General features: G+C 47.7%; 39 protein-coding genes, 1 tRNA gene and 1 pseudogene. 21 read left to right on the top strand and 20 right to left on the bottom strand.

The window, feature by feature from the left end; all coding sequences use genetic code 11:
- The first annotated feature begins 124 nt into the window (after nt 1-124).
- From J4G07_06535 to J4G07_06525, 3 genes are all read left to right on the top strand, one after another.
- Entirely contained in the window at nt 125-1,297 is a 1,173-nt protein-coding gene (locus tag J4G07_06535; GenBank protein MCE2413644.1) for an exonuclease SbcCD subunit D, read from the top strand.
- A complete protein-coding gene (locus J4G07_06530) occupies nt 1,294-4,980 on the top strand; it encodes an AAA family ATPase (protein ID MCE2413643.1) in 3,687 nt (1,228 codons plus the stop codon). The genes J4G07_06535 and J4G07_06530 overlap by 4 nt, the downstream gene beginning before the upstream one ends.
- Nucleotides 4,981-5,161: 181 nt before the next feature.
- Complete coding sequence (locus J4G07_06525; GenBank protein MCE2413642.1) at nt 5,162-5,923, top strand: sugar phosphate isomerase/epimerase; 762 nt, start codon at nt 5,162-5,164, stop codon at nt 5,921-5,923.
- A gap of 104 nt (nt 5,924-6,027) precedes the next feature.
- Here the strand turns inward: J4G07_06525 and J4G07_06520 are convergent, their stop codons facing one another.
- Nucleotides 6,028-6,438: a secondary thiamine-phosphate synthase enzyme YjbQ gene (locus tag J4G07_06520; protein ID MCE2413641.1), complete on the bottom strand. Its 411-nt coding sequence runs from the start codon at nt 6,436-6,438 to the stop codon at nt 6,028-6,030.
- Between the two features lie 401 nt (nt 6,439-6,839).
- Between J4G07_06520 and J4G07_06515 the strand changes: the two genes are divergently transcribed.
- A complete protein-coding gene (locus J4G07_06515) occupies nt 6,840-7,634 on the top strand; it encodes a TIM barrel protein (protein MCE2413640.1) in 795 nt (264 codons plus the stop codon).
- On the opposite strand, the gene J4G07_06510 is transcribed toward J4G07_06515, so the two are convergent.
- The 11 genes and pseudogenes from J4G07_06510 to J4G07_06460 form a co-directional block, all read right to left on the bottom strand.
- Entirely contained in the window at nt 7,635-8,861 is a 1,227-nt protein-coding gene (locus J4G07_06510) for a phytanoyl-CoA dioxygenase family protein (protein ID MCE2413639.1), read from the bottom strand.
- Nucleotides 8,862-9,164: 303 nt separating this feature from the next.
- A complete protein-coding gene (locus J4G07_06505; protein MCE2413638.1) occupies nt 9,165-9,896 on the bottom strand; it encodes an SDR family oxidoreductase in 732 nt (243 codons plus the stop codon).
- 19 nt (nt 9,897-9,915) lie between these two features.
- The gene (locus J4G07_06500) at nt 9,916-10,602 is read right to left on the bottom strand and encodes a TIGR04282 family arsenosugar biosynthesis glycosyltransferase (protein MCE2413637.1); all 687 of its coding nucleotides are present in this window, start codon (nt 10,600-10,602) and stop codon (nt 9,916-9,918) included.
- Nucleotides 10,603-10,661: 59 nt separating this feature from the next.
- Nucleotides 10,662-10,916 carry a toxin-antitoxin system HicB family antitoxin gene (locus J4G07_06495; protein ID MCE2413636.1) on the bottom strand — a complete coding sequence of 85 codons (255 nt, stop codon included), beginning with the start codon at nt 10,914-10,916 and terminating at the stop codon, nt 10,662-10,664.
- Nucleotides 10,913-11,179: pseudogene (locus J4G07_06490) on the bottom strand (type II toxin-antitoxin system HicA family toxin). Before J4G07_06490 ends, J4G07_06495 begins: the two are co-directional and overlap by 4 nt.
- A gap of 85 nt (nt 11,180-11,264) precedes the next feature.
- Nucleotides 11,265-13,208, bottom strand: a complete 1,944-nt coding sequence (locus J4G07_06485; protein ID MCE2413635.1) for a hypothetical protein — start codon at nt 13,206-13,208, stop codon at nt 11,265-11,267.
- An 82-nt stretch (nt 13,209-13,290) separates the two neighbouring features.
- A complete protein-coding gene (locus J4G07_06480; protein MCE2413634.1) occupies nt 13,291-13,566 on the bottom strand; it encodes a toxin-antitoxin system HicB family antitoxin in 276 nt (91 codons plus the stop codon).
- 50 nt (nt 13,567-13,616) lie between these two features.
- Nucleotides 13,617-14,633, bottom strand: coding sequence for a hypothetical protein (locus J4G07_06475; GenBank protein MCE2413633.1), 1,017 nt, complete (start codon nt 14,631-14,633; stop codon nt 13,617-13,619).
- Between the two features lie 151 nt (nt 14,634-14,784).
- Nucleotides 14,785-15,987: a glycosyltransferase family 4 protein gene (locus tag J4G07_06470; protein ID MCE2413632.1), complete on the bottom strand. Its 1,203-nt coding sequence runs from the start codon at nt 15,985-15,987 to the stop codon at nt 14,785-14,787.
- Entirely contained in the window at nt 15,941-16,459 is a 519-nt protein-coding gene (tsaE, locus tag J4G07_06465) for a tRNA (adenosine(37)-N6)-threonylcarbamoyltransferase complex ATPase subunit type 1 TsaE (protein MCE2413631.1), read from the bottom strand. Before tsaE ends, J4G07_06470 begins: the two co-directional genes overlap by 47 nt.
- Nucleotides 16,460-16,481: 22 nt before the next feature.
- The gene (locus tag J4G07_06460) at nt 16,482-18,065 is read right to left on the bottom strand and encodes an ATP-binding cassette domain-containing protein (GenBank protein ID MCE2413630.1); all 1,584 of its coding nucleotides are present in this window, start codon (nt 18,063-18,065) and stop codon (nt 16,482-16,484) included.
- 501 nt (nt 18,066-18,566) lie between these two features.
- On the opposite strand from J4G07_06460, the gene J4G07_06455 reads away from it, so the two are divergent.
- Nucleotides 18,567-19,376: a hypothetical protein gene (locus tag J4G07_06455; protein MCE2413629.1), complete on the top strand. Its 810-nt coding sequence runs from the start codon at nt 18,567-18,569 to the stop codon at nt 19,374-19,376.
- Between the two features lie 92 nt (nt 19,377-19,468).
- Nucleotides 19,469-20,314 carry a hypothetical protein gene (locus J4G07_06450; GenBank protein ID MCE2413628.1) on the top strand — a complete coding sequence of 282 codons (846 nt, stop codon included), beginning with the start codon at nt 19,469-19,471 and terminating at the stop codon, nt 20,312-20,314.
- Nucleotides 20,315-20,367: 53 nt separating this feature from the next.
- Here the strand turns inward: J4G07_06450 and J4G07_06445 are convergent, their stop codons facing one another.
- Nucleotides 20,368-20,643, bottom strand: coding sequence for a hypothetical protein (locus J4G07_06445; GenBank protein MCE2413627.1), 276 nt, complete (start codon nt 20,641-20,643; stop codon nt 20,368-20,370).
- 195 nt (nt 20,644-20,838) lie between these two features.
- Between J4G07_06445 and J4G07_06440 the strand changes: the two genes are divergently transcribed.
- The gene (locus J4G07_06440; protein MCE2413626.1) at nt 20,839-22,947 is read left to right on the top strand and encodes a hypothetical protein; all 2,109 of its coding nucleotides are present in this window, start codon (nt 20,839-20,841) and stop codon (nt 22,945-22,947) included.
- Complete coding sequence (locus J4G07_06435) at nt 22,944-23,753, top strand: LamG domain-containing protein (GenBank protein ID MCE2413625.1); 810 nt, start codon at nt 22,944-22,946, stop codon at nt 23,751-23,753. Before J4G07_06440 ends, J4G07_06435 begins: the two co-directional genes overlap by 4 nt.
- A gap of 164 nt (nt 23,754-23,917) precedes the next feature.
- Here J4G07_06435 and J4G07_06430 read toward each other — a convergent pair whose 3' ends face one another.
- Nucleotides 23,918-24,805, bottom strand: coding sequence for a hypothetical protein (locus J4G07_06430; protein ID MCE2413624.1), 888 nt, complete (start codon nt 24,803-24,805; stop codon nt 23,918-23,920).
- Between the two features lie 277 nt (nt 24,806-25,082).
- On the opposite strand from J4G07_06430, the gene tenA reads away from it, so the two are divergent.
- Nucleotides 25,083-25,760, top strand: coding sequence for a thiaminase II (tenA, locus tag J4G07_06425; protein ID MCE2413623.1), 678 nt, complete (start codon nt 25,083-25,085; stop codon nt 25,758-25,760).
- A 295-nt stretch (nt 25,761-26,055) separates the two neighbouring features.
- On the opposite strand, the gene J4G07_06420 is transcribed toward tenA, so the two are convergent.
- Nucleotides 26,056-27,885, bottom strand: coding sequence for a HAMP domain-containing protein (locus J4G07_06420; protein ID MCE2413622.1), 1,830 nt, complete (start codon nt 27,883-27,885; stop codon nt 26,056-26,058).
- A 262-nt stretch (nt 27,886-28,147) separates the two neighbouring features.
- Here J4G07_06420 and J4G07_06415 point away from each other — a divergent pair, with 262 nt between their 5' ends.
- The 3 genes from J4G07_06415 (at nt 28,148) to J4G07_06405 (ending at nt 34,672) form a co-directional block, all read left to right on the top strand.
- On the top strand, nt 28,148-29,047 hold the full coding sequence (locus J4G07_06415; protein MCE2413621.1) for a dihydrodipicolinate synthase family protein: 900 nt from the start codon (nt 28,148-28,150) through the stop codon (nt 29,045-29,047).
- Nucleotides 29,048-29,172: 125 nt separating this feature from the next.
- Complete coding sequence (gene aroA, locus J4G07_06410; GenBank protein ID MCE2413620.1) at nt 29,173-30,444, top strand: 3-phosphoshikimate 1-carboxyvinyltransferase; 1,272 nt, start codon at nt 29,173-29,175, stop codon at nt 30,442-30,444.
- 412 nt (nt 30,445-30,856) lie between these two features.
- The gene (locus J4G07_06405; GenBank protein MCE2413619.1) at nt 30,857-34,672 is read left to right on the top strand and encodes a T9SS type A sorting domain-containing protein; all 3,816 of its coding nucleotides are present in this window, start codon (nt 30,857-30,859) and stop codon (nt 34,670-34,672) included.
- 174 nt (nt 34,673-34,846) lie between these two features.
- Here the strand turns inward: J4G07_06405 and J4G07_06400 are convergent, their stop codons facing one another.
- The 4 genes from J4G07_06400 to J4G07_06385 form a co-directional block, all read right to left on the bottom strand.
- Nucleotides 34,847-36,277 carry an oligosaccharide flippase family protein gene (locus J4G07_06400; GenBank protein MCE2413618.1) on the bottom strand — a complete coding sequence of 477 codons (1,431 nt, stop codon included), beginning with the start codon at nt 36,275-36,277 and terminating at the stop codon, nt 34,847-34,849.
- Between the two features lie 133 nt (nt 36,278-36,410).
- Nucleotides 36,411-37,091 carry a tRNA (adenosine(37)-N6)-threonylcarbamoyltransferase complex dimerization subunit type 1 TsaB gene (tsaB, locus tag J4G07_06395; protein MCE2413617.1) on the bottom strand — a complete coding sequence of 227 codons (681 nt, stop codon included), beginning with the start codon at nt 37,089-37,091 and terminating at the stop codon, nt 36,411-36,413.
- A 100-nt stretch (nt 37,092-37,191) separates the two neighbouring features.
- Nucleotides 37,192-37,974 carry a hypothetical protein gene (locus J4G07_06390; GenBank protein MCE2413616.1) on the bottom strand — a complete coding sequence of 261 codons (783 nt, stop codon included), beginning with the start codon at nt 37,972-37,974 and terminating at the stop codon, nt 37,192-37,194.
- Nucleotides 37,975-38,256: 282 nt separating this feature from the next.
- On the bottom strand, nt 38,257-39,093 hold the full coding sequence (locus J4G07_06385) for a transglutaminase family protein (GenBank protein ID MCE2413615.1): 837 nt from the start codon (nt 39,091-39,093) through the stop codon (nt 38,257-38,259).
- 42 nt (nt 39,094-39,135) lie between these two features.
- On the opposite strand from J4G07_06385, the gene J4G07_06380 reads away from it, so the two are divergent.
- A tRNA-Ala gene (locus J4G07_06380) sits at nt 39,136-39,204 on the top strand.
- 14 nt (nt 39,205-39,218) lie between these two features.
- On the opposite strand, the gene J4G07_06375 is transcribed toward J4G07_06380, so the two are convergent.
- Nucleotides 39,219-39,722, bottom strand: a complete 504-nt coding sequence (locus J4G07_06375) for a hypothetical protein (protein MCE2413614.1) — start codon at nt 39,720-39,722, stop codon at nt 39,219-39,221.
- Between the two features lie 395 nt (nt 39,723-40,117).
- Here J4G07_06375 and J4G07_06370 point away from each other — a divergent pair, with 395 nt between their 5' ends.
- The 8 genes from J4G07_06370 to J4G07_06335 all read left to right on the top strand — a co-directional run.
- Nucleotides 40,118-42,571, top strand: coding sequence for a DEAD/DEAH box helicase (locus J4G07_06370; GenBank protein MCE2413613.1), 2,454 nt, complete (start codon nt 40,118-40,120; stop codon nt 42,569-42,571).
- A gap of 162 nt (nt 42,572-42,733) precedes the next feature.
- Nucleotides 42,734-43,309 carry a GNAT family N-acetyltransferase gene (locus tag J4G07_06365; GenBank protein ID MCE2413612.1) on the top strand — a complete coding sequence of 192 codons (576 nt, stop codon included), beginning with the start codon at nt 42,734-42,736 and terminating at the stop codon, nt 43,307-43,309.
- Between the two features lie 237 nt (nt 43,310-43,546).
- Nucleotides 43,547-44,431, top strand: coding sequence for a HEAT repeat domain-containing protein (locus tag J4G07_06360; GenBank protein ID MCE2413611.1), 885 nt, complete (start codon nt 43,547-43,549; stop codon nt 44,429-44,431).
- Nucleotides 44,432-44,503: 72 nt separating this feature from the next.
- Entirely contained in the window at nt 44,504-45,952 is a 1,449-nt protein-coding gene (locus J4G07_06355; GenBank protein ID MCE2413610.1) for a HEAT repeat domain-containing protein, read from the top strand.
- 38 nt (nt 45,953-45,990) lie between these two features.
- Complete coding sequence (locus tag J4G07_06350) at nt 45,991-46,827, top strand: metallophosphoesterase family protein (protein MCE2413609.1); 837 nt, start codon at nt 45,991-45,993, stop codon at nt 46,825-46,827.
- 30 nt (nt 46,828-46,857) lie between these two features.
- On the top strand, nt 46,858-47,217 hold the full coding sequence (locus J4G07_06345) for a cupin domain-containing protein (protein MCE2413608.1): 360 nt from the start codon (nt 46,858-46,860) through the stop codon (nt 47,215-47,217).
- 730 nt (nt 47,218-47,947) lie between these two features.
- Complete coding sequence (locus tag J4G07_06340) at nt 47,948-48,145, top strand: hypothetical protein (protein MCE2413607.1); 198 nt, start codon at nt 47,948-47,950, stop codon at nt 48,143-48,145.
- Nucleotides 48,146-48,736: 591 nt separating this feature from the next.
- On the top strand, nt 48,737-49,343 hold a 607-nt coding region (locus J4G07_06335; protein MCE2413606.1), incomplete at its 3' end, for an ATP-binding cassette domain-containing protein.

The following is a 49,343-nucleotide window of genomic DNA, read 5'->3' as shown; positions in this document are numbered from 1 at the left end:
TCTATCATGCCTCGTATTTTTTGTGCAATGGTTAATTTGCTTGAGAAGATATTTTGAATCTGCTATGATAGTTATATTATATCCGATCAACAATCTTCAATAGGTGGTAAACGCACGAAGAAATATGAGAATTCTACACACCGCCGATTGGCACATTGGACAACGACTCCACGAACGTTCCCGACTCGACGAACACGAGCAATTCTTGGACTGGCTCCTTGAAATAATTCAGAAACGTAAGGTCGATCTCCTCCTCGTTTCCGGCGATATTTTTGATACCTCCCTTCCATCAGCAGAAGCAACGAACCTCTATTATCGGTTTCTCTACCGCCTTTTTGATGAAACTGATGCTTATGCGGTGATTACCGCTGGCAATCACGATTCAGCGCGACATCTCGAAGCACCACGCGAGTTTCTGAAAATGGGTAGAATTCACGTCGTCGGTCTGGCAAGTGAGGCTTCCAGATGTGTGTTACCCTTTCCGCCTGATGACCCGCTCGTAATGGTGGCAGGTGTCCCTTACCTTACCGAGACCGACCTGCCGCACGTCTCTTATGAGACAGAGATAGAGAGGAACGATCGGTACCGAGAACGACTCAAATCGTTCTATGCCGAATGTGTTTCCGCTATGCCAACAGAACTTCCCAAAATTTTGATGGGACATCTTTTTGTTCAAGGCGGACAGGTAACCGATTCCGAACGCAATATCCAAATTGGCGGCGCATCGGCTATCCACGCCAACGATTTCCCAGAGGATGTGAGTTATGTTGCCCTCGGACATCTCCATAGACCACAGACGATCAAGGGCACTGATTATCCAATCCGATATTCAGGTTCACCGATCCCACTGAGATTCAACGAAATGGGTTATCGCAAATCGGTGTATCTGCTGGAACTGTCTGAGGAGGGTAGATTCATACGAGATGAAGATATTGAGATTCCTATCTTCAAAGAATTATGTACTGTCACGGGTGATGAGGAGTCGGTGCTTTGGGAAGCGAGAACCCAGACCTGGGATGATAAGTACATCCATGTCAAGTTGACATTGGACACACCGAGAGTCGGTATCAGTGATGAAATTCGCCAAGCATTCAGCGAACGCGGTGGTGAGGTGCTGATCGTTGAAGTCGAACTGCCAGAGGTACGAGAAGGACCAACAATCCCTGTTGAGGATATGAAACACCCCGTAGAAATCTTTGAACAATTTCATAGAACAAATTTTGATGGTGAACCCCCCGATGACAGTTTAGCACTGACGTTCAGTGAATTGGTCCAACTCGTTGAGGAAGCGGAATGAAAATATGTAAATTGAAACTTAAAAATCTGAATAGTTTTCGGGATGAAATTGAACTCGATTTTGAAAAGTCGCCGTTAGGTGATGCATCGCTGGTGGCGATTACCGGTCCGACAGGTGCTGGGAAGACGACGTTATTAGACGCGATCTGCGTCGCACTCTACGGGAAAACCCCGCGCTTGACCGGACAAGGCAGCCAAAATCCGAACCACCTTATCAGTCATGGTGAAAAAGAGGGGTTCGCTGAAGTAATTTTCATAGCAAACGGCATCCGATATCTCGGAACTTGGTCGGCTAAGCAGAAAGGTTCTCCAAAGGTCGCGTTATTTTATGCGGATGATGACAAGTTAATCACGGATAAACTATCGACACGCGGCAAATCTCTGGGTTCCAGCGAAAAAACAGTCAGTGAAGAGGTAGAGGCTATTTTAGGGCTTGACTTCGATGCCTTCAGACGGTCGGTGATGTTGGCACAAGGCGAGTTCGCGGCGTTCTTGAAAGCGAGCGACGAGGAGAGACGGACGATTTTAGAGGCGACTGCAGGAATCGGTATCTACGATGAACTGAAAAAAGCGTTAAATGATAAGGTGGGTGCGGTTGAGGTAGCGACTGCAGATGTGCTCGACAAATTGAACAAAATACCGGAAGCCTCGCGTGAGCAGCTTTCGGAAGCCCAGACCTTATGTGATAAGTTGCAATCGGAAGCCGAGGCATTACGGACGCAAAGTCAACACATTCAAGATGAAAAGCGGCGCGAAGAGGAACGCAAAGCCGATTTTGAGAGACTCCAATCTTCAAAAGATCGTCAAGATCAACTCACTGATCAGCAACTGGAAATTGATGTGCTCCAAACGACACTGGAAAACGCGAATCGTGCCGACCGACTTCGTCCTGAAAAACAGACGTATGATACCGCAAAATCCGATCTCGAAAATGCAGAGAAAGCACTTGATACAGCAACGGAGGAGAAAACAGAGACAGAGACACAGGTGAAAACCGATCAAACTGTTTATGACGAAAAAGAGGAAGCCTATCAAACCACATCTCAGGAACACGCTCGGAAAATACCACTTTATCGTAATGCCAAATTAGATGTAGCACGCGCAGCGAATCAGTTCGCTGAAGCACATAAACGGACGACAGCGTTAACGGATTTGGATAAGCAGATTGATGAAGTTTCACACCAGCTCACAGAGAGACAAACGGAACGCACCGAATGGCAGAAACAGATTACAATAGCACAAACCTTTTTAAATGAGAATCCGCTCCCACTTGACCGACAACAACGTCTTACGCGAGCGACCGGTCTTCAAGCGGAACACGATTCGCAAAAAGATCAGTTGGAAGCAGGGTTGGCGAACAAAGCGAGTGCTGAAAAAAATGTGTCATCATTGAAACAGGAAATTAAGAAATTATCGAACGCTCAGCAAAAACGTCTCTCGGAAAAAGCAGAAGCAGAGACGACGTTGGAGGAAGCCACCACACAATTGAACAAACTCTTGGCGACTGGCACCCCCGAGGAGTGGACTGATCGAAAACAACAGGCATCTCGGGTATACCCCGTCGTGCAGGGATATGAAGAGATGACGGAGGATGGCGAAGATATCTTAGAGCGGTTAGACGAATTAAGTGGCACTTTATCAACACTGAATACAGAACTTGGGCAAATCGAAGCAGAATTGAGGGAACAAACGGAGGTGTGTCGGCATGCTGCGAAGGCTGTTGAACGTTGTGAAGAGGCACTAAGGTCCGAGATGTTGACAAACCCGATCAATCAACTCCGGCAACACCTTCACACCGGAGAACCTTGCTTGGTATGTGGGGCTACAGAGCATCCGTCCGCTGGTGTTGTGAAACCTGAAAGTGAGGAACGGCTACAGGATGCTAAAGATGCCTTAGAGAATGTGAAAGCCGAGGCACAAGTCGCGCAAGAACAGATGCAAGTTCTCAAAACCAAGCAGATGCAGACTGAACACGATAGACGTAATACGGTCAACCGAACTGAGGAACTTGTTATAGAAGCAAGGGCACTCCAAGACAAAAAGGAGTCACTTGATAGGCAGTGGAAGGATATTCGTCCAGACCTTGAGGCTGCGTTCGATCCGATAGTTGAACAGGACGTTATTATTTCCTTTGATTGGATAGTTGAACAAATTAGTACAGTGGATACTGCTATCGCAGCCCTCGGAGAGGCAGAGCAAGCACAAACGAAAGCATGGCACGCTTACGAGATAGTATCACAGCAACTCGAAATCTCTGAGAACGACATCAAACGCGAGACGAATAACGTGAACGCTATCGAAACGCAGGTGGAGGATTTAAACAATACTATTGCGGATTTGCAAGCCGATGTTACAGCGACAGAGACCCGTTTTTGGGAATCCATGCCTGAGAGTTTTCACGGTATTGCACCCGCTGCGGCTCTACAGCAATTTGAGGATAAGATTGGGGAAGTTGAAAAATGTGAGGGGGAACGTGACAGCGCAAAAACACAACTTCAAGTGCTTGACACCAGTATCAAGGCAGACCAAACGAATCTCAAAGGTTTGAAAGAACGCCACGAAACCCTAAACGCCGAAATAGAGGCGTACAGACATGAGGGTGAAACCTATCTGAACACCGTTCGCGAGAAAACTGGCGGCTTGGAGACGGAAACCGAAATTAACGTCGCTATCGATGAATTAGAATCGGGACTCAACGCAAAACAGAACGAGCGGGACGAAGCCCAACAGCAATTCCAGGAAAGTCGAGATTTGCTTACCCAAAAACAGACTGCTCATGAGATTGGCGAAACCCAGTTTAAAGCATCCGCTGAGAAACTTGAAACGGCACGTGATAATTACTTTGATAAGTTGCACGACGCTGGTTTCGACTCGTCGGATGCACACGACAGCGCGTTCCGGGACGACGCGCAGATACAGAAACTCACCGACCAAATTGATGTATACGAAAGTGAAAAACTGGGACTTGAATTAGTCATTACCGAATTGCGAACCCGGTTTGAAGAAACGCCGTTCGATCCAGAAGCATTGGGAAAAATTGAAGCCCAAATAGAAGAAATTGGAGAGCAACTTCAAACAGCGCAACAGGAAGTGGGTGCACAACAACAGAAAATCGACGACTTGAAGGACGCACTTGCAAAACGTGAGGCACTCGGTGTTGAAATAAGTGAGGCTGAGCAGGAATTGAAGCGTTGGAAAAGGTTACAGGACACAATCCCCAGAAACGACCTACGCGATTTTGCACTGGAGATTATGTTCAAGCAGATGGGCAATTTAGCCAATGAACAATTGAAATATCTCACCTCTGAGCGGTACCAACTTAAAGTTGAGAGCATCGGCAACTTGACCGTCATTGATCGCTGGAACGCGAATCAAGAACGCCCGGTTGAAACACTCTCCGGTGGGGAATCATTCCTAACAAGTCTCGCTTTGGCTCTCGCACTCTCGGAACTCAGTCGCGGACGCGCACAACTCAACTCGCTGTTCCTTGATGAAGGGTTCGGCACGCTCGATACGGAGACGCTTGACATCGCTATCGCGGCATTGGAGGGACTCCGCATCCAAGGACGAAGTATCTTTCTCATCAGCCACATTCAGGAACTAACAAGACGTTTACCCGTCAAGATCAACGTGAGAAAGCGGGGGAACGGCAGTTCATCTGTTGACATTCCGAGGTTAACCTAACAAAATATCAAATGAAGTCATAACGCAAATAGGCTACCGTTCTTTTCGGTAAAAAGGTTTTTGATAAACCGAAACGCGTAGCCCGTAAGCGTAGCGGAGGGCGAGTCTACGGAGAAGCACTTCATCTATCAAACGCACCTGACCGAACCGCAAGGTATAATTAAAAAAGGAAAATTAAAAAATGAAATTTGGTTTTATGTCGTCTGTCTGTCCGCCGCTAACGCTGGCGGAACTCATTGACAAAGCGAAACACTACAATTACGAACACTTAGAGCTCCGCGTGGAGTGGGGTCACGGACACGGCGTAGAGTTGGATTCGACACCGCAGCAACTTCAGGAGGCGCGTCACCGCTTCGCCGATAGTGGTATTGAACTCTCTTGCATTGCGACTGGAGTGCGATTCATAGATCCGAACGCACAGAAACGCGCCGAACAGGTAGATTTGCTCAAGCGGTATATCGACTTGTCCGAAACGATGGGCGCGAAGAATATTCGGATTTTCGGGGATCGGGTGCCAGAAACCCCTGTTGAGGTGTCTCAGACTTTGGATTGGGAAGCGGAAGGCATTCGTGCTTGTGACGGCTTAGCAGGCGATGCAGGGGTTGCACTCTGTTTGGAGACACACGGCAATCTCATCGCGAGTTACGTAACGGAGACTTTACATCGGGCGGGAGCGCAGAACACCTTTGCGAATTGGCACGCCGCGCATCATGTTCGACACGGGGAACCCGTCAATGTCGCTTATGTGCATCTGCGCGGCAAGGTGCGGCATGCGCATGTCAACTTCGGCGACAGTGGACCCTTGCCAGACACGGAAAAAGATTCGCTTACACTTCTCGCACAGGATGGATACGACGGGTTTGTCTCTATAGAGGTTATTAACCCGCCGGATTCAGAGGCGGTCCTGCAACGACATATAGACCTCTATAATGCTTTGTCCTAACCGAACCGCAAGGTAAAATTAAAAAACCTGCGACAACGGCACAGGCGGATATACGCAAAGGAGCGTGAAAGTCCTAACCGCACTCATCGAACCGCAAGGTATAATTAAGAATAGAGGGTTGCTGTTAGATGACGTCTGCCGCCGCTGTTTCGGAATTCGCAAAGGTATATCCCCTGCCAGATACCTAAGTTGAGACGATAGTTCGTGATTGGGATGGAGACGGTGAAACCGACAAGGGACGCTTTGATATGTGCAGGCATATCGTCATCACCTTCTATTGTGTGTTGGTAAAAGGGTTCGCGTTCCTTGACGAGTCTGTCGAAACTATTGGCGAAATCTTCTCGGACCGTAGGATCTGCGTTTTCGTTGATAGTCAATCCTGCTGAGGTGTGCTTAATGAAGAGGTGCAGGATACCTGCTTTCGGCAATTCACCGAGCGATGTCACAATCTCATCTGTGACGAGATGGAAACCGCGTGAGTATTCGGGTAAGGTTATTTCGATTTGCTGAATCATTTTTTAATGTACGCCAAATTTGCTGATTATAGTAAAGTCGAAAGATATGTGGACAGGCGTTCAGTGAAAAAAACCTCACTACCGCTGGCGAGGTTTGTAACCTCGCCCATTCGTGATGTCCAATTAATTGTAGGATTTACTATAATCTGGATGTATTTATAACACAATTTTAGGACTTACGCACTTCCCCGATAGGTGCGGTTTTGCGGCGTACTCGCCCAAATGCGATCTGCATTCCTAACCGCACCGATTGCGCCATAATAGACTGAATTCTTTGATTTTGCGTAAGTCATGACAATTTATGAAAAACTGAAAAATTGAACGGTCTTGCTACAGCGTCATTCGGCTTTGCCATAAGAGTAACCAAATTGACCGAACCGAACCGCAAGGAATAATTAAAAATGGACATTATCTGTGCTTCTATCTGTTACCGCGGCTACGCTGAAGATGAGGTCGCCGCAACCTTGGAATACGCTCCACAGATCGGCTACCGGCTGATGGAAATTCACGGACCGCTCATCTGGAGTGTAGACGCTGCTCACGCGCTTGACATAAACGATATGAAGGCAAAAGTCGATGCCTCCGGCATGAAGTGCGTGGGACTCTATCCGCCCGGATGGGGTGGACAGGATAGTGACGATGTGGACGCACGCGCAGGGGCAATCGCAAGATGTGTCGAAGTCGCTGAAGGACTCGGCGCGACACACTTAACCACAAGTGGCGCACAACGGAGAACAGAGTCAGGCGCATTGGACAGAGTTGCTTCCTGTGTCCGCGAGGTGTTACAGCGCATGCCAGCAGAGAGTCAGATTAAGTTGACGCTTGAACCGCACCACGGGAATGTGCTTGAACAACCGGAGGATTTCCAAACGCTTTTAGATGCTATTCCCGACGAGAGAGTGGGGGTCTGTATAGACACAGGACATTTCCACGCATCCAGTGTCGATACGCTCGCCGCAATTCGTCAATTCGGTTCCCGTATCTATGCAGTGCATCTCAAGGACCATCTCGGCACCGTATCTGTCGGTATTGGACGTGGGGAACTTAAGCTCAAACAGATTATCGAAACGCTCCAAGAAGTCGGCTACCGAGGTGATCTGACACTGGAGTTGGAAGTCGAGGATCCAGAGAATCTGCCACGCTATACCGAGGAAGCCTATTTCTATCTCAGTGGAATGCTCGGTTTATCCCTATAGTTACCACGATTTAATGAAATCTGCAACACCGAAATTATCCGGCATTTCATTGAAATAGTAATGCATCGGACCGGATTGGAAACCCGGTAGATATAGCTCTTCGTCGGTTTTGAGCAGTGCGTCAAGTGGCTTAAAACGTTCCCACAACGTAGCTGCTTCCTCTTTCGTGAATCGTTCGGCGAAGGGCGGTCCCCAATTGAGGGTAATCGCATGGAAGCCCTTGCCACGATTCCGAAGTTCGTCCGGGATCTCTGGAAGTTCATAGCCGTGTTCGAGTGCCACGAAACAAGCGGCTTTGCACAAAAAGACGGTTGAGAGCATCTTCCCTTTTTCACCTCTGTCCGGATGTAGGTTTTCGAGTGCCGCGTGGTAGGCAGGGGCATCCTTTTCTATAGCAGCGCGAAGGGCATCTTCACACCATATCTGCATCTGATTGCTGCGTTTGTTCCACCGATCGAAGCTCTGTTGGACTTCCGGCGATAGATAATCCACATAGTCGAGTGCTTGATAGTGCGTGTAGTTTGCAAACCCGCCGTGGATCGTGCGGCGCATCTTCCGACTATAGTTGCTCCCCCAATGCAAGATAGGCAGAATATAAACGACACCATCACCTGCGTTGAGGTGCGTCTGAACGGCACCGGGTAACGGCACTTTTGGATCTGCCAGCAGCTGCTCGTTTTCTGCTTCGGTGTTCACCCGCAGATGACTACCGGGTAGCACCCACAGCACGTTATCGTCGTAGAGTGAGAGATTCCACTGAACGTAGCGCGGTCCCGTCTCTACAATATCGTCGATATAGCCTTGTAATGGAGCGGTATCGATAGGGTGATGGTCTCGGTGCCATGCGGCGGGCCCGCAGTCTTTGACTGGACTGCACATGAGCATCATCTCGGTAACGCCTGCGTCTTCCTCACCGAGTAGTTCGGTGCTGACCCCTTGCATGTTTTCGTGTGCCCAAATTTCGACAGCGCTCGCTGTTTTTTTATCGACAAGCCCCGCAAGTGGGTTATGTCCGAGTTGTAGACGAGGTTGTGGGGAAGTCTCCCAAACACCACCCGGTGGCTCGTTCGGTCCGCGTTCTCTCGTCCAGATGTCCCGCTGGCGTGATACCATTAATTCATAACTTTCCCGAAGCGCGTCCAGTTCTTCCGGTGGGACCACCTCTCGGAGAACGAGATACCCTTCTTCCATGAATTGGGTCCGATTCACTTGCATAATTGTCTCCATCGGTGAAGTCTTTCCTATAGAAGCGATTTGTGATAGCGATTCTTAACCAAAAACGCAGCCTGCAACAACCGCACAGGCGAATTTTTAATTTTACCTTGCGGAGAAACAACGTGCGTTGGGGACCTTGTAGTGCGCCCCTCAAATCCGCCCTCCATTCCATTACGGACTACGGGTTTTGGTTTATCCAAGACAGTCGCCTGCAACACCGGCGCAGGCAGATATATGGAAAGGCACACTATCCTTCAAAACCCACCTGACCAAACCGCAAGGTATAATTAAAAAACCGCAAAGTAAAATTAAAAATTATCCACGTCCGACATAGAGTTGACCGACCGGTAAGACGGTTGCGTCTAACATATTAATGTGTGGTGGGAGGGTTGCCATCAGGACAGCGGCTTGTGCAAGATCGTCAACATCCATCATCGGTTCAGTGGGTGCTTGTGATTGATTTTGATGACGTTCTACGTAAGTGTTACCGGGTTTCAAACAGCTCGCCGTTATTCCGTGTGCTCTTCCTTCGAGTGCTGTTACCTGTGTCAGTCCCCAGATGCCGAATTTAGTAGCACTATAAGGCGCGGTGCGCGGACGAACCCGATGCGACGATATACTGCCGACATTGATGATACGTCCACCTTCACCTTGTGCCTTCATAATCCCAAATGCTTCACGCGTGCAGATAAACGGTGCCCGGAGATTCACACCAACGACCCAATCCCAATCCTCTGTTGACAGTTCATCTATAGGACCGGCATTGAATGCCCCTGCGTTATTGACAAGGATGTCCAAACGACCATACGCGTCCATCGATTTTTCAAAGAGTGCTTTGATCTGTGCCTCGTCTGTTACATCCGTTGGCACAGCCAACACCTTTGTGCCGTTTGCGCGGAGTTCATTCGCCGTCTGCTCAAGGAGTTCAGCGTTCCTTGCGGCGATTGTTAGACTCGCACCCTCAGCGGCAAGTCCTCTCGCGATTCCTTTACCGATACCGCGGTTACCACCGGTTACAATCGCAAATTTTCCATCCAATTGTCCCATTTTTGATTCTCCTTTTTTATCAAAGTAGTTCTGTCAATAGAGATTCTGTTCTAACGGCTTGCACCGTATCGCCCGCGAGCCGCATCGCCGATATATGGGCATGCAGAAACGCCAAATCTTCAGCCGTATCTATATCATACCACAGCGGTAGAAGTCCGAAGGTCACTTTTAGAGAACAAATACTTGCCACTGTTTGTTGAAAGACATCTGCCGTGCTCCATGCGATTTCTTCAAATATAAATGGTACCGCCATCGTTATGTGTGTTGCTGAAAAGCCGATCAGGTAATAGCCGCCATCTGTACTCGGTCCAACGACAATATCCCGCGAGTCGAGCAGTGTGAATGCTTTTGAAATATATGAAATCGGTAGTGTCGGACTATCCGATCCGACGAGTAAAATCTTTGTATATTCCTGTTCGGCTGCCCACTGTGTCGCTGAAGCGAGCCGTCCCCCAAGATCATCGCCAATTTGTGGGATGTAGATGGCATCTTCTCCGATGAGCGTTTGTAAATCGGATTCTGCCTCCGCGGGTGTATACGCGATGATTAAATCCACATCGGGAAGTTTGGCGAGTGTATCGCACCAATCTACGAGAAACGCCGTATACAATGTCGCCGCTTGTTCCGGTGAGAAGGGTGGGACAAGCCGCGTCTTGACCTGATTCGGCACCGGATTCTTAGCAAAAACAATGACACATGTCTTCACCAGTAAAATTCCTTACTTTCATGGCTTTATTCCTATGGTGGATGGGTAACGCTCTGTTCTTACAGATGAAGTGCTTGACGTAGACGCGACAGAAACCTTTCCGCGAAGTGCTTTTGCGGCGGATTTTCTGGTTGGTTTTTAACTTTGATGTGAAGATCCACCACGTCTTCAAAGGCAACACGCAACTCTGCATCTGTGTCCCCGTGGAAACTTATAATATCGTCACCAATATTGATGACATGGCCCACAAAACACTCATCTTCGTCACTATAGATAATTTTCGCTGTATGTCCTCTGTATGTCATTGTCTTCACGGTATTATTCCTACTTGTTTTAGAAAGTTTCGTGCATCGCGGACTTGATATCTGTTTGCCTCTTTTCGGTTATGAGGTCGATGGAACGTGGTAGTTTTCCCTTTCAATTTAAAATTAACCGACGATCCGCGTCCTTCTTCTTTTATTGCACCAAGTGCCATGAAAAGGGCTTCAATCCGCCGCCACTGCAACGTTGCTGGGGTTTATGCCCTGAAAATAGCCTCCAGCGTTTTTTGATGCTTTTTGCTTAGACGGACATTCATACGCTAACCGTGGGTATGCTTTGCCTCTTAACTCTACCATATACCGGTTGGGGTGTCAAATAAAAATTCAGTTCACCCACAGTCCTTAATACCAAACCCGATACACCGGTATCCCGAAAATCGCACCGATGAAACTCCAAAACGTTCCGATCAGAAAATCGCCCAAAATTACGCCAACAAAGAAGGGGGCAGCCTTCCGATAGGTTCGTAATCCCCCGAATTTGAGGAGGACCGCCTTGATGATCCAACCGACACAGATCGCGCTCCAGACCCAAACCATTCCTGCTGATAAACCGAGCGCGTAGCCCGTTGGATGGAAAGGGAACCAGATAAACTGTCTTCTCAGAAACATGAGTCCCAGCGTGAACAGCGAGGCGAATGCCGTGAAACTCAATCCTGTGCTATCTGTGGTATGTGGTTGTTGTAGCCACGGTAATAGCATACGTTCAAAGGTTTCAATACCGATACCGATAATGTATCCCTCAGTTCGCACTGCACCGTGTTGATAGATGAGGTGCAAATACGCCCAGAACGAGACAGGGATGGCAACCAATAGGCCAACGATCATAGCGATCGCCATCTTTTTCTGAGAAACCGGTGCGCGCTCCGCCATTTTGAAGCCTTCTAATTGACTCGGCATTGGATGCGAGACGTTGTCCCGAACGTAGGGATATAAAAAAGAGAAAAGCGTCAAATTCGCCGCGCCCGTCCGTCGCGCACCTAAAACCGATACAATCATCAATGGTGGATGTGTCCAAATGACTTCATGATACGGCACACCGACTGCCGCTCTTGCATACGTGATGGCGATGGACATCAGGAAGTAGAGGCATAGAAAGGCGAGGAGAATTCCAACCGACATACCCGCCTGTTGAAAAATAATGACGAGGAGCGTCGTGCCTACCAAGATGCCGAGTAACGCAGTGCGATATTGAAACGGTTCATTATTGGAGGTTGCAGTGCTGTTTCCAGAAGGCTTCAAAACCGTCGTACATACTGTTTTGAGGTGTTTACGACTCGTCCATAGGATGAGAATTCCAAGGGTCAACCAGGCACCGATTCCTTGTTGATTGTAGTAAGGAAAACCTTGCAGTGATTTCCAACCCCCGATGCTCCCTACAATCAACTGAAATTTTGTGAATAGAAAAAAGAACCACACCGAAAACGAGAGTTCCAGTGGCACGAAGAAGGTCAATGCGATAACCCAAGGATAAAAGAAGAGCGGTAACCATCCAATCGCGTTCCAAGGTTTCGTCGTGAAAATTTTCGCTCCGAAGTCGGGTATTTTGAGAGGCACGCCCGGCACAAACGGATAAAGATAGTGCACGCCGTTGAGGAGTTCGATCACCGCGCAGATGCTGAACCCAAGCCACAGTAATCTTCTCGAAAAAAATTGTGGTGTGGTCATCTCTATAGGGAGTTGTGCAATCGGATAACTCAGGCGTTCCCGTTCGCTCCACTGCAAACGCTGGATGCTGTTGAAACACATCAGGATGAAAAAGAGAACGAACGTGACAAACGACCAAAGCAGCACGGGACCTATCCATGCAAATAGGTGTCTCGGTGTGTATAGGGTCGAGTTCCCTTCAAAGAAACCTATAAGTGCACCTTTATCTTGGACCGTGAACCAAGGCGGGATATACCGATGAAAGAGGGTTGCGTATTCGTTTTCAAAGGTGGCGAACCAGAACGGATGCGCCAGGATTCCGAGGATGAAGTCCATCGGGTTGTGCCCGGAGACCACACACAGCATTACCAGCATCTGGTAAACTAAAAGGAGTTGCGCCCGGTTCAGAAAAAGTTGTGGACGGATCCGCTTTAGCAGTGTATTGAGTAGGACCAAAAAAAAGAGGTTAACGATTGGGGCAATAAACAGAGAGGCATAAGCCGGATTCAAGGAATGGTGGATACCGCTAACTAAGGCAATCCAAAATGCGTTGAGAAGAATTAAGAGCACACCTATCGCGAGCGGTGGAAGGAGCGACGTTGTTTCAGTACCGATTTGGGATTGATGTCTTTTTTCTGGCATGGCCGCCTTCCGCCTATGGGTAGAATTCCCTTGCGTGAACCAGAACTAACCATCTCAAGTGTAGACAGCGAAGGTGTTATTTCTACAGGTGGAAAACTTCACGGAGGCGTGCCCAAAAACCACCAGTATCATGCTTTTGCGGCGGGTTTTTTCGTTCTTCCAATACCTCAATATAGAGGTCTACCATGTTTTCAAAAGCGTCGCGTAATTCTTCGTCGGTATCGCCGTGAAAACCTGATATTGCGTCAATATTGACAATGTGACCGACGAAGCATTCATCTTCATCGCTGTAGATAATTTTCGCGGTATAGCCTTTGTAGGTCATCGTCTTCATAATGTTATTTAAGCGTACATTCATACTTAGGGGGTTATCCTAATTCAGACAATTGACTGACTTTTCGCACGACCTTATCGATCTTCAATCGCCTCGCGGGCGGAGGGTCTCTCTGGCTCTACTGGTTCAGGACGCTGGCTCAGCCACCACGCAAACACGACGACGAGACACGCCAGCACAATCGCGCTCAGAGCCATCGGAACACCTGTTGATTTTCCGTCGCTGACATCAATCTGGTATTTGGCGATAACCGCCGATGCCACAGCAACGACCGCGAACACAAGGTTTACCTGCCACGGAATCTGAAAAAGCACCGCAATGAGTGAAATCACTGCGACAGTGAGGCTTAGTTGAGCCAGCGGATGATAAGGGGTCGCATCGAACTCGTCAGCATCAGTCGTGCCCCTGGATCGATGTGGAAGCGTCGGTGCCCCCTCTTGATACGTCATCTCGATGAGACGGATGAATTCTGCGAGGTGTTTTCCGTCTTGGATCCACTCAAAGAGATCGGGGTATTCGTGACGCAGCAGGATTACGAACTCTTGACGTTGCGCGCTAAAGTCTGTGAACTCTTCCCAGTCGTTCTCAGAGACAGTGACATAAGGTTCAGGACCGGCACGGAGTTCGTATCCTTTTCCGGTTACATAGACGACGCTCCCGATACTTTCACGTTCGGCGAGGACGATTTCTGTCGAATCACCGAGATCCGTCTGTTGACGTGTGTCTTCCTGAACGACAGTCATGTCGCGTTGTTTAAGTGCTTCCGCTGTTTCTTCAGATCGCGTCGCCATTTCATTATCCGTGACGATCGCGTCAATGCGGCTTATCAGTTCCATGGCTTCCACTTCGTGTTCGGGTTCAACGAGGAGTGCGGTTTGGCGTTCCTCTCTTAACTCGATGGGGCGACATCGGATCTGTTGTGCACTCAAACTGGCTTGGATGAGTCTTATTTCCCATTCATCGTTGGTGCGATGGATTTCGACCCACTCAGGTGTGTCGCCGATAGCTTCACCAAATAGTTGGGACACTTGTCTCACCTGCCCTTGGCTGGCTTGTGCACCTTGTGGTGGGCTCACTGTTTTGTCTCTCATAATAGCTCCTTTGGCTGTGAAGGAATCTCTTAATACGCTTAGGATTTACGCAAAATCCCTTCCTTTCCTATCAGAATCGGAAGATTGAAAGACTGGTTGCCTATTCTTCCCTCTTTCTTCCATCCTTCCATCCCCTTCTTCCATCCTTCTGTCATGCAATATCCGTTTTGTGCGTCCGTCTTGGTGCTGCCAACAGTTCAGTGTAGACTGCCTCCGTCAATGCTGTGTTCTTTTCGCTACTAAACAACTGCTCCGCACGGTTGCGGGAGGCTTCCTCCATTGTCCGCAATCGTTCTCGATCAGTTGCGAGACTTGCGATGGCATCCGCAATCGCTGAGGCATCTTCAGGCGGCACTAAGATCCCGGTTTCGGGGGTGACGAGTTCTTTACTTCCACCGAGTGGCGTGGAAATGACCGGTCTGCCGACTGCCATCGCTTCAATGATGGTGCGTGGACATGCCTCTGGAATAATAGATGGCACCAACACGATATCAAGGAGGCTTGTAACCACCCGCGTATCTGACAAAAATCCGGTGAAAATGACGGAGTCTGCAACACCTAAATCTATAACTTCCTGTTTCAGTTCATTCATGTAGTCAACATCTTTTTCGAAATAAGGACCACCAACGATCAACAGTTTGCTGTCTATTTTTTCTTTCAGGTCTGCTATTGCTCTGACTAAAAAATGAATGCCTTTCTCCGGCGTAATCCGAGTCACGACTCCCGTGACGATTGAAGTATCAGAAGCATCGGACAGGAGTTCTTCTCGGAGGGCTTCCACCTCTTCTGCGGATGCCTGAAAAGCGTCTAAGTTGACCCCGTTATAGATTAACGTCTGTTTTGTTGACGGCGCGAAATTCCAGCGGGTTGCCTCCGAAACGAGGATCACGCGGTGCAAAAGTCTTTCGCAAATCCGGTCCAAAATGCCGTAGGAAGTCGCGTAGCGTTTGTGCATCAGGATGGGGATACGGTTTATCCTCGCAACGATACCGCCGAGAAGTGCTACCGACAGCGAGTTTGCATGAATCAGGTCGATCGCATACCGTTTTACCATCCGATGAAGTTGAAGAATAACCCCAAGTTGTCGGAAGTCTTCAAGTAGGTCGCCGAGGGTAAATCGTCGGACCTTATCGGTTTTGTTATGTGCCCCGGGTAGGGACAGTGGAACAACGCTGGCATCTGTCTTTTCTACCTCCGTTGCGAAAGGGCTATCGCCGAGGCACCCGACAAACGGCGTGAAGCGATCCTTATCTAATAGATTCAGCAGCAGTAGCAGACTGCGTTGTCCGCCTCCGATGCCCGAACCGCTATCGAGATATAGGATATTGGATTTCGATGTGTCGGATGTTTTCATCTTCAGGGGTTTGTGATATTGACTCACGGACTTCATCGCTGTGTGAGGTGTGAGTATCTGCAAGCGTTATCTGTATCTTTATACAGGTTTCGGGCAGTGAATCTGTTATTCGTTCTGCCCACTCAATGATGCAAATTCCATCGCCGTCAATATATTCGCTAAGTCCGAGTTCGGCAATCTCTGCCCTGTTTTCGAGTCGGTACAGATCGATGTGATATATCGGTATTGTCCCATTATATTCGTTAATCAGGATATAGGAAGGGCTGTTGACGACTTCATCTCGAGCGATACCGACACCGCGCGCGATGCCTTGTGTCAAACAGGTCTTACCGGTGCCGAGGTCGCCGACGAGTGCGATGACATCTCCCCGCTTGAGCGTTTTGCCCAGTTTTTCGCCGAGGATTTGCGTTTCCTCTGGGCTTTCTGTTTTAAACGTTTCGTTTCTGTTTTCCATTTCTCGTTGTGATTTCATATGACTTAAGGTTATAGGGGACTCACGCACCAGCGGCACATCGCAAAATGTCCGCTTGTGTCAGATTATCGTTGATAAATTCACCCGTGATTTTGCCTTCATGGAGCACGATGACCCGATCGCTCATGCCAAGGATTTCTGGGAGTTCGGAGGAGACAAACACGATCGCGACCCCCTCTTGCGCGAGTTTTGCCATCAACGTGTGAATTTCTGCTTTCGCACCGACATCAATCCCGCGTGTCGGTTCATCAAGAAATAACACCTTCGGATGCGTCATCAACCATTTGCTGAGAACGACTTTCTGCTGGTTCCCACCGCTGAGATGGTTCACAGGAACCTCAAGTGAAGTCGTCTTAATCTGGAGAGAGTCCACATAGTACTCGCTTTTTTCAAGTGCCGTGTTGTCATTAATGATCCCGTATGATGCGATGTCTGACGATGAACCGAGGCTCGCAAGCGTCATGTTGCGGACAACATCCACATCTAAAAGGAGTCCATAGCGTTTCCGATCCTCACTGACGAGTGCGATTCCGTGCTGTATCGCCTCGCGCGGCGAGTGAATCTGAACAGTGGCACCATCTATGACGATTTCTCCGCGCCATCTACCCTCGTAAGCACCAAAAATCGTACTAATCAATTCTGTCCTTCCTGCGCCCATTAAGCCTGCAATGCCGAGGATTTCCCCGCGTCGCACCTCAAAATTGATGTCTTCCAGCTGCGGCGGTTCCGATGGGGAGGTGCTTAAGTTTTCCACTCGTAGGGCTGCGTCTTCTCGACTTGACCCGTTTTCATCAGGAGCAGTGGCTCGCCGTTTTGGAAACAGCGCGGTTAACTCGCGTCCGACCATCTGTGAGATGAGCGCCTCTTCGGTGCATTCAGGCGATTTAATCGATTGCGTTGCGACTGTTTTGCCGTCCCTTAGCACTGTCACCCGGTCAGCGATCTGAAAAATCTCCTTGAGTTTATGGGTAATATAAATACAGGCTACACCCTTTTCTCGAAGTTGCGTTAGAATCTGTCGAAGGATGCCTACTTCACTTTCGGTCAAAGCGGCTGTCGGTTCGTCCAGCACGAGTAACAATGCACTGCTTTCCGATTCGATGTCCGCTTGCAAGCTGCGCCGCTGCTCAATATGGGGTTGCAAGCTGCGCCCTAAAGCTTTGGCAATCTCTACGAGTTGTTGTTGTCCGATACCGAGTTCATGGACGTGTTTATGGAGTGGAATTGTTAATCCGAACTGGGACAGGAGTTCACCCGCTTCATGATAGAGATGATGCTTGTTAATGGTCCCGAATTGGCACGGCTCCTTGCCGAGATAAATGTTCTCAGCGACTGTCATCTCTGGAATAAGTGCCAGTTCCTGATGGATGATAGCGATTCCAGCACGTTCTGCGTCGCGCACGGTATGGAACCGCAGCTCGTTTCCGTTGATGTGCAATTGTCCCTCGTAGGTTCCGTACGGGTAAACACCACCGAGGATCTTAATTAACGTCGATTTGCCCGCCCCGTTTTCTCCACACAAGGCATGTATTTCACCCGGACGCACCTCGAAAGAGACATCGTCTAAGGCACGCACGCCGGGGAAATCTTTGGTAATTGCTTGCATGTGGAGAAATGGGCTTGTCACTGTTCATCAATGCTCCGTGCTGGGTTTGTTGTTATTATAGCAGAATTCGGAATACAGATCAAGCCTATAGCAGAGGTATTTAGGGCTATTCAGTTTTACGTTTTTAGGTCCAGTTTTTATCCCAAACCCGGTAGGTGCGGTTTCCCAACCGCACCGGATATCGGTAAAAACTACCCGATTAAATTCTTAATCTTCATCCGCGTGCCGTAACCTCTCCTAAATAGTTCTGAGCACAGAGAGTGGTATTTTTTCAGGAAATTGGATGGGTTTCCCATATAATTTGACATCTTAAGTCAGAGCCGTTATAATTCTTAAACCAAACAGTAGCCTGCAACAATACGCAGAAATCCGCAGAAACGCCCAAGCAAAAACCCCAAGCAAAAACACGCAGGCGGATTCAAGAAACGCCCTTGATAGATAGGACGTGCGTTGTTCCTCCTCAGGGTGAAATTAAAAGTCGGTAAGGTAAAATTAAAAAACATGAAACTGTTTACATCTTTATGTGCCTGCTTTGCCATTGTTATCTTCGGAGGGTGTGCGAAATTTCATCAGAAAACCCTCAACATCGGACCTGTCACCCTCACTGATATTGTCAACGATATTGAAGTCAACGGTGTCAACTCAAAATACAGGGGACAGACGGTTACGATTACCGCCGCTGGCAGAATTTATCCGAGTGCTGATGGGCAGCCGCCAACGTTAGAATTGTTTACGCATCACGATAAAGTCCGTTTTTTCATCACCGACCCGGACGCTAAGTTTCTGCGACACTATTATTCAAATTACATGGAGAGCGATCTCGGACATATTCGCGGTCATACAACTTACACCTTCACACTGCTGATAAAAGACATTTCCGAAGGCACAACCGCAGATGAAAATCATTTTTTCACTATCTGGTCTGATGTCCCTGAGCACACCGCGAAAGCCGATATCGAAGTTATTGACACGACGCTTGAACAAATTGTGACGGGTGGTCAGCATTATGTTGGGAAAACAGTGCGTATTCATAATGAGACCGTTTCACTTAAGAGGCTAAATGAACTGCTGGGAATTGGAGATGATGTGGACCCCGAATTGGTAAAAAATTTTTCAGGCGCGATGACGCTTGACACAAATGATAAGGATGTTACATTTTGGATTATAGATGATATTGCGGGCGATGGTCTCTTTCCTTCCAAACTTCAAAAATACGAGAACTCTCAGATGTATACATTCACACTCTACGTTGAAAGCATCGTAACAGATGGTGTCCAGGTCGAGATTACTACCGGCATTGCGAACGATTAACGAAGTCGTATTTTTTTTTGATATATATCTAAAGATATGTTATACTAATTATATATTTAGAAATCTGGTGTATTTGGAAATAGGAGGACATCATGGCTGAAGAAAAAAAGGACGAAATGGTTCCAGTTACCGCCGAATATGAAGTCGTCGATCAGGTGGATGACCAAGCGATCATTGAGTTGATGACGGGGCAGACGATTCAGGATTATGTCTATTCCTTCAAACAGGGCGGACGGACTGTTGAAGGGTTGACTTTAGCCGGTATTAACGAAGCCGCAAATCGCCGTGGCGGTATCCAGATCGAAGAGATCGATTATGAGGAACGTGAGCATTCTTGGATCGCTACTGCCAAAGCAGTTGATACAATCACCGGTTCGTCTCGTTACGGTGCCTATGAGCAACTGAAGATGGCTGGGGGGCGTTCCGATCCGTTTGCCTTCACCAAAGCAATTCATAAAGCGCAACGCAACGCAATTAAACAGCTGATACCCGTGCCGGTCATCCGCGAAGTTCTGAACTTCTACCTGAACCGAAAAACAGGCGGTGGCAATGCGACACAACAGCCTCAATTACAACAAGGTGGTGGAAATATCGCTAACGCTCAAAAGGCGGCTTTCGCAATCGCTAACAATCTCGCGGGACCTCTCGAAGGAAAGGGTATCAGTAAGGCAGACCTTTGGGATTACATCAAACGTAAATATAGTGTGGAATCTCGAAACGATATGAGCGAGATACAGTGGACGCAGCTTTCTGCTGAACTGAAAGCCGCGGAAACGTCACCACAGTTGTTAGATGATCTCTGCGAACGTATAAAGCAGCTAACAACCGCTGCACAGCAGAGCGAAGTCCCTGAATCTGATCAACCCGCGAATCAGGGGACTGCGTCTTCCGATGGCGCGCCAGCAGAAAATACACAAGCCCAAGACTCACCGTTTTAGTGCTTTATCCACATAAGGGCATTTATGGTGAATTATCAAAATATGTATACATTTCACGGAACACCGCCTCCACCACCGCTGGCGAGGATTGTATCCTCGCCCATCTTTAGTGTATAAGGAATTCTATAATTCACCATGGTCTCCTGTAGGAAGGAACTCCCATTCCCGATAATATTGGCTATCGGAAACCATCGGTAAAGAGGTTTGCGTCTAACAACACCGACTGTCTGACTGATCGCTGACTGCTGACTGCTGATGGCTAATTTGTAGGAGGGAACTCCGATTCCCGACTGACGAATAGTAGTAGGGTTTTGGAAGGTTTCCCACACGCGGAAACCTTCTCCTTTCGAGGGTTCTCCGCCCACTATTCCCCTGAAAAGGGGTTACGGGGTTGCTGACCGCTGATTGCTGACTGCTGATTCCCATTCCACACAGTTTTTGTTGACTTCACGGCAAAGTTCTTGTAGAATAGAAACAGTGCGGTTCTATTCATGCAAAAGATGGTTGATTAAAGCGAGGCAATTATGCAGGCGCGTCGATTATCTATCCAGCACATTGTCTTAATTGTGCTTTTGGTGATACACGTTTTGCCGACTTGGTTGTTCAAGTATACCGGGACCCAAGATGGACCCGCCCATGTCCACAACGCACACATCTTAAAAGTATATCACAACCACGAAAATTACGTGCTGCGGGAAGTTCACGAACGCAATCCAACACTTTTTCCCAATTGGACTTCCCACGTAGTTATGGCGGGGCTTATGTATATCTTTCCGCCGCTCATCTGCGAAAAGATATTCTTTAGCCTCTGCATAGGACTCCTACCGCTCTCTCTCCTCTATCTCCTCAACGGTATTCAAAAAAGCAAGACGTTCTTCTGCTTGGTCGGTTTCATTTTTGCCTATAACTATTTGCTGCACATGGGATTCTATAACTTCGCCTTAAGTGTGTCGCTCTTTTTCTTCGCGCTCGGTTGGTGGTGGCGATGTGAGGATAAACTCAGTCCAAGAGCCTTTGTCACGGTCTATATTTGGCTTACGTTTGTCTATCTTACACACTTTCAATCCTACGCGCTGCTGACAGTATCGATAACATTCCTCGGTGTTTTCCTCTATGTTTATGAAGCCTTCACATCTTCTCGGGTGCGGTTGACTGGGCAGCTGAAATCCATCTTGCTCTTTTTAGGGGCTATGCTCCCCGCTTATGTAATCTTACTGACCTATTATCTCGTGAAACGCGAAGGCGGTGGCTTCCATCGGAGTTTTGACGGATTGATGAAGTACTTTCTCTCCATCGGTTCCATCGTCTCCTTTCGAGATACCCATATTCTAATAGGCAACCTTCTCTTCACTGTGCTTGCAATCGCCTTTCTGTTTACCGTGATTGATAAAATCCGAAAATTCTACGCGCGCCGTGCCTCGTCGGAATCGGAAAACCAAGGTTATGCAGGCGTTACCGCAATTGTGGCTCGGACAGACGCGTTTTTACTGATTGCATTGATACTCACGTTCCTCTATTTCAAATCCCCGTGGAGTTTGCGCTCTGGTGGTATGTGGATCAGCGATCGGATACATATCTACATTCTACTGGCACTCCTTCCATTTTTTAATTTCAACCTTCATAGATTCGTTGACTACGCCTTTAGTGGTGTCCTGATTCTTTTATCGTTATGGCACCTCGGCTATTACGTCCAAACTTACTATCTGCTGGACAGAGATGCCCAGGAGGCACTCTCGTCGGCTGAAATGATTGAACCAAACACAGTGCTCGCGAGTCGTCCGGGTTCATGGGGCGGTACGCCTGATTCAGCGAAATGGGATTTCAAGTACATTCTTCCGTTTGAGCATATAGAGGGGTATCTGGCGTTGGAAAACGGTGTTGCCTACCTTCAGAACTATGAACCCAACACGGATCATTTTCCGCTCCGCTACAAAAACAAAAAGGTAATCCCTGACTACGTCCTCGTTTGGCGAACAGAATATGACGGCGTTGGAGATCTTGTTCCAGAATATGAAGTCATCCATTCAACGAACTATAATCGGCTTTATCGACGAAAGCGTATAGCACCGGATACGCAATTATGGGCGGACACCACAACGTTCACTTTCGACATGCAACCGCATGATGGAAAGGCTGCTCAAAATCACATCGTTATATACAAAGACACTGACTATACGGATGGACGGTTCGGATGGTGGTCGAAATCTGTTGAGGATGAATATAAAACCGGAGGCGGTGGTTTTGAACTCAAATATTGGCATACCGAAGACCCGAAGCCTACATCGGACCTGCGCGATGTCTTGGCAGGAGATGAATCAAATCTTCTGCTGTATCAAGATAGCCTCTGGGGTGAAGAGGACGGTGTTTTCAGAGTCGCACTCCCCAATGGCACTTATGAGATAAGATGCTATTTCCACGCGGGGGTTGTCGCACCCGTGGAGATTAACTTGATTGCGAACGGCGAAAAGAAATTCCAGAAACTCCGTCTCACTTCAGCAGATGAATCTGCTGAAAGACGATACACCGTTACGATTACCGACGAACGTTTAACACAAGTGATTTATACACGGAAAAAGCGTTGGGTGTGGAACGGATTCACAGTTAAACGGTTGTCAAAAGGAGAAGGAAAATGAAAATTAATACGAATTGGATATACGCAGCCCTTATATGGGGACTGCTTGCCTCAGCGGCGCTGGGTTATGCTGAAATAGATTTAGGCACTTTGGCTGGTGTGTGGCTCTTTGATGAAGGTAAAGGCAATACGGTTAAGGATCATTCAGGTAACGGCAACGATGGGACAATCGAGGGGGATCCAAAATGGGTCGATAGCGACCTCGGTCCAGCCCTTAAGTTTGATGGTAAGGACGACTATCTTGAGATTCCACACAGTGATACCGTCAACGTTGCGGAGAATGATTTCACATTAGTGGCATGGTTGAATCCTGCTGCACCGGGTGATGGAAAAGGGATCATCTCCAAAGGCGCATGGTGCTGGAATGGGGGTTGGATCCTCGATATTGGGGATACCGGTCCTGGCGCGATCCGTTTGGAGACTTCAGCAAACGGTTCGGATAATGGAAGTATTATCAGTCCTGCGGGGACGATGGAAGTTAACACGTGGCAGTTTGTTGCTGCGTCTGTCACACGTGATGCCGATTCCTTTATCTACAGAGATGGTGAGGAAGTCGCTGTGAAAGTTATCAAGGGAAACGACTTGACGCAGGAGGCGTATCCGTTGCTTATGGGGTGTCTCTTGGAATGTAATAAACTCCCCGGTGGCTTCTTTTCGGTCTCGGTTACGCATGTTGCCCTTTTCAACGGTATCGCACTTACCTTAGAAGAGACAGAGATGATCCGGGAACTCGGATTGGATACAATATTGCCTGTTTCTCCGAAAGCCAAGCTCGCTACTACATGGGGTAAGCTTAAAACGATATAGACGAGAAATCTGTAGGACTTACGCATGCGGCTCTTTTGTAGCATAAACTTTTAGTTTGGGTTTCCAAGGATATTGACGTTTTTTTCGAGAATTCCCATCTAACAGAGTCTGATAAAATCGAAATTGCGTAAGTCCTGATCTGTTTCGTATTATGCATCGCTAACTTAGCAACTCAGCAGATATTCCCGGCTTCGCAGAGCATCTTGTAGAGAATGCGCAGTCGGCGTGTTTTCAAGGAGCAGATCGCCGGTATAGTCTTGTGTTTTCAAGCGTTCTGCGATTGCCTGAAAGTCAACGAAGCCGTCACCTACTTCTGAGAGAACACCGTCTTCCGTTTTCTGTTTGAAATGTACCGAGGTGAGATCTGTCATTTTGACGGTACCCCAGAATTCGTCTGGCGAGTTCACCGTTGTTCCGTCAGCGCGATATGTATTTGTTTCGTCATAGGTGAGTTTGGCACCGCCCGCGACGGCTAACTTCAAGGTCAGTGTGGCGGTTTGTCGCGCGTTCTCTACGGCAAAAATCATCGGAAAGTCCGGGAGAAGTGCTTTGTAATGCTTTATATTGGCGATAGCAGTGGGTTCGTCGATGTCTCCTTCGGTGACGGGATCGACGAGTCGGAGCCGCGGTCGTGCAGGGCAGAGGAGGTACGCCAACTTTTTCGCCTTAACGATCTGTTGTGTGTCTGCTTCACTGTCCTTTGCGGATGAAAGCCAAGGATGGGACATGGCATAACTCAAAGTGAGTCCAGATGCTTTTTCAACGAACGATGCAATCTCCCTAAAGAGTGTCGGATGTTTCGTTTCGTAGGATTGTTTTCTCCAGATGACATCGCAGATGGTTTTGTATTCCGCATCGGTGTAGTCGGACATCGCGGATTCGAGGTGTTCAATGAGTTTCCCGACTTCCGAATTGCGCAGGTAATCGCCTTCACGAACCTCCATATCCTTAAATCCGTTCGCGCCGAATTCTACCATGAGTTCATCGAAGCGCGCCCCATTTTCTACCTCTTCAGACCAGATATTCGTTACGATTCCGAGTTTTTCAAACATTTTGACATCCTTTCCCTGTTAGGGTATGATACATGAGGGGATTCAGTTTTTCTGTAGGAGGGAACTCCGATTCCCGACTATGGTAAACCAGAAAAAATAAGCAGACATTCTCCCCTCCCCGGGTAGGCGAGGTTTTGTGGCGTACTCGACCAAATGCGATGTGCATTCTAACCTCGCCGGTGCAGCGTGTACAGTTAATTCTAAAGTTTACCATAAATGACCCTATATGATACACAGCTAAAATTATAGCATGTTTGCAAGGAGTTTCAACAGGACTATGGCACAAAATGGACAATTTACCGATGAACTCAGGCTCACTGCTGCCCCGATTTGGGAAGCCGACCTTAAGCATCCGTTCGTTCGGGGTATTGCCGATGGCAGTCTTCCGACAGAAAAGTTCAAGTTCTACCTCATTCAGGATTACCTTTTCCTATTGGACTATAGCCGTGTGTTTGCACACGGTGTTATCAAGGCACACGATGAAGCGACGATGGCGATGTTTGCCGAGCTTCTCAATTCAACACTGAACACCGAGATGGATTTACATCGTGGGTATTGTGCAAAATTCGGTATCTCCGCCACTGAGATGGAAGCCGCGCCCATGGCACCTACGACGCATGCTTATACCCGGCATCTGCTTGATGTTGCGCAGGTCGGGGCTTTGGCGGATCTCGTTGCCGGTGTTCTGCCGTGTCAGTGGGGTTACGCCGAGATCGGCACAACGCTTGCCGAACAAGGAGGTTCGCCGGAACCGCTCTATCAGGAGTGGATTGACATGTACGCCTCCCCTGAATTCCTATCGCTGGGTGAGTCGTTGCGGGGTCTGATCAACAATCTCACAGCGGAGCATAGTGCCTCTCAAAAAGAACGGATTAAAAACTACTTCTTGCTGAGTAGTCGTTATGAATATCTTTTTTGGGAGATGGCTTACACGCAGGAGACATGGAAAATTTAGCCGTATTTGTTTAGCACTTACGCATTTCCCCCATAGGTGCGGTTTTGCGGCGTACTCGCCCCGGTTCATGCCACACGGAGAACCTTCATACCCCGGGAAGTGCATAAGCACTTCATACCGTTGATTCTGATTCATGCGATCTGCATTCCTAACCGCACCATAGGGGTCAATTTAGGGTTTCTGTGATCCCGTAGGTTGGGTAGAACGGCGGTGAGAGGAGAGATGTCGATGTTTCAAACACACCTCAAATTCCAGAGGCTGCCATATATCCGCAAGAACAGAGTGAAACCCAACTTTATACCGTTAGAGGCACAGCGACATAGAATGTGCTGCCTTGCCCAAGGGTGCTTTCCAGCCATATTCTTCCATCGTGGGAGAGAACGATATGTTTAGCGATTGCCAACCCTAATCCAGTGCCTCCCATCTCTCTCGCACGTCCTTTGTCGACACGATAAAACCTTTCAAACACGCGGGATTGGGATTCCATTGGGATACCGATACCTGTATCTTCTACACGCAGGGTGATCTCTTCCGAGGCTGTATCCCCTCCCTTGATTCCATCGCTCGAACAGATTGTTGCCGATACGGTAATCGCTCCGCCATCCGGTGTATATTTAATGGCGTTGTCGATCAGGTTCACAAGAACCTGCATAAAAAGTTGTCGATCTACATTGACCTTCGCGAACTTTTCAGGAATCTCCCATTTTAAAACCAACCCTGATTCCTCTAATAGCGGTTCAAACACGTCTGAAATCGGTTCGTGGAAGGTATTAAGGTGGCAAGGTGAGCGTTTCAATTCTACCTCACCCAACTCGAGCCGAGAGAGTTCCAACAGGTCTGAAATTAAGCTTGTAAGTCGGGCAGAGTGATTGAGAATTTTTACGAGGAACTGTTCGCCTGTCTTTGTCCGAACGGAATTCTCACTGAGTAGGGTTTCGGCGTAGCCTCGGATCGTTGTGAGTGGCGTGCGGAGTTCGTGTGAAACGTTTGACACGAAGTCGGCGCGAATCCGCTCTAATTGCCGTTCCTTGGTGACATCGTGGATAACGATGACGTACTCTTGCCCCGCAGAAACCGGAACAACTGTGACCTCTGCTTCGGGTTCTCTCAGGTTACCGAGTTGAATTTCTGCGAACGCGATGGTTTCTGTCTGTTCTGCCTTTTTCAGGAGGGCTTGTAATTCTGGAATCCGATTAATCTCAATCAACGCTTTCCCGATATAAGCGTCAGGCAGTTCCAGCATAGAGATAGCCGTTGGGTTGGCGTAAGTAATCTCAGATGCCCCGTTCACGAGCAATACACCTTCGCCCATGTTTGTCAAAATGGTTTCGGAACGGCGGTGTTCTTCGGAGATTGTGTCAATCTGTTCCTGTATCCTGTCTGCCATCAGGTTAAAGTTATGCGAAAGTTGGCCCAGTTCGTTGCTTGAATCGACGGGGACACGCGAGGTGATGTTACCAGCAGCAAGCGATTGGGTCACCTGGGTTAATTTCTCAATCGGTTTAGTGATGGCACCGGTGCTGAAGACGCTGAACACGATTGCGAGAACGAGTCCTGCTACACTCGCAATGAGAGCCATTCGTCGGATGTTGCCGATCGCCGTATTGACAACTTTCATCGGAAGCGCGACGCGGCAGATGCCAATCAAAGTTCCTTCTCCATCTGATGCAATTTCTGCACCCACGCTGCTATGTATTGGAAGAGCAAAGTAACGAAATTCTGTCTGGGTTGTATCGCTGTAACGTTCTCGAATACCGCTTCCTTTCTTGATGGCATCCTGTACCTCTGGACGCGTAAGGTGATTGTCCATTTCACGGAGTGCCTGTCCATCCCGTTCGGTATCCCCCCAGACAACACCATCCAAGTCGATGAAGGTTACACGGGCATTGTTAGCCTTTCCGAGTCTATCGACGAGTGGGTCTATGAGGGCGTAGGTAAAGTTATCCTTCCTGGGGAGTTCTTCAATGAGGAATTCCCGAGTCAATTCTGCCTGAACTTCCAATTCGCTGGTAATGTGACTGCTCATAGAGTCTTTGAGCATCGTAGCGAGATAGAAATACATTGCAAGTAACACTAAAAGCATGATGCCTATGTATCTGAAGGTCAGTTGCGTGCGGATGTTCATTGTGGTTCCCTTTTGACGGGCTGGACTGTCTATCTTCTACTTATTTGACGTTTGCTATGTCCTGTTGATGTGGGTCTTTAAACCGGTTGAGTTTAATTGTATCATAGCACGTTTTCGGCATAATTTGCAAACGGAAACGGCTCTCTTGACATCTAAATCAGATTCTGCTACACTGCAATCTTAAGTCATATAACTAATCCGATACTGTGTTCCTTGCAAAATCTATGAGTGAGACAGCAATTACTGTCTATGAGGTGGATTCATGAATACTCGATTTGAAGGCATTTTTTCACCGACAATAACGCCACTTGATGAAAAAGAGCGCGTTGATGAGCTTGGGTTTATTAATCAACTCAATCGTTTGATTGACAACGGTATCCACGGCATCTATCTATTGGGTACCTCTGGTGAATTTACCACGTTAACGGATACAGAGCGCGAACGGGCGATGGACATCGCTATCAAAGCGATCGGGGGTCGTGTCCCGGTTATCTGTGGTGTGATGGACACAAGCACCCAGCGCGTTATCCAAAACATTAAAATTGCCGAACAATTTGGCGTTGATGCCGTCGCTGCAACACCCGGTTACTACTACCCTTCCACCGACGATGCAGATCTGATTGAATTCTTTTACGATGTTGCTACAAGCACGGAACTCCCCGTTTTCATTTACAACATCCCTTCAACTGTCAAAACCGCAATTAAACCCTATGTCGTTACCCAACTCGCGGAGACCTGTGAGAATATTGTTGGAATTAAGGACAGTTCCGGCGATTGGACGAACTGCCTCGACCTCTTGGCTCGGCTCGGAGACCGGACGGATTTCTCTATCATGCTCGGTTCGCATACTGCGCTCGGCGCAGCGGTCCTGTTCGGTGCTGATGGGGGTGTCGTCTCGATTTCAAACGTTGCCCCGAAAGAATCTATCGCACTCTACAACGCCGCAAAAGCGCGAGATATTGACGAAGTCCATCGGTTACAGAAGTTGCTGCTGCGACTGAGCAAAATATATACCTATGGACAGGGCGTTAGCGGTATGAAGGCGTGTCTGGAGATTTTGGGAGTCTGTAGTGCCCATACAACGAGTCCGTTGTTGCCTATTGATGAATCTGTGAAGGACGAGATTCGACAATTATTATCGGAAGCAGGGATTGCCAAATGAACGAGTTTTTCAGGGTACAAGAATTTACAGCGAAAACGCAGCCTGTAACGAAGTGGAAGGCGACTCTTGAGCAAAAATCGCCAAAGTACAGACCCGCGTCGTTCTCCGCAAGGTAAAATTAAAAAATGATTCGGATACAGCCAATTCGCAAACCCATTGATGCCACCATAAAGGTTCCCGGTTCCAAAAGTTATACCAATCGGGCGTTATTAGTCGCCGCGTTGGCACACGGGGCTTCAACCATAACCGGTGCTCTCTTCAGCGATGATACACGCTATATGTGCAATGCCCTGCAGAAACTCGGCGTCGAGATTGACGCTGATGAGAAGCAGACGAGGTTTGATGTCCGTGGAAATGGCGCGGACATTCCGGTTTCGAGTGCCGAACTCTATATCGGGAACTCAGGGACGACTTCACGTTCGCTGACCGCCTACGTTTCGTTAGGTCATGGGCGGTTCGTCATTGATGGTGATGAACCGATGCGACACGGTCGCCCTATCTCCGATTTATTGGATGCGCTGACACAAATTGGGGTTTCGGCACGCTCACAATTCGGCAATGGACATCTGCCTGTCATTATTGAGGCAAACGGATTGGAGGGTGGAAAGACCCGACTTGATGTCTCTAAGAGCAGCCAATTCTTAACGGCGTTGCTGCTCATCGCACCGTCCGCTAAAAACGACGTAGAGATTGAGGTCGTTGGGGATCGCGAAATGCCCTATATTGACATTACACTATCAGTCATGGAGGCGTTTGGTGTCCAAGTCGTCAGCGAAGGCTATCAGTATTTTCGGATTTCAGGTGGGCAGCGGTATCAGCCGCGTATCTATAACGTTGAGCCCGATGCCTCCAACGCCTCCTATTTCTTGGCAGCTGCCGCACTCACAGGAGGACGCGTCACTGTCCAGCATTTACACTTAGATTCCATGCAAGGCGATGTCCAATTTGTGCGTATTTTGGAACGAATGGGGTGTCAGGTCACTGTTTCTGACAATGGAATTACCCTTACCGGTCCTCGCCAATTGAACGGTGTCGATGTGGATATGCGGACGATTTCGGATACGTCCCTAACCCTTGCCGCGATTGCACCCTTTGCCGATAGCAAAGTCACCATCCGGAACATTGAACACACGCGCTGGCAAGAAACCGATCGGATTCATGCAATGGTGACGGAACTACGAAAGTTAGGTGTTCCTGTCATTGAACATCAAGATGGACTCGAAATTTCACCCGCCCCTATTACCCCTGCCGCAATTGATACCTACGAGGACCACCGCATAGCGATGGCATTTTCACTCGTCGGTCTAAAGGCGAGCGGAATACGTATTAACGATCCAGACTGCGTCAGCAAAACCTTCCCTACTTATTTTGACGTGTTTGAGGAATTGTACGCCTGAGTTTTGGAGGATGAGATCATTTCCTTCTTCTGTAGAAGGGATCTCCGAATCCCGACTCTTATTCCCCCTGATAAGGGGGTTAGGGGTGTTAACTGACAACCGATAACTGACAACTATTCCGTAGGAGCGACCTCCCGGTCGCGATTTATCCCACAAAGCTAACAGAAAGTCGAAAACTGAATAGGAACGTGAGTTCGAGAATAAAAAGGTAATGTATACGTAGGTTGGGTAGAGCGGTGAAACCAAGAATCCGCCAGTTGATATGTATGATGCCCATTTCCAGAACCTTATTCACAGAATACATATAGCGAAACCCAACGAAACAACTGAACACTACGCACATCGGTGTTGATATCTTACCCAATAAATCAAACTCACGCCTTCTTCATATAAACTTTGGAGGAAAGGCAACTTGCGTTTCTTTACCGTAGTCATTCTAAGTGGAATAGTCTGTTTATGTTGTTCCCAAATAGCGCGGTCTGCCGAAATTAAGGTTGTTGACAATAACGTCTTTGTCGAAACCGATACCTACCAAGTCGAGTTCACCGATGGCGTTATCACCCAATTCCATAACAAACTCACTGAAGAAACCTATACCCTCCCTCTCGGTGCGGGCGGCGTTACAGGTTTTCGTGGGCGCAGTGGATTATTAAAAAGAGACGGCAGATCTATCTGGACCGACCAAGCGACGCTAATAGAAGCAAGAAAAGTCGCACCGCTGAAAGCAGAAATCCTGTTTCGTCAGGGACAAAACCGAATTCGTCTGTTCATAGGCGTTGACGCGAGATCAGGCGATCTACTGATTCAACAGGACGGAACTTCCGACACTGCAGGCGTCTATGGGATACAGTGGGGATGTGGAAATCTAAATGTCAGGAGTCTGGACCTCATTCTTGCAGCGGACGGTGGACAAATCATTAACGCGATATCTCCGTTCACTTCCAGAAGTTTTGATTATCCGTTTAGTTGGGAAGTGCAACTCGCGATTCTTCAAGGTGAACAGGGTGGTTTTTTCGTTCGGGGCACAGATGAGACCTTTCGGTTCAAAGTCCTCCACTATGAAAAAGATGTAGAGAGTTTTGCCCTCGGTTTTGAAACCCAAAATCAAGCACCTTTTGATGCCCTGACCTCCGCGAAATCTGTGGTGTGGAGATTGAATACATACACAGGCGACTGGCGTGTGCCTGCGAGACAGTATCGGGAGTGGATGGAAAGAACATTTAAACCTTGGCGATTGTCAGACATGCCAACATGGGTTCAAAACATTGGCTTGATTGTTATCTATCACGGTTTGGATGTTGGCATATTAGATGGGTTGGCGGAACAAATTGATCCCGCAAAAACTTTACTGTATGTGACAGGGTGGCGGAAAAATGATTATGATGTGAATTACCCAGATTATACAGCAAAACCTGAGTTTGGTCGTTTTGTTGAAGCTGCTCGCCAATACGGGTTTCGGGTGATGCCGCATGCAAATCTCGTTGGCGTTTCACCGTACCATTCTCTCTATGAGGACCTTCAGCAATTTCAATTTCGAGATCCATGGAATGGAGACCTTCGCGGATGGTGGTGGGAACGAACGAATGTTCCCCAACGTCATGCCTTTATTAATCTTGCGAACTCTGCATTTAGAAAAATTCTCATCCGACAACTGAAGGAGGTGTGGGAAAAATACAGGGTGGATGCATTCCATTTGGATATCAGCCACTTTGTAATTAATGATGCAAATGGGCTGGTTGAGGGGCTAACCCCTGCCCAAGGGAACTTGCGAATGCATGAGGAATTAGCAGCCGCGATGCCGAAAGTTGTTTTTAGCGGTGAGAGTCTTCATGAAGTCACATTTTTCCGTGAGAGCTTCGCACAACGTTGGAAAGTCTCGCACCGGCACGACTGGTACGGAGGACCAGCGGCAAAATCACACCCAATTAGTTCATTCCTATTTTCTCAGTATACGCTACCTTATGGCTATTTGGCGTTGCCTAACCCTGATAGAGGACTACAACTTTACCAAGAATATCTGGAGTCGTATGAGAATTGGGGCGTTTTGCCCACGCTTCGGCTCTCGTCAATAGCTGACTTGGGGCCGGAACGGGTGAGGACACAGGAGTTACTCTCAATTGCACGAAATTGGCAGCAACTTGGTCTGAAGCCGGACTTTGAGATGGACTGGGGAGCTGACACGCTGTTTCAATATGTGGGTAAAGGTGATGAAATTGCAACGCTGAAAACTACTGATGGCGGTTCTATCTTTGATTTACCTCAGGAGGATGCCGGGTATGAAAGAGTATTTGGTGTGACGCAAGTAAAGACGGATCGAAGTCTGCCGCACTGGCACGCTTACAATGAGACGATGATACTTGGTTTGAATCCAGAGAGGTCTTATTTCTTAAGCAATACACCTCGCAATTTCTCTCGAGTACATATTAATTCCTTGCCAGTAGGTGTTGCTGTAACAGAATCACGTGTGACAGAAAATGCCGCTCTTTTCCAACTGGAAAAGATGGATGTCCGTCACGATATTGATTTATTGTCACAGTTTCATGTTCTAAAAACAGGCATTGTCGTGAATGGGCAAGAATTACCTCGACAAAAAGGAGCGACCTTCGGACATGGTAAGACTTCTATTTCTGGCATTCGTAAGGCTACAATTTGGGCGCAACCCCCTTGGCAAGGGATCAGCGGCGATACATTTGGTGAATGGACACTTTCGCTGCCAAATAGCTCTCACATCTCTTTGGATTTTGATATTGGATTGGCAGAGGGTTCCGAAAACTCTGATGGTGTAACCTTCATTGTCTCTGTCCAAGGTGATGAAATTTTTCGTCGACATCACACAGAACAGAAGTGGGAGCATATCCGTCTGGATTTGACCGCCTATCAAAGTGAAGACATCAAACTCCGCTTTACCACAAATCCAGGTCCCGAGGAAAATACTGGATGGGATTGGGCAGTGTGGGGAGAACCTAAAATCGTTTCTGAACCCTCAAACGAACTTACGAAAGTAGGATTTTTCTTACCCAATGAACCGATAAAAACTTTCCCTGATACACTGGAAGATGAAGGAAACGGACAATATGTCATTGAGACGGCACTTCCTGCACAAATTCTCTTTTTCTTTCAGCCTGGACAACAAATGATTTCCCCATATAATCTGAGAGATACCGAATTTACTGCTGGACTGCAGTTTGAGGGGATATTCCGCCTCGGGAGTGTGTGGAACTCAGGTGAACTTAGTGTCATGACTATCGGCGGAATCCCCAAGGAGAGTATTATTGCACATCCGCCTCGTGGTGGACAAACTGTTCTCCAGTTTTTGTTATTCTTGCCTCAAGCACGCAAGATAATATTCTCTTTTTCAATGGGATTACAAGACGGATGCAGTGATGGTGTGTTTTTCAAGGTGCTTGTGAATGGTGAAACGCAATTTGAACGTTTCACAAACACCTTTGGGTGGGAAGATGCTAACGTATCTCTTTCGAGGTACACGGGAGACTATGTGTTGTTGGAATTGATAACCGATCCTGGTGAAGATGTAAATTGCGACTGGGCACAATGGGCAGATCTGTTTATCGCTGCTGAAGGGGTTGAACCCAGTGGAGATGTCAATCAGGACGGGATTGTCAACATTCTTGATATTATTCTTGTGGCACAGAATCTTGGACAGAAACTACCCTCCAATCCGAGAGTAGATGTCAACAAAGATGGACAGGTGAATATCCTTGATCTTGTATCTGTTGCGGAACGTCTCGGTAAAAAGATAGCTGCCGCACCTTCTCTGATGGATGTCATCAAAAACACACCGTCCTCGCCTGAAGATGTTATTGTCGTCCGGCGCGCCTTGAATGAATTGGAAACTATTCCAGAGAAATCCGATAGTGTTAAGATGACAGTTCAGATTTTACGTGCTTGGTTGGCAACCGCCAATCAAGGGGTCAGAGAGACGCGACTCCTCCCGAATTACCCCAACCCCTTCAATCCTGAAACATGGATACCGTATCAATTGGCAGACGCGGCAGATGTGAGCATGGAAATCTACGATGTGGGTGGTCGTTTAGTCCGAACAATTCCTATTGGGTTCAAGCCTGTGGGGTATTACCTCACACGAGAACGAGCCGCCTATTGGGATGGACGGAATGAAACGGGCGAACAGGTTTCAAGTGGTGTCTACTTTTTACAGTTCGTGGCGGGAGATTTCACTGCCACACAACGAGCAGTAATAGTAAAATAACCTAAGTTACCCTCTTTGTAACATAACCTGTTAGGTTGTGTTCCTCTTATAGTATAAACTTTATGAAGTTGAAAATATTTCTGTGATTCTATGAAGGGCAATTTTCAAGCGATAAGCGTCTCTCATCCTGTAAATCCCCTCATCCTGTGAGTCCTGATTCAAACAAGTACGAATTTACTCAAACCGAAGTCTTTCCCGAAATTCCCCCAGAATCGCCATCCCGCCCCCATAAAACAACACTGCCAACGGAATCAGTGTCCAGATAGAGAGGGAACCCTTCAACTGCACTAAACCAACGCCCATCAGAGCAGAGAGGAGACATGCTTTCAAAAACGTGCGGAATATAAACGGGGTTTCCCGTAATTTGATAATGTTTCTTGAAATGTAACCGATTCCAAAAATAAGTAGGTATCCCTCACTGATAACCATCGCAATGGCGGCACCCGTGTGGCTGAAACGCGGGATTAGGTATAGATTCAAACAGATGTTCAGGAGTGCCGTTGTGCCCATCAGGACGGAGAAAGCACGACGTTTATCTGTCGCTCGAAGCACCGCCAATACTGCTGTCGTTATGAAAATGAGTCCACCCGCCCAACTGAGCCATTGGAGTGCAATTGATATTTTGGCGACTTCACTCGGTGTGTAGGTCGGAAATAACACCATCGTAATTTCGGGCGATAATATTGAAAGTCCAACCGCTAACGGAAATCCACTCAGGACCATCCACCGCATACCAAGCGCGTATGCCCCCGGGAACCTCCCTTTCTCTCGTTCCCATGCACGAGATAGCACAGGGAACATCGCACCCATCATGAACGCTCCCGGCAGAGTCGTGAAAGCGTTAACAATCGTATACGCCAGACCATACCATGTGTTGGCATCCACCCCTTCCGCGCTTAATTTTGATAGCAGAATCGCATCAACGCGAAAATAGAGCAGATTGAAGAGGTTCCCAACCGCAAACGGCAACGCCTGCTGCATCAGCACTTTCACGATCTCTCGACTCGGTTGGAAACGCAGTCGCGTGAAGCGGAATCGGGCGAATCCAACGCTCAAAACCAGATTAATACAACTCGCTGCGAGCATCACTTGACAGATCGGCACGAGTCCATAGCCGCGTAGAATCGCGCCACCGCCGATGACAAGAAACGCGCCACGCTCGGCTATTACGGTTAAAGCCTCATATTTCATCTCCTCGTGCGCGCGGAAGACACATCGGTGCAATTGTGCTAACGAATTGACAATCTCTGCCAACCCTAAAAAAACTATCATCTTTAGGATTATCGGCGGATAGAGGATTATACCGCTGATAATCATGATGCCATAAGCAACAATTGAGAGAATGACGCGGACAATGAGCGCGTTGCCGAGATAGTGTCGGGTCTGTTGCGGGTGCAACGTCATCTCTCGGATGAGTGGGTTTTGGAGTCCTAATTCCGTGAGAATCGCAATAAGGTTCGTGAGGGCAATCGCAACAAAATAGCCGCCGAGTTCACTTTCACTAAAATAACGTGGCATGAGCCAGATCGTTATCACGAGTGAGCCGAGGCGGCCGATAAGGTGGGCACTGGATAGGGATGACGTGTTTTTAAAAATACGGTTCATCTAATGCTGCGCTTCACCGTTCCACTTTTCGTAAGTGCTAAAACCGTAGTCTGCAACAACGGCGCAGACGGATTTGAGGGGCGGACTTGATAGGTAAAACGCACGTCGTTTCTCCGCAAGGTAAATTAGAAATTTAATATAATCCGACCCTAACGTAGTTCGGTACTAAGGTCCAGTAACTATCGGTATCGCCGTGCTGCAGCCGTTGTGCCCCAAGGTGTGCAATCGTTGCCCCCCGTGGAACGTTGAAAATAGGATTGGCAAAGTGTGCGTTCCCACCGAGCCTTTCTCGGACTGCATCTCCGTACGTCAGGAGTCCATCCCCAACGAAATTGAGAAGACCATTTGATGGGACATTCGTAGTGAGTCGATCGAGGAATGCATCGACGGGTAAGCAGAGATCTTCGCTGAGACGTTGCCATTCGGTGCCGCCATGGAAAGCAGTGCCATAAATTTCGCTCCGTCGGGCATCGAGAAGTGGACAGATGACACCGTTTGTCGATCGGAGGTTATAGGCGATCGCCTCCAAGGTCGAGACACCAACAATCGGTGTGTCGAGGGCATAACAGATGGATTTGATCGTCGCGACACCGATGCGAATACCGGTGAACGATCCGGGTCCGATGCCAACGGCACATCCATCCAGAGCATCTACTGTGATATTACCCCATTTCAAGACGCTATCAATCGCTGGCATGAGTCTCGAGGAGTGTGCTTGGACAATGTTGAGTGTATGTTCTGCGACTAAATTATCGCCATCTATTAAGGCGATACTCCCAATAGGGGTAGAGGTGTCAATACCTAAAATTTTCATGCGTGCGTTTCGGTTTCTCTTCACCGTTGTAGATTAATGTTGATTTTCTCTCGCGGAGTCCCGAAGGATTTTAAAACCCTCCGAGACTCTCACGCAATAGCTACTCGGTTTTCAACTTTGCCCATGTCGTCGCGAGTTTACCGTGCGCTTCCACATCAAGCGAGTCTGGCAGTAATTTTTTGATCTCTGCCTCACTGAGGGCAGCGGCATAGATTCGTGAATCCTCGATATGAGCATCAAGATCACCGGGACCTCCCGCTAAACCGCCGTGACGCTTCCCCCAAATTGCCTCCGCATCGTTGTTATCAAAAGTCACGAATTGACCAAAGGTATAGTCCCCAATTTTGTCCCCGTTCCGGTATATCTGCACACGCGCCGTACCACCATCATCTTCATACGAGATTGCCATCATAATCAGCTCTCCCGTTTTCTTTTCCTCGAACCCCGGTTTCGGGTCTTGGGTGCGATGAAACCACCCGCTCCCTGCCATCCAGCGATGATGTTGGCGTTCTCCAAAGACGATCGCGTCGAATGTCGGATCCGAGAGACGGTCGATGGTTAATATTGAGCCTGCCTGTACATCAAGGTTATCCATGATAGCCCACGACACCAAGGTCTTTTCTCCGATGTCCGCTCCATCATATCCACTTGCGATTGCCCACTTGCCAAGATCAACATTTAATTGACCGTCCTCAATTGTAGCACCATTGAGTTTAATGTCGGCAAAGTTACCCGTAAGATCTTCCAGTTCGACACCTTTCTCAAAGGTCCAGTGTCCGACAAGGGTTTCCGCCTTTTCTGCCTGTCCCAGTGCTGGTCCTGATAAATTGAGCAGAAGCAGGACAGCACATACCCAAGTGCAATAGCGTTCCAGGTACTTCATGGTCATCTCCTCCATAGTTAATTTAGGTTGAGATTCTCCAGAAACCGCTGAGATTCAAATGTAGTGTTTGCCATTAACCATTATGCGGACCGTCACGGACTTGAAAGCGGAAATCCGCCGCACGTGCACATCCGCTAACCAGACGTTTCAACTCAGTATATCACGTCCGTTAAAAAATGTCATGTTTTTGTGTTGGTAATTAGGGCTATTCAGTTCTTCTATGGGAGGAGAAAACACCTCAATTCCCGATTCTTGCTGACCGCTGACCGCTGACGGCTATTCTTAATTCAGACGCGAGAGCAATTTTTGGAGGTGTTGGATGTTTCGCTCAACTGCTGTAGCATCGGGTGGCGCGTTTGTGAGTTGGAGATAGGTCTCGAAAGCAGCGATACCTTCGCTGTATGCATGATTTTTGTAGTGCAGGTAACCCAGGAGGCGATAATCCGCGGCGACGTTCGGTAGCAGCCACGTGATCCGTTCAGCCGCTGTAAGTGCTTTATCGTAGTTTTCAAGAAGCGTGTAGGCGCGCGTCAGGTTCCGCAAAATGCGGGCAAGAATCTCTTTATCTGTCGCTTCAACCAACATACTCGATTCCAGTGGGACCGAGTCACCATGCGTTTCTTGGAGTTTTGTCTGGAGTGCGTCTTCACACATAAAAGATCCGTTTTCAAATACATCAAGCAGGATGTCTAAATGCTCACGTTGGTATCTTACAAGGAAATGCCCCGGAAAATTTACGCCAACAAGTGGTAACCCAGCGCGTCTGCCGACTTCGATGTAGACAACACCTAACGTAATCGGAATCCCCGTCTTTTTATCAAGGACAAAGTTGAGGAAGTTGTTGCCGAGGGCGTAGTAGTTGTCGGTATTTCCTGTGAACCCTTTTTCCTGAAAGAGGTATTGATTCAGGACAGTAATGTGCGCCTCAGGTAGCGTCGTCTCTTGGATCCGTTCCCGAACCGTATCCGCCATCTCATCAAGCTGGTGGAGGTAATTCTCAATATTAAGTTCGCGATACTCGCTCTGCGCGATGAGCAGCGCACCTGTTGCGAGTTCAACCTCGGTACTATTCAGGTTCGCGAAGGAGAAAAATGGATCTGTTTGCGGTTTTTTTGTCATTTTTCCGATAAAAGTAAATTTTTCTTGCATTCCCTCAGAATAGATTAGCTCAGCTGGGAGAGCGCTTGCATGGCATGCAAGAGGTCACCAGTTCAAGTCTGGTATCCTCCACTTTTTTATTGCACCTACTGTTCCGGCGGTGATTTGGGTGCTGCGTCTGTCGTCTTGTTGGTTTGTGTTTTCTTCGTTCGGCGCGGGATACCGTTATCCAACACCCCCATCAGTGTTAAATGGAGTTGCGCTCGGGTCGGCAATATCTGAACCAATTCTTCCTCAATTTCCTCAATCCGTCCTTGCATTTCCTTCCGCTTCGCTCGGAATTCGTCTAAGGTCTTCTGAATCTCTGTATCTTCTACAAGCGAATCTTTGGCAAGTCGATTTAAAGTTTTCAAATCGTTGATTGCCTGAATGTCCTTTTGGCGTTTCAGGTTCCACAATTCTTCAAGTTGGGATTTCTGTGCTTCTGTTACACCGAGATCTTCTAAGGTGGTGCCTTTCTTATTTTCGGCATTGTTCTTTTGTGCCCATCCGATAACGCCAAAAAGCGCAACACATATCAGAATCGCCAAGATCTGTTTTCCATAAGAGATATGTGACACTTGGTTTCGTCTCCCTTTAGTGTTTTGCATAAGTTTGCACCTCTAACTTCACTATCGAACCCGATTTGAATATCCTTCATACCATAATACCATGAAAGGTGGAGGATGTCAAGGAGAAACGGTGGAAGTGCCAAAGGCATTCAACTCTTCTGTAGGCGGAAACTCCGATTCCCGAGGCTTGCTGATCATTCCCTGCTGGCGAGGTTTCTAACCTCGCCTTACCGACAACTGGTGGTGTCTTTTGTGGGATGGGTTTTCAACCCGACTTATACTGACCGCTGATGCCTGTGGCAGTGTTGGACTCTACGAATTTGAGAAAAATTTCGCTTGACAAAAAATAACGCATCTATTACAATTAATTTTAACATTACGCCTCACACTGCTTTACATGCGCAGATGGGGTTTGGAGTGCAAGGGAGGGTTGGATGCTTTACAAAGGGTTAGAACTGGATCGGTTTCAGGAGAAAGCGATCGCAGCGATTAATCGGGATACGTCAGTAATTGTCACTGCCCCGACGGGGGCTGGCAAAACCGTCATCGCTGAATACGCTGTTGAAAAGTGTCTTAAGGAAAACCAACGCGTTATCTACACCGCACCGATCAAAGCCCTTAGTAATCAAAAATATCGGGACTTTTACGCCGAGTATGGGGAAAAAATCGGAATTGTCACTGGCGATGTCGTACTCAATCCGTATGCACAAGTACTCTTGATGACGACCGAGATTTTTCGAAATACTATCTTTGATGATATTGAACGGTTAAGAGACGTATCTTACGTCATCTTTGATGAAATTCATTATATTAATGATATTGAGCGCGGCACCGTCTGGGAAGAAAGCCTCATTTTCGCACCTCAACATATTAAATTCGTTTGTCTGAGCGCGACAATCCCAAATATTCGTCCCTTCACCGAATGGATGCAAGGTGTTCGGGATATTGACATCGAGATAATTGAAGAATTAAAACGTCCCGTTCCTTTGGAGCATCACCTCTATTTTAAAGATTATGGCATCGGTAGTGTAGAACATATCTCCGCACTTCGCAGAAGGGCGCAGCACGACTCGCGTAAACGAAAAGCCGACCCATTTGAAGATAAAAAACCTCCAGCACTTCCTGCTGACTTGGTAGAGACAAGCCTGATTCCACATCTCCGTCGAGAGAAGCAGCTTCCCTGCCTCTATTTCTGTTTTAGTCGGAGGGGGTGTGAAGAAAACGCAGGTGCATTGGTGTTCGGATCGCAGCTACAGTTGCTAAATAAAAAACAGACCGAACAGATTTTAAAGCAATTTGATGAGCTCTGTCTCCAATTTGACATCGTCGAAGAAAAGAAAATTACGGAATTCCGTAGGTTAGTCAGTTGCGGCATCGCTTATCATCACGCGGGTATGTTACCAACGCTGAAAGAGGTCGTCGAGAGGTTGTTTACCTCCGGATTAATTCAACTCCTTTTTACCACTGAAACGTTCGCTGTTGGTATTAATATGCCAGCCTGTACAGTGGTCTTTGACAGCCTTGAAAAATTTGATGGACTCGGATTTCGGCATCTCAAGGCACGAGAATATCGTCAGATGTCGGGGCGTGCTGGCAGGCGCGGTATTGACTCCATCGGTTACGTCTATGCCCAAATTATACCCGCTTATGCGGATTTCAATGAAATTCGACGTATTGTTTCTGATAAGATCGAACCCATAGAGAGCCAATTCAATCTTTCCTATTCCAGCATTCTCAACCTTTATCAGAAATATGGTGATGACATTTACGATGTTTATACGATGAGTTTGAGTAACCATCAGAACCGCGTGCGGGTCACTAAGCTCAATAAGCAAATTAAAGATAAGACGGAAAAACTTCAGACGCTCCCTAAACCCGAGTGTATTCACGAAGGTATTGATGGGAGTGTGCAAATTGAGAAACATTATCGTCAGCAGCGGAATCATAAAAAAAATCTTCAGCGTTTGCATGTAGAACTCGCACAAATCAAATCCCAGACGCGAGGAAAAAAGCGGAAAAAGGAACGCGCGAGGCGATTGAGAACCGTTCAGAAAGAAATTAAACGTTTTCAAACGAGGCGCGAGGAGAGTCTTTGTACCGACTGTCAGCACTTATCCACATGTACCGGGAAATATAAAACCATTCGCAAGGAAGAGGAACGACTTCAAAAACTTAAGAAAAAGACAACACTTGTTGAAAACGATCCCCAGCGACAGATAGCCGCCCGTTTGAAAGTGCTTGAAGAACTCGGATACATTGACGCACAAACGCTTCTGCCGCGCGGGAGCACCGCTGGCCATCTCTATGGATATGAGGTCCAGCTAACCCAAGTACTGTTTAGCGGCTTTTTTGAAAGGTTGACAGAGGACGAAATTAACTGTCTCATGGTCGCTATTGTCACCGAACCCCGTAAAGATGGATACTTTAAACCGCTCAAAGATGAACGTTTGTTAGAGAATCTTTATGCAGTCAGTTCTGAAATTTCGCTCATACAGAATTTAGAGGCTAAACATAAGGTGACTGAAATCACACCGCTCTTAGAACTTCGACTCTGCACTGCGATGCTCGCTTGGAGTCAAGGTTGTGATTTTGACAAACTTGAACGATATGCACGTTTAGATGCTGGCGACTTTGTCAGATCCTTTCGACTCGTCGTTGATCAGCTTCGCCAAATCCGTCGTGCTATGAGTGGTCATACTGCTCTCGTTGATAAACTCAACCGATGTATCGGCAAGATTAACAGAGATGTTGTGGATGCAGAGCGGCAACTGCGAATTGGGCAGGAGGATCTTGATGAAACAAAAGTTGAGGAATCCGACCAGCCACTCCCTGTTGCCCTTGAAGGTTCGGAGGATGCTGAAGCAGGAAGTGAAACATCGATTCCTTAGCGCGTTTTGCTTTCAGATGACAACTTTTTGAAAAATGCTTGTAATGTGAAATAGATTGTATTACAATGGCAGAATCATGTGGATGGATGCTGGCGATTGAGAGGTGCTGCGGCGCAGTGCTCAAAGATGCCAGCACTTTGATAATGGATAAAGGAGATTAACATGGCAAATCAAGCTTTCGACTTGGCTGGTGCGCTCAAGGTACGCCCGGCTGAAGAAAACGATGCAGTGCATTTACACACATTTTGTTTCCCTGAGAAAACTCCAGCAGAAGTTGCGGAAGAACTCAAAGCCGATTTGGACTCAGACGGTCAAACCCATCGACTCGTTGCTGAGTCGAGTGGATACCCGATCGGGCAGATTACCGTAAGTAAGGGTTCCCATGATTCTGAGGTGGCTCAAGTCGGGAATCTCGCTGTATCTGGACCCTTTCGGCAGTTAGGTGTGGCGGATTATCTCATAAAGGCTGCCGAGGCTGCCGCGGCAGAAAATGGCGCGAAAACCCTTGAAATTGAACTGGCATCCTCGGAAACGAATGTCATCCAGAGATATAAGGATTGGGGCTTCGTTGAAAAACCGATTGTTATTTTGCAGAAAATGCTTGACGCAGAAGAACAAGAAGAGGTCGCAGAAGAAGTCGTAGAAGAGGAAACCGCAGAAGAAGTCGTAGATACAGACACCGTTGAAAATCCCGTTACTGAGACCGCGGGCGAGCAACAGGAACTTCTTAATGCCTAATGGTGTGATTCATCAATGAACCCCGCGCCGCCGCTGGCGCAGTTTCTAAAGGAAACACCCTACCGAATGCCACACGCGCAAATGTAATACATTGTCTCGCAAGTCCACACGCGACTTGCGCTACGGATTTCGTCTATTCTCAGACTTAATCCCGTGTTGATTCGCAAAAATACCTCGCCTACTGCCAAGGTCCAAGTAATTAGGGGCTTTACGACAGTGGCATAGGAGAAACGGACTATGAAGAAAATCTGGCTTGCCCTTGTGCTTACGCTCTTTGTAATGGGGTGCGGCACTCAGAACGAGAACCTCGCGAAGGGTAAAGAACTGATTAAATCGGATAAACGACGCAAAGAAGAACGCGCTGTCCGAGAATTTAAACTCGCACTCCAGCAACAGATTGATAGTGCTGAGGCACACTATCTGCTTGGATATTACAACTCGCAGGAATTTTACGAACCGGATACCACTGATTGGCAAGAAGCATCGATCGCTGAACGAGGCAAACAGATGTTCCTCGCATATCAAGCAGAGCAGCGGAAGTACCTCGAAAGACTCGTTTTTGAGACACTCCGTGATGATGACTTGGATGTCCAAAATGCTGCACTTGATGCTCTAAAACGGATCTATAAGCAAGGCGATAGGAATCGGCTTCTCAGTCAACTTCAAAAGGCAATCAAGTCGAGCGACAATCGCGATAGGCATAATGCGAATTGGGTACTTGGGCATCTCGGTCAGGAAGATCCGGGGACAATTGTCCCGCTTTTGGTAAAACTGCTGGATCATCGAAGAATGGAAACTCGCTTGAATGCCGTCAAGGCACTCGGAGAGGTCGGAAGTGAACAAGCGATTCCAGCACTCGCTGCCTTAATTGAGTCCGGTTCTGCAAAATGGGCGCGCGATCGGGAGGAACCTGAAGTCCGACAACTTGCTGTGGAAGCACTCGGCAAAATCGGTGGGGCTGCTGTGCCGGAATTAGTCAAAATTGTGCAGAATAAGGGGTCATCGCTGCGTGTTGATGCCATTCGAGCCTTGGCTGTCCTCGGCGACGAGAAAGTTGTGGAACCGCTCTTAGAGGCTCTAAAGGAACAGAGCAGCCGGGATGTTGTTATCCCGATTAACTGAATTAGGACTTACGCAGCATCCCTTTGTTTATCCGCAAGGTAAAATTATAAAACCGCAAGGAATAATTCAAAAATGCGAAAAAAAATAAGATGGTTTAACGAATCTCACCCCTCGGTGTTTATCGTGCCACTCCTTTTTTTACTGGTACTCGGACTCGGATGTGATAATCAGCATTACGATGAACGCCTGAAAATGCAGGTGCAGCAGTTAGACAGTGACCTAAAAGACCGTTGGTCGACCAGTGGCGTCGTTGTTTTGAATACGACACCCAACGGTCCCGCAGATAGAGCACAACTCGAGGCCGGTGAACTCATCTCTTACGTCATTGCAGAATATCCTGCTCGAGAGGCTGGAGACTTTAACAGGGCAATAAAGCAGGCACTCGATGAGGATAATAACTTCATTCTTTATCTAAAAGATAAGCCTCCACTGCGTATCGCCCTCCGCAGACAAGGAGATAAGGTAGGACTCAGCGTTGAAGGCAATGGGACAGTGCGGGTCAAAGAGATTCAACCCGGTACCCCAGCGGCAAATACCGATATTCAGGTAGGAGACATTGTTGAGAAAATTGTCGATGAACGCAAAATTTATAGCCTTGATGATTACAAGAAAACGCTCGGAGAACTTTCTAAAAAGCAGTTTACTTTCCGAACGACCGAATTAATAGGTGTGAAGATTGCCGCTGTCGACGCACTCGGAGACTTAGGCGATGTCCGTGCGATTGAGCCACTCGTCGACCTCTTCGAAAATAGTACAGAATTCTCGCTCCGGAAAGGTGCCATTAATAGCCTTCAACGTCTCGTTGAATTGAGTGTCCTAAACGATCTTTTTCAGGAGTTTCAACGTGCCGACGTGAACCAACTGCCAGCCGATGGTCTTCAGGCACAACAGTTAGAATCTGCTGCGATCCTGGGTTTGCTTACTGTCGATAGAACCGAGAATACCGCCACCCTTAAGGCTCCCTTCGGGACCCAATTCAGACACAGATCCGAAGCACTTTATCAAAAAATTAACGAAGGACAACTCGCTGAACTTGCGCAAGCATACATCCAAATTGAAGTGGAACCAGAGCAAGAAATTCGACGCGCCTGCCTCGCGATGCTCGGAATACTCAAACCGGTTTCTGCCATTGATGCCCTCGTTGCGGTTCTTGAGAATCCTGCGGAAATTCCCGGTATCCGATTCCAAGCTGGATTGGCACTCAGTCAGATCGGTCAACCTGCCGTTGATACGCTTATTACTGCGTTTGAAAAGGGCGACACCAGCACGAAGGATATTGCTGCTTCCGCACTCGGGAGCATCGGGGGATCTAAGGCGCGGGATCGATTGATTCATGCCTTGGAAAATAGCACTGAATCGGCGATTCAACTCACCCTTGTCGACGCGATCGCAAAAATTGGCGATATGCCTTCAATCCAAGCGTTGGAACGTCAACTCCAACAGTACCAGCAGGACGATGAAAGTGGTGTGCGTATCTTTCTCGATGAGGTCTTCAGAGGTCTCGGAGACGGATCAATGTAATTCGGCGGAACGCTCGCGCAACAGGTTGTGGGCTGCTAATGAAAATTGGACTCATTTCAGACTTGCACACGGACGTTACGCTTTTGAACAAGTTACTTGTTCCACATCTCATTGATGCTGTTAAGGCAGCAGAACTTGATGTGTTCGTGATCGCCGGAGATATCGCACGACATTTAGTTCAACTCTCCGAAACACTGAATGCCTTTCACCTCGCGGATTTGGCATGTGAGATAGTGTTTGTCCCCGGTAACCATGACATTTGGGCGATTGAAACCGCTAACGTTACGAGTGAGCAGAAATGTCGGATTATTTCGGAACTTTGTGATGCGTGTGGGATTCATCCGTTGATGGACGCGCCGTTTATCAGCGAAAAAGTCGGTTTCTGTGGGACGATCGGCTGGTACGATTATAGTTTCGCACCCGATGGGTACGATTTTTCCGATGCTCAGTATGCCGAAAAGGAGTTGATGGGAGCCGTCTGGAACGATAAGCGATACGCCAAATGGAATGATACCGATCCAGGTGTCGCCCGACGTTTTGAAGCAGCTCTTGAGATGCAGATTGCCTCTATTCGGAATGATGTATCACATATCGTTGTCGTCACACACCATGTTCCGTTTCGGAAGTGTATCCGATACCGAGGTGAATTGCCGTGGGATTATTTTCGGGCGTTCATGGGCAGTAAACATCTTGGGGCTCAGTGTTTGCAGGAACCGCTTGTAACGCACGCGCTTTTCGGACATACACATCAGGCAGTTGATATGCAAATCGACAGTGTGCAGGCTATCTCTGCTCCTGTTGGTTATCTTCAGAAAGAACCTACGGCGGGTTTGCAGACTTATGCGACACAATGTTTGGCTTGTTTCGAGGTATAATTGAATTTGAAAGATAGAAAGGAAACCACTATGGAGATAACTTTAACCAACAGCAATGATGCCGGTGCGCTTGAATTCCCGTGGGGAGCGATTAAGTGGCTCTGTAACGATCAGATTGATCCAGAAGCTGAGATGACTTTTGGTGTTGTCTATATTAACGCCGGTGAAGGCAATCCTACCCATTATCATCCGAACTGTGAAGAACTTATCTATGTCCTCTCTGGTGAATGTGACCACAAATTGGGCGATGAAGTCATCCCACTCAGGCCTGGCATGATGTTACGTATTCCGCGCAATGTCAGGCACAACGCTGTCAATACCGGTTGGCAGCCCGTAACAATGATTATCTGTTATTCAGATGCCGACCGCCAAACCGTCTTTGAAGAGTGAGATAACTTAATAGTTTGTCAACGTTATTTTGACTTTTTGTAGGTGTTTTTGATTGGGTATTTCCTGCAGGTAGAACGGCGTGAAACCCAACAAAATCGGTCGAGTACACCTATCAGTTTAGATGTGACAGACTATTAGGTTGCTACTTACAAAATTTTGCTTATATGCTGAAACTTCGTAAGAGTAGCCTGCAACAACGGCGCGGGCGGATATACGGAAAGGTACGTTATTTTCCAAATTCACCTAACCGAACCGCAAGGGAAAATTAAAAAATGCATAGAGAATCCTGCTGTAGTGTTAAAATCTGCGGCATCACTTCTATCCATGACGCTCGACTTGCCGCTGATGCGGGTGCGGATTACATCGGCGTGTTGGTTGATGTTGCCGTATCTGAACGGACACGCTCCGCTCCGCAAGCCGCCGAAATTGCCAGCGAAAGTCCTATTCCCACCGTAATTCTACTCTATAACCGCTCAACATCCGACATACAAGAAATAGTTTCACAAGTTCAGCCGTTTGCCGTTCAACTCCTCGGACAGGAATCTCCTCAGCAGGTTGAGGAACTTAAGCGCACAGATGCATGTGAGTTCTGGAAATCTGTCTATTTACCAGCGGGACGTCCTGAAAATGTAGATATCCCGGCTGTTCAGGAGGAGATGCAGGCATATCGAGATGCTGGTGCGGATTTTCTACTATTTGATAGTGTTGATATGAGTCTTGAGAAACCGAGATACGGTGGCAACTCATCACGGAAAGTCCACTGCCGGTTTTCTTCGCAGGTGGGATTCGTCCAGAGAACGTCAAAGCTGCTATTGAAACGATCCGACCTCACGGCATTGATCTTTGTTCCGGGGTTGAAGCATCAAAAGGTGTCAAAGATCCGAGTAAGTTGGAACGACTTATGGAACAGGTCGGGCACGCTGAGTAAAGTAAAGTCCGAGGATATCGGAACACTTGTAAGGGTAGGTATTGTGGCTGCCCAAAACACCTCGCTACTGTCCTGTCCATCTTAAAATTGAGGATAGGTTCGTAGTAGGGCGATTCATCGCCCGTATATTGCCCAAGAATTTACCACCTATTGCTATCCATCAGTATTTCCAATTTGTTATCTATAGTATCAAATTAGACATCATAAGTAACATATTTATTTTCGTCTTGATATTTATTACTTATGCCATTGTTGCCTAATTATTTCTATGTTTTCATGCGGTAGGCTCCTCGAAACATTACGTGACAACAGACTTACTGCCTAAGACCTGATAAAGAGATTCTACTTGCTAAAGATATACTTTCGCGATTGCTTGTGATTGGCATGCTTTTTGCTACAGTAACGCCAGTTTGAAAATAGATCCGTAGGTCGGGTAGAGATATGACCTTTTCCAAGGTGCTTTTTGGCGAAATAGCGGTAGCGAAACCCGACATCCCGCTTTTATCAAACTCACGTTACAGTAACTTCAGAATATAGATAGACTTGAAATTTTGAAGAATTGCTGGAAAACATTGGCTGGAGTAAAGCAAAATGAATCATATTAAACCTCAAACAATTATTAAAGAGATACAACCTAAATTCGACACAATGGAGTCTAAGAATAAGGAATTGCCACTTGCAGAGGAAACAACTATGTCTTTTGATGAAGTGAGCGTTCGCCTTCAAAATATAACCAAGCGATTCCCAGGTGGAGTCGTAGCCAATCAAGATGTCACTTGTGAGGCAAAGCGGGGGGAGATCCACGCCATCCTTGGTGAGAATGGCGCGGGGAAGACCACGTTGATGAAAATACTTGCTGGTTTCTACACGCCAAATACCGGACGGATTGAAATTGATAACCAAGAAGTGGTATTTCATAGTCCTAAAGATGCCAAATTAGCTGGCATTGGTATGGTACATCAACACTTTTCACTGGTTCCAGCGTTGACTGTTGGCGAAAATCTTGCGTTAGGTTCCTCCAATACACCTTGGGTTTTGAAGTCAAAACAGTGGAACCAGCACCTTATGGATTCAGCAGAGCATTTAGGTTTTGATATCCGTCCGAATGTGAACGTTTCGCAACTCTCTATGGGGGAACGGCAGCGCGTTGAGATTTTCCGGTTGCTATTAGAAGGTGCAAAGGTCCTAGTCTTAGATG

The sequence above is a fragment of the Candidatus Poribacteria bacterium genome, from assembly GCA_021295715.1.
Lineage (GTDB): Bacteria > Poribacteria > WGA-4E > WGA-4E > WGA-3G > WGA-3G.
Note: the sequence above shows the minus strand (reverse complement) of the source record. Positions and strands in the feature narration are given on the sequence as shown.

Coding starts and splice junctions, on each gene's coding strand:
- J4G07_06535 (MCE2413644.1), top strand. CDS start 125: ATGAGAATTCTACACACCGCCGATTGGCACATTGGACAACGACTCCAC.
- J4G07_06530 (MCE2413643.1), top strand. CDS start 1,294: ATGAAAATATGTAAATTGAAACTTAAAAATCTGAATAGTTTTCGGGAT.
- J4G07_06525 (MCE2413642.1), top strand. CDS start 5,162: ATGAAATTTGGTTTTATGTCGTCTGTCTGTCCGCCGCTAACGCTGGCG.
- J4G07_06520 (MCE2413641.1), bottom strand. CDS start 6,438: ATGATTCAGCAAATCGAAATAACCTTACCCGAATACTCACGCGGTTTC.
- J4G07_06515 (MCE2413640.1), top strand. CDS start 6,840: ATGGACATTATCTGTGCTTCTATCTGTTACCGCGGCTACGCTGAAGAT.
- J4G07_06510 (MCE2413639.1), bottom strand. CDS start 8,861: ATGGAGACAATTATGCAAGTGAATCGGACCCAATTCATGGAAGAAGGG.
- J4G07_06505 (MCE2413638.1), bottom strand. CDS start 9,896: ATGGGACAATTGGATGGAAAATTTGCGATTGTAACCGGTGGTAACCGC.
- J4G07_06485 (MCE2413635.1), bottom strand. CDS start 13,208: ATGCCAGAAAAAAGACATCAATCCCAAATCGGTACTGAAACAACGTCG.
- J4G07_06480 (MCE2413634.1), bottom strand. CDS start 13,566: ATGAATGTACGCTTAAATAACATTATGAAGACGATGACCTACAAAGGC.
- J4G07_06475 (MCE2413633.1), bottom strand. CDS start 14,633: ATGAGAGACAAAACAGTGAGCCCACCACAAGGTGCACAAGCCAGCCAA.
- J4G07_06470 (MCE2413632.1), bottom strand. CDS start 15,987: ATGAAAACATCCGACACATCGAAATCCAATATCCTATATCTCGATAGC.
- tsaE (MCE2413631.1), bottom strand. CDS start 16,459: ATGAAATCACAACGAGAAATGGAAAACAGAAACGAAACGTTTAAAACA.
- J4G07_06460 (MCE2413630.1), bottom strand. CDS start 18,065: ATGCAAGCAATTACCAAAGATTTCCCCGGCGTGCGTGCCTTAGACGAT.
- J4G07_06455 (MCE2413629.1), top strand. CDS start 18,567: ATGAAACTGTTTACATCTTTATGTGCCTGCTTTGCCATTGTTATCTTC.
- J4G07_06450 (MCE2413628.1), top strand. CDS start 19,469: ATGGCTGAAGAAAAAAAGGACGAAATGGTTCCAGTTACCGCCGAATAT.
- J4G07_06440 (MCE2413626.1), top strand. CDS start 20,839: ATGCAGGCGCGTCGATTATCTATCCAGCACATTGTCTTAATTGTGCTT.
- J4G07_06435 (MCE2413625.1), top strand. CDS start 22,944: ATGAAAATTAATACGAATTGGATATACGCAGCCCTTATATGGGGACTG.
- J4G07_06430 (MCE2413624.1), bottom strand. CDS start 24,805: ATGTTTGAAAAACTCGGAATCGTAACGAATATCTGGTCTGAAGAGGTA.
- tenA (MCE2413623.1), top strand. CDS start 25,083: ATGGCACAAAATGGACAATTTACCGATGAACTCAGGCTCACTGCTGCC.
- J4G07_06420 (MCE2413622.1), bottom strand. CDS start 27,885: ATGAACATCCGCACGCAACTGACCTTCAGATACATAGGCATCATGCTT.
- J4G07_06415 (MCE2413621.1), top strand. CDS start 28,148: ATGAATACTCGATTTGAAGGCATTTTTTCACCGACAATAACGCCACTT.
- aroA (MCE2413620.1), top strand. CDS start 29,173: ATGATTCGGATACAGCCAATTCGCAAACCCATTGATGCCACCATAAAG.
- J4G07_06400 (MCE2413618.1), bottom strand. CDS start 36,277: ATGAACCGTATTTTTAAAAACACGTCATCCCTATCCAGTGCCCACCTT.
- tsaB (MCE2413617.1), bottom strand. CDS start 37,091: ATGAAAATTTTAGGTATTGACACCTCTACCCCTATTGGGAGTATCGCC.
- J4G07_06390 (MCE2413616.1), bottom strand. CDS start 37,974: ATGAAGTACCTGGAACGCTATTGCACTTGGGTATGTGCTGTCCTGCTT.
- J4G07_06385 (MCE2413615.1), bottom strand. CDS start 39,093: ATGACAAAAAAACCGCAAACAGATCCATTTTTCTCCTTCGCGAACCTG.
- J4G07_06375 (MCE2413614.1), bottom strand. CDS start 39,722: ATGCAAAACACTAAAGGGAGACGAAACCAAGTGTCACATATCTCTTAT.
- J4G07_06370 (MCE2413613.1), top strand. CDS start 40,118: ATGCTTTACAAAGGGTTAGAACTGGATCGGTTTCAGGAGAAAGCGATC.
- J4G07_06365 (MCE2413612.1), top strand. CDS start 42,734: ATGGCAAATCAAGCTTTCGACTTGGCTGGTGCGCTCAAGGTACGCCCG.
- J4G07_06360 (MCE2413611.1), top strand. CDS start 43,547: ATGAAGAAAATCTGGCTTGCCCTTGTGCTTACGCTCTTTGTAATGGGG.
- J4G07_06355 (MCE2413610.1), top strand. CDS start 44,504: ATGCGAAAAAAAATAAGATGGTTTAACGAATCTCACCCCTCGGTGTTT.
- J4G07_06350 (MCE2413609.1), top strand. CDS start 45,991: ATGAAAATTGGACTCATTTCAGACTTGCACACGGACGTTACGCTTTTG.
- J4G07_06345 (MCE2413608.1), top strand. CDS start 46,858: ATGGAGATAACTTTAACCAACAGCAATGATGCCGGTGCGCTTGAATTC.